Source organism: Lacticaseibacillus parakribbianus, assembly GCF_025490915.1.
GTDB classification, from domain to species: Bacteria; Bacillota; Bacilli; order Lactobacillales; family Lactobacillaceae; genus Lacticaseibacillus; species Lacticaseibacillus parakribbianus.
Genome location: NZ_JANQBA010000003.1, coordinates 154295 through 211635, shown reverse-complemented (window position 1 = coordinate 211635; position 57341 = coordinate 154295). Strand labels below are relative to the sequence as shown.

53 protein-coding genes (2 of these 53 running past the window's edge) are annotated in these 57341 nt (G+C 63.6%); 36 read left to right on the top strand and 17 right to left on the bottom strand.

Going from position 1 to position 57341, the window contains the following annotated elements:
• Both NUH19_RS04395 and NUH19_RS04390 read left to right on the top strand, forming a co-directional pair.
• Positions 1–203, top strand: the 3' end of a protein-coding gene (locus NUH19_RS04395) for a TetR/AcrR family transcriptional regulator C-terminal domain-containing protein (RefSeq protein WP_262315340.1). The gene continues 379 nt to the left of window position 1, outside the view; 203 of the gene's 582 nt are visible here — the last part of the coding sequence; its start codon lies beyond the left edge, outside the window; it ends in the stop codon at positions 201–203.
• A gap of 175 nt (positions 204–378) precedes the next feature.
• Positions 379–1020, top strand: coding sequence for an SDR family oxidoreductase (locus NUH19_RS04390; protein ID WP_262315339.1), 642 nt, complete (start codon positions 379–381; stop codon positions 1018–1020).
• Positions 1021–1428: 408 nt separating this feature from the next.
• Here the strand turns inward: NUH19_RS04390 and NUH19_RS04385 are convergent, their stop codons facing one another.
• Positions 1429–2583 carry a cobalamin-independent methionine synthase II family protein gene (locus NUH19_RS04385; protein ID WP_262315338.1) on the bottom strand — a complete coding sequence of 385 codons (1155 nt, stop codon included), beginning with the start codon at positions 2581–2583 and terminating at the stop codon, positions 1429–1431.
• Positions 2584–2746: 163 nt separating this feature from the next.
• On the opposite strand from NUH19_RS04385, the gene NUH19_RS04380 reads away from it, so the two are divergent.
• On the top strand, positions 2747–3670 hold the full coding sequence (locus NUH19_RS04380; protein WP_262315337.1) for a LysR family transcriptional regulator: 924 nt from the start codon (positions 2747–2749) through the stop codon (positions 3668–3670).
• 246 nt (positions 3671–3916) lie between these two features.
• Here the strand turns inward: NUH19_RS04380 and NUH19_RS04375 are convergent, their stop codons facing one another.
• Both NUH19_RS04375 and NUH19_RS04370 read right to left on the bottom strand, forming a co-directional pair.
• Positions 3917–4864, bottom strand: a complete 948-nt coding sequence (locus NUH19_RS04375; protein ID WP_262315336.1) for a 2-dehydropantoate 2-reductase — start codon at positions 4862–4864, stop codon at positions 3917–3919.
• 18 nt (positions 4865–4882) lie between these two features.
• Complete coding sequence (locus NUH19_RS04370; RefSeq protein ID WP_262315335.1) at positions 4883–5941, bottom strand: PTS sugar transporter subunit IIC; 1059 nt, start codon at positions 5939–5941, stop codon at positions 4883–4885.
• Positions 5942–6167: 226 nt separating this feature from the next.
• On the opposite strand from NUH19_RS04370, the gene NUH19_RS04365 reads away from it, so the two are divergent.
• Positions 6168–7061: a LysR family transcriptional regulator gene (locus NUH19_RS04365; protein WP_262315334.1), complete on the top strand. Its 894-nt coding sequence runs from the start codon at positions 6168–6170 to the stop codon at positions 7059–7061.
• Between the two features lie 61 nt (positions 7062–7122).
• Here the strand turns inward: NUH19_RS04365 and NUH19_RS04360 are convergent, their stop codons facing one another.
• Positions 7123–8373, bottom strand: a complete 1251-nt coding sequence (locus NUH19_RS04360) for an MFS transporter (RefSeq protein ID WP_262315333.1) — start codon at positions 8371–8373, stop codon at positions 7123–7125.
• A 122-nt stretch (positions 8374–8495) separates the two neighbouring features.
• Positions 8496–8672, bottom strand: coding sequence for a hypothetical protein (locus NUH19_RS04355; RefSeq protein WP_262315332.1), 177 nt, complete (start codon positions 8670–8672; stop codon positions 8496–8498).
• A 176-nt stretch (positions 8673–8848) separates the two neighbouring features.
• On the opposite strand from NUH19_RS04355, the gene NUH19_RS04350 reads away from it, so the two are divergent.
• The 3 genes from NUH19_RS04350 (at position 8849) to NUH19_RS04340 (ending at position 10526) form a co-directional block, all read left to right on the top strand.
• Positions 8849–9067 (top strand): P8 family protein, encoded by a 219-nt coding sequence (locus tag NUH19_RS04350; protein WP_276580142.1) that lies wholly within the window; start codon positions 8849–8851, stop codon positions 9065–9067.
• A 413-nt stretch (positions 9068–9480) separates the two neighbouring features.
• Positions 9481–9891, top strand: a complete 411-nt coding sequence (locus tag NUH19_RS04345) for a peptide deformylase (protein ID WP_262315331.1) — start codon at positions 9481–9483, stop codon at positions 9889–9891.
• A complete protein-coding gene (locus NUH19_RS04340) occupies positions 9870–10526 on the top strand; it encodes a pentapeptide repeat-containing protein (RefSeq protein ID WP_262315330.1) in 657 nt (218 codons plus the stop codon). Before NUH19_RS04345 ends, NUH19_RS04340 begins: the two co-directional genes overlap by 22 nt.
• Positions 10527–10807: 281 nt before the next feature.
• Here NUH19_RS04340 and NUH19_RS04335 read toward each other — a convergent pair whose 3' ends face one another.
• Both NUH19_RS04335 and NUH19_RS04330 read right to left on the bottom strand, forming a co-directional pair.
• Complete coding sequence (locus NUH19_RS04335) at positions 10808–11488, bottom strand: DUF554 domain-containing protein (protein WP_262315329.1); 681 nt, start codon at positions 11486–11488, stop codon at positions 10808–10810.
• A 381-nt stretch (positions 11489–11869) separates the two neighbouring features.
• Complete coding sequence (locus NUH19_RS04330; protein ID WP_262315328.1) at positions 11870–12244, bottom strand: DUF1093 domain-containing protein; 375 nt, start codon at positions 12242–12244, stop codon at positions 11870–11872.
• Positions 12245–12382: 138 nt separating this feature from the next.
• Here NUH19_RS04330 and NUH19_RS04325 point away from each other — a divergent pair, with 138 nt between their 5' ends.
• Together NUH19_RS04325 and NUH19_RS04320 are read left to right on the top strand one after the other, a co-directional pair.
• Positions 12383–13852, top strand: coding sequence for a peptide MFS transporter (locus NUH19_RS04325; protein ID WP_262315327.1), 1470 nt, complete (start codon positions 12383–12385; stop codon positions 13850–13852).
• A gap of 350 nt (positions 13853–14202) precedes the next feature.
• Complete coding sequence (locus tag NUH19_RS04320; RefSeq protein WP_262315326.1) at positions 14203–16023, top strand: ATP-binding cassette domain-containing protein; 1821 nt, start codon at positions 14203–14205, stop codon at positions 16021–16023.
• A gap of 361 nt (positions 16024–16384) precedes the next feature.
• Here the strand turns inward: NUH19_RS04320 and NUH19_RS04315 are convergent, their stop codons facing one another.
• Positions 16385–16924: a TetR/AcrR family transcriptional regulator gene (locus NUH19_RS04315; RefSeq protein ID WP_262315325.1), complete on the bottom strand. Its 540-nt coding sequence runs from the start codon at positions 16922–16924 to the stop codon at positions 16385–16387.
• Between the two features lie 117 nt (positions 16925–17041).
• On the opposite strand from NUH19_RS04315, the gene NUH19_RS04310 reads away from it, so the two are divergent.
• The 18 genes from NUH19_RS04310 (at position 17042) to NUH19_RS04225 (ending at position 32096) form a co-directional block, all read left to right on the top strand.
• On the top strand, positions 17042–17842 hold the full coding sequence (locus NUH19_RS04310) for an SDR family oxidoreductase (protein ID WP_262315324.1): 801 nt from the start codon (positions 17042–17044) through the stop codon (positions 17840–17842).
• A 209-nt stretch (positions 17843–18051) separates the two neighbouring features.
• Positions 18052–18468 carry an arsenate reductase (thioredoxin) gene (gene arsC / locus NUH19_RS04305; RefSeq protein WP_262315323.1) on the top strand — a complete coding sequence of 139 codons (417 nt, stop codon included), beginning with the start codon at positions 18052–18054 and terminating at the stop codon, positions 18466–18468.
• On the top strand, positions 18465–18998 hold the full coding sequence (locus NUH19_RS04300) for an AAA family ATPase (protein WP_262315322.1): 534 nt from the start codon (positions 18465–18467) through the stop codon (positions 18996–18998). Before arsC ends, NUH19_RS04300 begins: the two co-directional genes overlap by 4 nt.
• 543 nt (positions 18999–19541) lie before the next feature.
• A complete protein-coding gene (locus tag NUH19_RS04295; protein ID WP_262315321.1) occupies positions 19542–20009 on the top strand; it encodes a PTS sugar transporter subunit IIB in 468 nt (155 codons plus the stop codon).
• Entirely contained in the window at positions 20006–20764 is a 759-nt protein-coding gene (locus tag NUH19_RS04290) for a PTS mannose/fructose/sorbose/N-acetylgalactosamine transporter subunit IIC (RefSeq protein ID WP_262315320.1), read from the top strand. Before NUH19_RS04295 ends, NUH19_RS04290 begins: the two co-directional genes overlap by 4 nt.
• Positions 20757–21569, top strand: a complete 813-nt coding sequence (locus NUH19_RS04285; protein ID WP_262315319.1) for a PTS system mannose/fructose/sorbose family transporter subunit IID — start codon at positions 20757–20759, stop codon at positions 21567–21569. Before NUH19_RS04290 ends, NUH19_RS04285 begins: the two co-directional genes overlap by 8 nt.
• 293 nt (positions 21570–21862) lie before the next feature.
• Positions 21863–22774, top strand: a complete 912-nt coding sequence (locus NUH19_RS04280) for a metal ABC transporter solute-binding protein, Zn/Mn family (RefSeq protein ID WP_262315318.1) — start codon at positions 21863–21865, stop codon at positions 22772–22774.
• Entirely contained in the window at positions 22775–23044 is a 270-nt protein-coding gene (gene rpsN / locus NUH19_RS04275; RefSeq protein ID WP_262315317.1) for a 30S ribosomal protein S14, read from the top strand. It begins immediately after the preceding gene.
• A gap of 1 nt (position 23045) precedes the next feature.
• Positions 23046–23156 carry a putative metal homeostasis protein gene (locus NUH19_RS04270; protein ID WP_262315316.1) on the top strand — a complete coding sequence of 37 codons (111 nt, stop codon included), beginning with the start codon at positions 23046–23048 and terminating at the stop codon, positions 23154–23156.
• Between the two features lie 166 nt (positions 23157–23322).
• Positions 23323–23889, top strand: a complete 567-nt coding sequence (locus NUH19_RS04265; protein WP_262315315.1) for a hypothetical protein — start codon at positions 23323–23325, stop codon at positions 23887–23889.
• Between the two features lie 87 nt (positions 23890–23976).
• The gene (gene cls, locus NUH19_RS04260; protein WP_262315314.1) at positions 23977–25431 is read left to right on the top strand and encodes a cardiolipin synthase; all 1455 of its coding nucleotides are present in this window, start codon (positions 23977–23979) and stop codon (positions 25429–25431) included.
• Positions 25432–25784: 353 nt separating this feature from the next.
• Complete coding sequence (locus tag NUH19_RS04255) at positions 25785–26435, top strand: MIP/aquaporin family protein (RefSeq protein WP_262315313.1); 651 nt, start codon at positions 25785–25787, stop codon at positions 26433–26435.
• Between the two features lie 475 nt (positions 26436–26910).
• Positions 26911–27636, top strand: a complete 726-nt coding sequence (locus NUH19_RS04250; protein ID WP_262315312.1) for a WxL domain-containing protein — start codon at positions 26911–26913, stop codon at positions 27634–27636.
• 99 nt (positions 27637–27735) lie between these two features.
• Positions 27736–28797: a WxLIP family cell surface protein gene (locus tag NUH19_RS04245; protein ID WP_262315311.1), complete on the top strand. Its 1062-nt coding sequence runs from the start codon at positions 27736–27738 to the stop codon at positions 28795–28797.
• A 16-nt stretch (positions 28798–28813) separates the two neighbouring features.
• On the top strand, positions 28814–29272 hold the full coding sequence (locus tag NUH19_RS04240; protein ID WP_262315310.1) for an LPXTG cell wall anchor domain-containing protein: 459 nt from the start codon (positions 28814–28816) through the stop codon (positions 29270–29272).
• A gap of 112 nt (positions 29273–29384) precedes the next feature.
• On the top strand, positions 29385–31301 hold the full coding sequence (locus tag NUH19_RS04235) for a lectin-like domain-containing protein (protein WP_262315309.1): 1917 nt from the start codon (positions 29385–29387) through the stop codon (positions 31299–31301).
• Between the two features lie 133 nt (positions 31302–31434).
• Positions 31435–31749, top strand: a complete 315-nt coding sequence (locus tag NUH19_RS04230; RefSeq protein ID WP_262315308.1) for a cupin domain-containing protein — start codon at positions 31435–31437, stop codon at positions 31747–31749.
• An 8-nt stretch (positions 31750–31757) separates the two neighbouring features.
• Positions 31758–32096: a cupin domain-containing protein gene (locus tag NUH19_RS04225; protein WP_262315307.1), complete on the top strand. Its 339-nt coding sequence runs from the start codon at positions 31758–31760 to the stop codon at positions 32094–32096.
• Positions 32097–32680: 584 nt separating this feature from the next.
• Here NUH19_RS04225 and NUH19_RS04220 read toward each other — a convergent pair.
• Both NUH19_RS04220 and NUH19_RS04215 read right to left on the bottom strand, forming a co-directional pair.
• On the bottom strand, positions 32681–33802 hold the full coding sequence (locus tag NUH19_RS04220) for an NAD(P)-dependent alcohol dehydrogenase (protein WP_262315306.1): 1122 nt from the start codon (positions 33800–33802) through the stop codon (positions 32681–32683).
• Positions 33803–34136: 334 nt separating this feature from the next.
• Entirely contained in the window at positions 34137–35129 is a 993-nt protein-coding gene (locus NUH19_RS04215) for an AraC family transcriptional regulator (RefSeq protein ID WP_262315305.1), read from the bottom strand.
• A 762-nt stretch (positions 35130–35891) separates the two neighbouring features.
• Here NUH19_RS04215 and NUH19_RS04210 point away from each other — a divergent pair.
• The 3 genes from NUH19_RS04210 (at position 35892) to NUH19_RS04200 (ending at position 39532) form a co-directional block, all read left to right on the top strand.
• Complete coding sequence (locus NUH19_RS04210; protein ID WP_262315304.1) at positions 35892–37418, top strand: hypothetical protein; 1527 nt, start codon at positions 35892–35894, stop codon at positions 37416–37418.
• 239 nt (positions 37419–37657) lie between these two features.
• Entirely contained in the window at positions 37658–38356 is a 699-nt protein-coding gene (locus NUH19_RS04205; protein ID WP_262315303.1) for a WxL domain-containing protein, read from the top strand.
• Between the two features lie 78 nt (positions 38357–38434).
• Positions 38435–39532, top strand: coding sequence for a WxLIP family cell surface protein (locus tag NUH19_RS04200; protein WP_262315302.1), 1098 nt, complete (start codon positions 38435–38437; stop codon positions 39530–39532).
• 329 nt (positions 39533–39861) lie between these two features.
• On the opposite strand, the gene NUH19_RS04195 is transcribed toward NUH19_RS04200, so the two are convergent.
• The 4 genes from NUH19_RS04195 to NUH19_RS04180 form a co-directional block, all read right to left on the bottom strand.
• Positions 39862–41733 carry a PH domain-containing protein gene (locus NUH19_RS04195; protein WP_262315301.1) on the bottom strand — a complete coding sequence of 624 codons (1872 nt, stop codon included), beginning with the start codon at positions 41731–41733 and terminating at the stop codon, positions 39862–39864.
• Positions 41723–42187: a PH domain-containing protein gene (locus NUH19_RS04190; protein WP_262315300.1), complete on the bottom strand. Its 465-nt coding sequence runs from the start codon at positions 42185–42187 to the stop codon at positions 41723–41725. The genes NUH19_RS04195 and NUH19_RS04190 overlap by 11 nt, the downstream gene beginning before the upstream one ends.
• Before the next feature lie 168 nt (positions 42188–42355).
• The gene (locus NUH19_RS04185) at positions 42356–42784 is read right to left on the bottom strand and encodes a DUF2178 domain-containing protein (RefSeq protein ID WP_262315299.1); all 429 of its coding nucleotides are present in this window, start codon (positions 42782–42784) and stop codon (positions 42356–42358) included.
• Positions 42771–43001: a helix-turn-helix transcriptional regulator gene (locus NUH19_RS04180; protein WP_262315298.1), complete on the bottom strand. Its 231-nt coding sequence runs from the start codon at positions 42999–43001 to the stop codon at positions 42771–42773. The genes NUH19_RS04185 and NUH19_RS04180 overlap by 14 nt, the downstream gene beginning before the upstream one ends.
• 157 nt (positions 43002–43158) lie before the next feature.
• On the opposite strand from NUH19_RS04180, the gene NUH19_RS04175 reads away from it, so the two are divergent.
• Both NUH19_RS04175 and NUH19_RS04170 read left to right on the top strand, forming a co-directional pair.
• Positions 43159–43467 (top strand): DUF2628 domain-containing protein, encoded by a 309-nt coding sequence (locus tag NUH19_RS04175; RefSeq protein ID WP_262315297.1) that lies wholly within the window; start codon positions 43159–43161, stop codon positions 43465–43467.
• 9 nt (positions 43468–43476) lie between these two features.
• Positions 43477–43848, top strand: coding sequence for a hypothetical protein (locus NUH19_RS04170; RefSeq protein ID WP_262315296.1), 372 nt, complete (start codon positions 43477–43479; stop codon positions 43846–43848).
• A 183-nt stretch (positions 43849–44031) separates the two neighbouring features.
• Here NUH19_RS04170 and NUH19_RS04165 read toward each other — a convergent pair whose 3' ends face one another.
• On the bottom strand, positions 44032–44355 hold the full coding sequence (locus NUH19_RS04165; RefSeq protein WP_262315295.1) for a hypothetical protein: 324 nt from the start codon (positions 44353–44355) through the stop codon (positions 44032–44034).
• A gap of 74 nt (positions 44356–44429) precedes the next feature.
• On the opposite strand from NUH19_RS04165, the gene NUH19_RS04160 reads away from it, so the two are divergent.
• On the top strand, positions 44430–45902 hold the full coding sequence (locus NUH19_RS04160; RefSeq protein WP_262315294.1) for an MFS transporter: 1473 nt from the start codon (positions 44430–44432) through the stop codon (positions 45900–45902).
• Between the two features lie 100 nt (positions 45903–46002).
• The gene (locus tag NUH19_RS04155; RefSeq protein ID WP_262315293.1) at positions 46003–46440 is read left to right on the top strand and encodes a hypothetical protein; all 438 of its coding nucleotides are present in this window, start codon (positions 46003–46005) and stop codon (positions 46438–46440) included.
• 83 nt (positions 46441–46523) lie between these two features.
• Here NUH19_RS04155 and NUH19_RS04150 read toward each other — a convergent pair whose 3' ends face one another.
• Positions 46524–49508, bottom strand: coding sequence for a cation-translocating P-type ATPase (locus NUH19_RS04150; RefSeq protein ID WP_262315292.1), 2985 nt, complete (start codon positions 49506–49508; stop codon positions 46524–46526).
• A gap of 248 nt (positions 49509–49756) precedes the next feature.
• Positions 49757–50734, bottom strand: coding sequence for a hypothetical protein (locus NUH19_RS04145; RefSeq protein ID WP_262315291.1), 978 nt, complete (start codon positions 50732–50734; stop codon positions 49757–49759).
• 598 nt (positions 50735–51332) lie between these two features.
• Between NUH19_RS04145 and NUH19_RS04140 the strand changes: the two genes are divergently transcribed.
• On the top strand, positions 51333–57320 hold the full coding sequence (locus NUH19_RS04140) for a S8 family serine peptidase (protein ID WP_262315290.1): 5988 nt from the start codon (positions 51333–51335) through the stop codon (positions 57318–57320).
• On the top strand, positions 57307–57341 hold the 5' portion of the coding sequence (locus tag NUH19_RS04135) for a leucine-rich repeat domain-containing protein (RefSeq protein WP_262315289.1). The gene runs 4030 nt beyond the window's last position; only the first 35 of its 4065 coding nucleotides appear in the window; the start codon lies at positions 57307–57309; its stop codon lies off the right edge, out of view. The genes NUH19_RS04140 and NUH19_RS04135 overlap by 14 nt, the downstream gene beginning before the upstream one ends.

Below are 57341 nucleotides of genomic sequence, written 5' to 3'. Positions count from 1 at the left end.
ACCTCACGATTGACCCGGACTACCGGCGCTTCTTGCAGGACATGCTGAGCACGGCCTTCGTGGACGAGCTCAGGCGCTGGCTGACGGCGCCTGCACCGGTGCCAGTGGCGACGCTTGAGACGCACCTCGGCACCTTCCTGGACGGCAGCTTCGCCGGCCTCTTGAACCAGGCGGCCGGTCCGGTGGTCCGGCGTGAGGCGTGACCACTCACTCGAAAAGGCGGCCTCCGCGAGGGGCCGCCTTTTTTGCGCCAGAAAAGCCTGCCGGCACCGCGGCGGGGTCGCCTGCGTGGGACCGGACACCTGCCAGCATTTGTCCGTTTACTTACTAATTAATAGTGGTAATGTGTACTTGTAAGAACGGAAGGGAAGTTATCATATGACTAAAGTTTTGATTCTCGGCGCCAACGGTCAGATTGCGAAGTTGGCGGAGGCCCAGTTGCTCAAGGACACCGACGCGACGCTGACGCTTTTTCTGCGCAAGGCCAAGCGCCTGACCGTGCAAGACGCGGCGCGTGAAACCGTCGTGGAAGGCGATGCGACCGACGCGGCCGCCATCGCCAAGGCGGCGCAAGGCGTCGACATCGTCTACGCTAACCTCGGCAACCGCGGCATCGAGGCCCAGGCCCAGGCCGTGGTCGCCGGGCTCAATCAGGCCGGCGTCAAGCGGCTGATCTGGATTTCGACGCTGGGCATTTACGACGAGGTGCCGGGCGCTTACGGCAAGTGGAACCACCAGATGCTCGACGGCGGCTACCTGGAGACCTACGCCGCGGCGGCCAAGGTGATCGAGGCCAGCGACCTGGACTACACCATCATTCGCCCGGCCTGGCTGTCCAACAAGGACCTCGTGTCCTACGAGCTGACCGAAAAGGGTGAGGCGTTCAAGGGGACCGAGGTGTCCCGCAAGAGCATCGCGGATCTGATCGTCAAGCTGATCCAGGAGCCGACCCAGCACGTTCGCGCGTCGCTGGGCGTCAACCAGCCGAACACGGACGGGGCCAAGCCGTCGTTTTATTAGTACGATTTTTCACAATTGATTTGTAAAAAATGCTCCGCAAAAGAAACAGACACCGTGTCACATTTGTGGTAGCATTAATGAGAATATTGTGTACGGGGCATACTAGTTGTGCCGGCGGCCACCGTCAGACGGGGTGTAAGCTGTCAGCACGATCACGATTACCATTGCCTGTACTGAACGCCGTGGGGGCGGTGCAGCACGGGAGTATGACGCACACACTTCAAGGGCGGCTACTGCGGTGGCGGCCTTTTTGAGTCGCCCGACAAGACGCGAGGGTCGCGGCATCGGGCTGCGGTGATCGTCAAGCGGCTTTTCGGCCAATCCGCCGATCAGGTCGGGCAGGAGGCGCAAAACGCGGTCGCACCGTCCAATAGGGGCAGTGCGACCGCGTTTTTGAGTGGCCGTGCGTCAGGCCTCGCCCCAAAACGCCTTGGCCAGGCGCTGGCCCTGGTCGATCTTGGCCCATTGCTGGGACTCGGTCAGCTCGTTGCCGCCATCGCAGCTGGCAAAGCCGCACTGGTGGGAGAGGTAGAGGTGGTCCTTGGGCAGGATCGCGGCGGCCTGATTCAGCAGGCGCAAGGCGCGGTCTTCGTCGTCCAGGCCGCTGATCTTGGAGCTCAGGACCCCGAGCACGACCTCGACGTCCGGCCGGTTTTGCAAGGCGGCCAAGGCGCTGATGGCGCCGGCGCGTTCGTCGTCCCACTCCAGGAAGAAGCGGTCGTAGTGCTGGTCGCCCAGGAACTTCTTGGCGATGGTCGCATACGAGCCGCCGGCCGCGTGGCGGGAGGCGTAGTTGCCGCGGCAGTTGTGGGTCCAGACCTTGAGGCCAAGCGCGTGGCCGAAGTCGCAGACCGCGTTGTTGATCGCGACGAACTCGTCGGCCAGCGCCTCGATGTTTGCGCCGTTGGCGGCGTAGAAGCCGGACGGATTGTCGCTTGAGAACAGCTCCCACAGGCAGTCGTCGAACTGGACGATTTCCCCGCCGGCGGCCTTGTACTCGGTCAAAAACTCCTGGTAGGCGTGGATCAGTCCGGCCTTCAGCGCGGCCTTGGTCTCGTAGACCTGCCCTGCGCCGTACAGGTGGTCGAAGAAGGTCAGCTCGGTGTAGGCGTGGGCGGCCCCCCACACCGTGGTTTTGACTGCGGTGCCGCCGGCCTGGACCTTCAGCGCCTTGAAAATGTCGATGAAGTGGTGGTGTTTGCCGGACAGCGGCGCCGTGATGGCGAGCCCGATGTCCTTGCGCGTCTCGAAGTCACCGCCGTCGTGGTCCTCGAAGCGGTAGCCGTGATCCACGATTTTGCGTTGGATGCCGCCAAAGCCCCAGAGAAAATCCAGGTGCCACATCGACTTGGAGTACTCGCCGTCGGTCAAGACGTCGAGGCCATGCGCCTTTTCCTTGGCCACGACGTCTCGAATCGCCGCGGTCTCCGTTGCCTGGTAGCCGGGAAAATCAGTGTAAAACGGGTAGGTGATGTCGTCACGGTGTTCGATCTGGTCCTTATAGGCGAGCAGCGCGGCCGGCCGCAGCAGCGAGCCGACAATCTGAAAACGGGTTTGAGTCATGAGCGAGTCCTCCATTGCAATGTGTTTAGGCTCATCTTAGCAGGCACCGCAACAAATAGATAATACCCGCTTCGTTCATGCTATAATAGGCAACGCCTATAACAGGCCGGCACCGCACCGCGCGTCAGGCCGGCGAGCGGTGCGGCGCCGCAAGGAGGACAACATGCGCATTCAACAACTCGAGTACCTGGAGGCCATCGCGGCCACCGGCTCCATCAATGAGGCCGCCAAGCGGCTGTTCATCTCCCAGCCGTCGCTCTCGCAGGCGATGAAGGAGCTGGAAAAAGAGTACCAACTTCAGCTCTTCTACCGCTCGAAGGTCGGCATCACGCTGACCGATTCCGGGCGGGAGTTTCTCAACTACGCCCGGGGGGTCTTGGACCAAGTTGACTTGCTCGACGGCCATTTTCGCCGCGGCACCGGGCGCAAGCAGCACTTCTCCGTTTCGGCGCAGCACTACGCCTTCGTGGTCAACGCCTTCGTCGAGCTGGTCAAGGAAATCGGCGGGGCGGCCTACGACTTCACGCTGCGTGAGACCCAGACCCGCGCCGTTTTGGCCGACATTCAGACCAGCCAGTCCGAGCTTGGCATCGTCTACCTCAACGGCTTCAACGCGCCGGTGATGCGCCGGCTGATCGCCGAAAAGGGGCTGACCTTCACGCCGCTGTTCGTCGCCCAGCCGCACGTCTTCGTCGGCCGCGACAACCCGCTGACGGCCAAAAGTCAGCTGACTTTGGCCGACCTGGCGCCGTACCCCTACCTCTCCTACGAGCAAGGCGACGCGAGCTCCTTTTACTTCGCCGAGGAGATTCAAAGCACCCTGGCCCATGCGACGCACGTGCGGGTGTCCGACCGCGCGACCATTTTCAACCTGATGGTCGGCCTGAACGGCTACACCATCAGCTCGGGCATTATCTCAAGCGACCTGAACGACGAGAAAATCGTCGCGATTCCCCTGGCCATCGACGATCCGATCACCCTGGGCTACCTGCGCCGCAAGCAGCTGGCGTTGTCGCCGACCGCCACGCGCTACCTGGCGCTGCTCAAGCGCTACATTCGCCACTACGGCTTCACGATTCTGGACTGAGGCCGGCCGGCCAACCCGCGGCCGAACCAGATGAAACCGGCGGCCACCCGGTCCGGGACGGCACCGGCCGCTGCCGGGTCACGCGAAGCAGCCGCAGGCCGCGTGTCGCAAGCCGCAGCCGCAGCCGTAGCCGCAAGCCGCAGCCGTAGCCGCAAGCCGCAGCCGTAGCCGTAAGCCGCGGTCGCCCCCAGAACGCGCGAACAGGCGCCGCCACCCGTAAGGGCAGCGGCGCCTGTTTGGCTGCGGCTACTTGGCCTGCATTTGGTTGAGCTCCTCGCGGCAGTGAATCAGCGCCGTCAGGGTGTTGTTGATCGGGGTGGGAATGCCGAGCTCGGCGCCTTTTTTGGCCACGTAGCCGTTGAGGTAGTCGATTTCGGTCAGGCGGTTTTTGGCCAGGTCTTGGTACATGGAGGCGTAATGGGCCCCGTTTTGGCCCGGGGCGAACTGGCTCATGATCAGGGCCAGGGTCGCGGGTTCGTCGAACGGCACCTTGAGGCCGGTGGCGACCTGCGCGATTTCGTGCAGCGTGGAGGTGATCAGGGCGTCGCGGTGGGAGAAGCTGCCGAACTCGCCGACGTTGCAGCTGATCAGGCTGGTGTAGGTGTTCAAGACGCTGTTGAAGGCGGCCTTCTTCCAGATCGCCTCGATAACGCTCGGCGACACCGTGACGTTGAGGTGAGCCTGGTTCATCACCGCGACCAGCTGGGTCAAAAACGCTTCGTTGGCGGCGTCCGGGGCGACGGCCTGCAGGCTGACGGAACCGGTGCCGGTCAGCGTGACTTCGGCCGGGCCGTCGAGTTCGGCCGACCAGACGGTGACGCCGGCGATGATCTGCTTGCGCGGCACGAACCGCTCGATGGTTTCGACGTTGCCGATGCCGTTGGCCAGCACCAAAATCTTAGTGTCCTGGTCGATCACGCCTTGAATGTCTTCGAGCATGCCGGCCATCTGCATGGCCTTGGTGAACAGAATGATCAGGTCAAAATGCTGCGGCTTGAGTGCGTCCGGGGTGAAGGCCGGAAAGGCGACGGTGGCGTCGCCTTCCGGCAGGTGAAACAGTAGCCCGTGCTGCTGAATCCGGGTGACATGGGCGGCCCAGTTGTCGATCAGGGTGACGTCTTGGTCGGCATCCTGGAGCATTTTGCCAAAGCGACTGCCCATTGCGCCGGCGCCAGCGATTGCGATTTTCATCATGTGTTCCTTCCTTCCGTGTTACTTGCTCAGGTCGACCTTCCAGTCGGCCTCGTTGTAAATATTCGGCAAAAACTTCTTGAACAGGGCCCAGACGATCAGGCAGTAGACCAAGGGCAGGATGTAGTAGGCCAAGGCGACCACGAGGAGCTTCACCAAGGCGCTGCCGCCGACGGTTGCGTAGGCGTGAATTGCGGCGACGGGCTGGCCGAAGCCGGAGAACTGGGCGACGGCGGTGATTTTGAACAGCAAGGCGTTGGTCAAGCCGCCGATGGCGCCGACCACGGCGATGGGAATCATCATGCGGGGATGCTTGACGAAGTTGGCCAGCATCATCTTGACGGAGCCGAAGAACATGGCAATCGACAGGCCGATGCCGTTGGTCTTGTAGGTCGCGATGCCGACGAACATGAAGCAGGCGGTGATGGCGACGCTCGGGGTGCCGCCGGCCAGGCCGCTGAGCCCGATCGCGTAGCCCAGGGCGATGGTCGAAATCGGGGTGACGATCAACACCGCGAAGGCCGTGCCGAGCAGCAGGCACATTAAGACGGGCTGCAGGTCGGTGAAGGTGTTCAACAGCTTGCCGATCCAGGTCGAAATCATGTGAACGTAAGGGTAGCTCCAGGTGCCAAAGGCCCCCATCAGCGAACCGCCGACGATCGAGTCGACGATCAAGGCGAAGCTGCCGACGCGCTTGCGAATCAAAAACATCACGACGATGGTCAGGGCGATGATGATGATCGTGTTGATCAGATCGCCCATGCCGACCAGGGTGAAGGTCCCGTTCTTGACGGCGATGGCGCCGCTGCCGATCATCGCGGCCAGGCCGACCGAGGCCGACTCAACCATGGTGAGGTTGAAGCGCGTGGCCGCCAGGATCCCGGCCGCAAGCGGCACGGAGAACTGGCAGAGGCTGGTGGCGGTGCTGATGGCGGCCCAAAACGGACTGGTCGAGGCGAGCCCGGAGATGAACGGTGAGACGATGGCGGAAGGGGTGACCCCGACCACGATGGCCATGGCGACGGCCGACAGCAGGCGCTGCCAGAAGTCGCCGGGTTTGTACTGCTTCAACTCATTCATTGATTGTCCTCCTTGGGTGACAAGTGTGCCGACGCCGCAACCCGCGGCACCGGACAAATGATGGCGGCGTGGCGGCGTTGATCAGGCGCCGGCCACGCACGAACAAATTCTGTGAATGATTTCACTCAACAAGGCAAAGATACGGCGTTGCTCAATAATTAACAATGACCAAAGCGGAATCAGTATGATAGGATGAAGCTATCAGATGTGGAAGGGGTTGTCACCATTGAGCTTACGAACGCTGGAATCGTTCCTCGCCCTCAGCAAGATTTTGAATTACCGGCAAACCGCGGAGAGCTTGTTCATCTCTGAACCGTCGCTGTCGAATCAGATTCGCCAGCTTGAGGCGGAGTACAACTGCCAGCTGATCGATCGCTCCAAGCGCCAGATCCGGCTGACGCCGGCCGGCGAGCAGCTGGCGCTGTCGGCCACGCGAATTTTTGACGAGGTGCAGCGAACCAACCGGCTGATGTACCGGTTCAACAGCGCTAACAACCAGCGCTTCACCATTGGCGCCTCGGGGGTTCACTTGGTGTTCCCACTGAGCCAGGAGCTGCAGGCGGCCTACCCCAAGGCGCGGTTCACCTTCGCCGAGACCTTCAACCGCGACATCATCCAGCGCGTGACCGACCGCTCGCTGACGGTCGGCTTCAGCTTCCTGGACACGGTACCCAAGACGCTTCAGACCAGCGGGGTTTTCATCGATCACCTGGTCGCCGTCACCCGGGTGGAGGATCCGAACTTCAACGGCGTGGCGCAGCTGTCGGCCCTGGAGCTGCTCGCCCATCCGCTGGCGGTGTTGCGCGAGGTGTTTTACATCAACAATTCGGTGACCCAGTTCTTCCGTTTCGCCGGCATCGCACCGAGCTACACCTACACGCTTGAAAGCTACCACGCCTGCATCGACCAGGTGAAGCAGCAAAGCTGCGTGACCATCGTGCCGCGGTCGTTCTTCGACTCGCTGGCCGACCCGACGCTGCGCGGCCTTCCGCTGGCCGGCAAGCAGCCGGCGCTGCCGATGGGGCTGGTTTACCTCAAGGAGGAGTCGGCCAACCCGATCATCCGCTCGCTCAAGCGCATGGCCCGAGACCTCTACGTCACCGGCGGCCGGTCGCACTAAAAAAACGCCTCGTCACCGGCGACTGCGGCCGCAAGGTGGCGAGGCGTTTTTGAAAATCAAGTCAGGCGTGGCTGTGGCGTCGGGCCGCGGCCACGCGCCACTGGTGAATCAGCGGTCGGTGGTACCACAGCACCGGCACCAGCAGGATCAGCGCCAGGAAGCCGCAGGACGGAAAGCCCCACAGGCCGCCGGCGACGTCCATCACGCCGCCGACGTAGAGGCTGCCGATCGGCGTGGTGCCTTGGTTGAGCAGCACGTAGACGCTCATGATGCGGCCGCGCAGGTTGTGCGGAATGTCGTACTGGAAGCTCGCGTTGCTCTGGTTGAGAAAGGCCATATTGCAAAAGCCGACGGCGACCATCACGACGACGGCCAGGGCGTAGCTGTGAACCAGAATCATCGCTGCCTGCAGGGTGGCGGTCGCCAAGGCGACGGCCACGTACAAGTTGCGCTGCAGGCCGTAGCGCGACAGGTAGCTGAGCAGGATTGCGGCGGCCAGGCTGCCGACGCCGGTCGCCGACAGCAGGTTGGCGTAGGTCTGGGCCCCAGAATGCAGGACCTCCTTGGCAAAAATGGGGATGATCACGTTGTTGTTGTAGTTGAGGGTGCAGACCACGAGCATCATCTCGGCGGAAAGCCGCACCTCTGCGTGGGTCCACACGTAGCGCAGCCCGTCCAGCACGTCGCGCCAGATGCGCTGCTTGGACGGCGTCGCCACGGCGTGGGTCTGGTGAATCAAAAACAGCCCAAGCAAGACGGCGAGGTAGGAAATCGCGTCGACCAGGAAGCAAAAACCGACGGAGAACTGCACCATCAGCACCCCCGCGATCGACGGGCCGGCGATTTTGGCCAGGTTAAAAACGGTTGAGTTCAAAGAAATGCCGTTCATCAGGTCTTTTTGCCCGACCAGCTCGACCACGAAGGACTGGCGCGTCGGCGTGTCGAAGCTCTGAAGGACGCCATAGCCGATGGCAATCAACAGCACCTGCCAGTAGGCGACGACCTTGAGGTAGACGATGGCGGTCATGACGACGCCCAGCAGCAGGAAACCGGTCTGGGTGATCATCAGGATGCGGCGCTTGGGGAAGCGGTCGATCAAAGAGCCGGCGATCAGGGTCAGGCCCAGAATCGGCACGAACTGACAGGCCGACAGAATCCCGACCAAAAGCGCCGAGCCGGTCATCTGGTACACCAGCCAGGTCTGGGCGGTGCGTTGAATCCACGTTCCCATCACCGACAGCAGCTGGCCGAGCCAGAAGTAGCGGAAGTTGGGGTTGCGCAGGGAGGAGAAGGTGCTGCGAAGGACGTTCAAGCCGGGTCATCTCTTTTTCTGAAATATAACCAGTCTTGCCCTCCCGTAACCAAAAGTCAAGCGGCCGCGGCGTTCGGCGGTCGCACATGCAAAAAGCGCGGCCAACCGCCGCGCCGGTGTACTCACACACGGCGGCGCCGCATCCGGCGCCATGCCTCGTTGCGTTTTGGATTGGGCCGGACCGCCTGGTGCGTGGTGAAGCGTTCGAAGAAGCCGTCGCGGCCCAGGAAGATTGCGACAGTGGTGGCCAGCACCACGGCCAAAAAGCCAGTGGCCACCCACAAGATAGTGTCTGCCATGCTGATGCGCCCCCTTCGCCCCTTATTTTACCGCCGCGGCAGGGGGTCACGCACGTTTGAAGACCGTTGGTTAGCACTCTTAACCATAAAGTGCTAAAAACTTGCGTCACCGCCCGACTTCTGCGTTATAATAAGGGTGTTCGAAAATATAGTAGAAAACAACGGAGGTAGGAATCATGGCAGAAGATGTTGAGAAGACTTTGGTGCTTGATGAGCCGATGAACGCGGTGTTCGACTGGAGTGACAGCGAGCTCCCTGTTCGCGATGCGTTGTGGGATTACTACATGGAACACAACGGCAAGGACACGATCAAGACCGAAGAGACCATGAAGCCACTGCTTGACCAAAGCGATGACGAGATCAAGGCCTTGGCAGAGAAGCTGCTGAAGAAGTAACCAGAGCGCAGCGCGGCGCAGTTAGGCGGCCGGCTAGCGTAAGGTGAGCGCTTGGGCCGCAATTTGGCCCGGGCGCTTGCCTTAGCTGGACGGGTCGCCGTTGCCGTGCGGAGCTCGACGAAACCAGAGCGCAGAAGCGCGGGTTTAGCGGGTCGGGTAGCCTAGCTCGGGTACTTGGGCCGCACTTTGGCCCGAGTGACCGGGCGTAGCTAGCCGCACCCGCGTTGCGCCTCGGAGCTCGACGAAACCAGAGCGCAGCGCGGCGTATGAACAGACCACTCGTGCAGGTACCCGTTAATTTTACATCACAGATTTTACACAGGCTCGGCCCAGCGGTCGGGCCTTTTATTTGCGACGACACGTGGGGCCAGCCGCCGTGGTACAATGGGGCGAAACCGACAGGAGGCACACTTATGATTCGACCGATTAACCGCGACACCCTTTTTCTGCAGCGCAAGGCCCGGCTGGCGACGCCGGCCGACCGCGCCGTCATCCAGGACCTCAAGGACACGCTGGCCGCGCATCGCGCCGGCTGCGTGGGGATGGCCGCCAACATGATCGGCGCCGACTGCCGCGTGATTATCGCCGCGGTTGGTCCCGGCGCGATGGTGCTGGTCAATCCGCGCATCACCATGCGAGCCGGCGCCTACCAGACCCAAGAGGGGTGCCTGTCCTTGAGCGGCGAGCGGCCGGCCGAGCGTTACGAGTCGCTCACCGTCGCCTACCAAGACGAGCAGTTTCGGCCGCAGACGCAGGCCTTCAGCGGCTTTCTCGCCCAGGTGATTCAACACGAGGTGGCGCATTGCGACGGGGTGCTGATTTGATCGCCGAACCGCGCGTGGATGCGGCGGCGCTGGTTGACCACGGCTGGGCCGACCTGCTGGCCGCCGAAGACCACCTGCTGACCGAGGCAAAAATGGTCCCGGAAGTCATTCCCAATGGTACCCTTCACCACGCGACGCTGGAAAACAGCGTCGTCGACCACCTCGGCCTGGCCGGCGCCGACCTCCCGCGGTTGGAGGCGACGGACACCGTCTGGACCGGCTGCGACCTGGCCAACGCCGACGTCGGTTCGGCCAGCCTGCTGCGGGTGACCTTCCAAGGCTGCCGGCTGACCGGCACCGTTTTGGCCGGCGGCTACCTGGCCGACGTCACCTTCCGCGACTGCCAGCTGGAGATGGTGAACCTGGCGGAGACGACGCTCAAAAACGTGCGGTTCGAACGCTGCCGCCTGGTCGCCGCGACGCTGGACGCGGCCCGGCTCAAGGCCGTCACCTTCAGCGATTGCGACCTCGACCGCGCCAGCCTCGCCGGCCTGCGCCTGCGTGGTCTGGACCTGCGCGACTGCCGCTTCCAGACCCTGGAGGTCGAACCGGGTCAGCTGCGCGGCGTCATCGTCACGCCGCAGCAGGCGGCCAACCTCGCCGTGCGGGTGCTGGGGCTGGATGTGCGGGAGTAAGGCCGCGACCCGGCGGCACCCGGCGAGCCTTCGCGCCGCGGCGCGTTGCGTCAGTGAGCGGTGACACCGACCGCGACCGGTGATCCGCCGCGCCGGGTTCGGCTTGTTGAGCCGGTACCCGGCGGCGCCAGCCGTGACCGAAACCAGTTGCAACTAGAAGGCCGGCGCCGCCAGTCAGCCTCAAGGGCCTTGCCGGCGACCGTTCAGCCACGCCAAAGGCCGGCCGATTCATTCCACCACCATGGTGAACGAATCGGCCGGCCTTTTTGCCATGCCTGCGGTTAGATGAAGTGCAGCACGATGAAGAATAGCGGCGGCACTGCCAGCGCCGGCAAGAGGTTCAGCGTCTTGATGTCGGCGAGGTGCAGCAGGTTGACGCCGGACGCGAAGATCAGGATGCCGCCGACCACCGACAGTTCGGTGAGCAGCGCCGAAGAAATCGCGCCGGCCGCCAAAAGCGTCAGTAGGTAGATCGCGCCTTGCCACAAGAACAGCACCGGCGCCGCCAGTGCGATGCCCAAACCAAAGGTCGAGGCCAGCACCACCGCGGTGATCAAGTCGAGCGTCCCGTTGGTGAACAGGAAGGTGTAGTCCTGATTCAGTGCGGCCTGCATCGGCCCGACAATCGACAGGGTCCCGATGCAAAACAGCAGGATGGCGGTGGAAAGCCCCTGGGCCAGCGCCGACTGGCCACCGGCCTTGGCCATCAGGCGGTTGAAGCGGGTGTCCAAATCGAGCGCCTGGCCGACGACGGCACCGATCGCCATGCTGGCCAAGAACAGCACGGGGTACTTGCTTTTGGGCATCGCCTGCACGGTGGCGTTGGCGCCGAGCAGCATCACGGCCAGTCCCATCGCCTGCATCAGGCTGGCCTGGAATTTGTCGCCGATGCCTTTTTTGAACAGGGCCCCCAAGGTGCTGCCGACCAGAATCATCCCGGTGTTAAAAATCGTTCCCCACATGTCGTCGTCCTCCCGGTTGTGCGTTAACGGTTAGTATACGCCTGTGAGCCAAGAATTTCGGCGGCACCGGGGAAAAAGCGCAAGAAAAAAAGTCCAACACCGTCTGTTGGACTTTCGGGTCAACTCATTTCCAGGCCTTCCTGGACGCTGACGACCAAGACCAATCGGGGATTGGCTAGGGGGGGTGGTCGGCAGTGGGATGTTATGCAATGACGTGGTCATTTTAACGCAGAATGGTGGACAAGTAAAGGGTTCCTGAGCAAGTGACAAGTTGTACCCACCAATGACTGACGTGCCTACCAACCGTATTCACCAGGCCTAGACCACTGCGGCTGCCCGGCATTCAAAAAGCGGCGCCGTCACGCGGCACCGCTTCGGGGGTTACTTGAGGGCGTCCAGCGCCTTTTGCGGAATGGCGGATTCGTCGACGTAGGACGGGCCCTTGATCACGCGCTTGTCGGAGATCTCGGCCTTGAGGTACTTGCCCTCGACGTAAGGCTGCGGGTTCTTGCTGGACAGCTCGAAGTTGACGGTTTTGGTCGTGCCATCCTTCAGCGCCCAGGTGAAGCTGTAGTCGTAGGAGTAGTAGCCGGCGATGGTTTTGCCCGAGTCGTCGGTGGTTTTGTGCCGCGCCGGGGTGGTGGTCACCTTGGTGTAGCCGGTCGCGCCGGCGTAGGTGCTGGCGTAGTACTTGTAGCCGAACCAGCCGCCGGCGAAAACAATAACGAGGCCGATGACGGCGAGAATTTTTTTCATAAGCGAGACGCTCCCATCTGTGTTTGTCTGAGTCCATCTTACCAGACCTGGCGCCGGCGTCACTAGCAAACCGGTGACAGTCGCCTTCCACTTTTGTCACTTGGGTGTAAAATGGCCAAGATGCAAGGAGGCATGAGGGTGGCAAAAACAGCGCGAGGCGGTCAACCGCCGGCATTTTATTCCCTGGCGGCGACGTCTTTGGGCACCGGCTTCGCCACGTACGGCGTGTCGGCGATTCTGATTCTGTACCTCTACGCCGCGCCGACCGCGGGGCTGGGGTGCGACCGGGTGGCCGCGACGCAGATCCTGGCGGTGTTCGCCACCGTGGGGTTCATCGCCGGCACCGCCGGCAGCTTTGCGGCCGACCGGCTGGTGGGGATGCGCAAGCTGGTGCTGGCCGGCAACCTGATCAAGGCGGTCGGCATCGCCTGGTTGGCGGTGCCCGGCGGCGGATTCGCGGCGCTGTGGGGCAGCCTGGCGCTGCAGGTGGTCGGCTCCGGGGTCTGCGGCCAAAGCCTCAACGCGCTGGCCGGCGCCTTGTACGACCGCGATAGCCCCCGCCGCGCCGCGGCCTTTTCGCTGCTGTACATCACCGCCAACATCGGGGCGGCGGCGCCTTTGCTCACCGGTGCGGTCGCGCTGCGCTTCGGCTACCACGTGGGATTTGCCGTCGCGGCCGCCGTTTTGGTGCTCAGCCTGGTGCCGTACTGGTGGGGCCAGCAGCGGTGGTTCGGCAGCATCGGGTTGGCGCCGGTCGATCCGCTGCCACCGGTCGCCCGGCGGCGGCTACTTGCCGGGGCGGCGGCCACCTTGGCCGTTCTCGGGTCGCTCGCGGCAGTGGCCGGCTGGCGCCGCTGGCTGAGCGTGGCCGGGGTCACCGCCGTGATCGGCTGGTTCAGCTTGGCGCTACCGGTTGCTTACGCCGCCGTGATGGTGAGCTCGGCCAAAACCAGCGCGAACGAGGCCCGGCGGGTGCGGTACTTCGTCGTGTTCATGATCGGCAACGCCATCAGCATCGCCGTTTACGGGCAGGCGACCGGCATCCTGGCGCTTTACGCGGCGGATTCCGTGCGGCTGACCTACTTTGGGCTACACCTGACGCCGGCCGGGTTCCAAACCGTGCCGGCGGTGTTTGCCATCCTGTTCGGCGCCGCGGCGAGTTTCGCCTGGACGCGGCTGGGTCGCCGGCAGCCGAGCGACACCGTGAAGTTCGGGCTGGGGATGGTGCTGTGGGGCCTTGGACCGCTGTTCATGGCGGTGCCGCTGGCCATTTTTCCCGCCGGGGTGCGGGTCTCGCCGCTGTGGCTGGTCGGCTTCTACGCGCTGATTACGCTGGGTGAGGCACTGACCTCACCGATCGGCACGGCGCTTGCGACGCGCATCGCGCCTTTGGCCTTCACCACCCAGCTGGTGACCGTCTACGCACTGTCGCAGGCCGGCGGCAACGGGCTGGCCGCACTTTTGGTCACGCTGTACCGGCCGGGCCACGAGGCGGCCTACTTCGCGGTTCTCGGCTCGGTCACCGTGCTGTTTGGGCTGGGGATGCTGGCCTGGCGCAAGCCTTTGGCGGCCGGGGTGACCAGCGGGTTGAGCCGGCGGTCGTCTTAGCCGATCGGCAGCCAGCCGCTCGCGGTCCGGTGAATCGTCTCATCACGGTAGCGCTTGCCTTTTAATCAATCACATGGTAATCTAATGGAAACATGAGAAGGAGGGACCGGGATGAATTTGATCGATCGGCGACTGCAAAAGCAGGCGAATTAGGTACGCGAGACCTAATGGCACACGTTCGGCACGTCTGCGGCGCGATTGCGTCGCGCAGGCGGCTTGGTTTCGTGCGCTCCGATGAGATCAGTTCATTCTTGCCCCCGACGGTGGAGTCCGCGGTGCGGGCTCCTTTTTGATGGCCGCAGTTTCGCGCGACCGCGCAATCTGATCTCCGGGCGCATCCTGGAGGAAAAATGTTCAAACATATTCTGACGCAAAAGGGCGAGTTCACCCGCGTCATCGTTTTGCAGGCCGTCAACAACGCCTTTCTGGTCTGCTGGTCGTTCCTGTTTCAGCTCATCGTCGACACGGCGATGGGCAAGACCCAGTGGCGGTTCGTGCCACTGACCCTGTTCATCATGGGCTACGTCTTGGTGATGGACATCGTGTTCACCGCCGACCACTATCAGACCAACCTGCTGAAGTTTCGCACCACCGCCAGCCTGCGCGAGGCGGTGGTCGCCCAGACCGCGCGGCTGTCCCCGGCGGCGTTCGGCGAGCTCGGCGTCGGCGGCATCATCGCCAAGCTGACCAAGCAGCTGGACAAGGTCGAGGCCGACTACTACGGCAGCCTGCTGGGCCTGTCGCGCCTGGTGTTCCAGTTCCTGTTCGCCGTCGCCGGCACCCTGGTGATCAACCCGCTGGTGACGCTGGTCGCGCTGGGCCTGGCGTTGCCGTCACTGGCTTTGCCCTACCTGACAAAAAAGGCGATCGCCAACGCCTCGGCCAAGCAGGTCGAGGAGATCGAGCGCTACACCACGCGCATCACCGACCTGCTCAGTGGCTTCACCACGCTGAAGTTCGCGCTGGCGCCGGCCGCGTTGATCGGCCAGCACCGGCTGGCGAACCGCAAGATGCTCGCCGCGCAACGGGACAACGAGCGCATCAACCAGATTACGTCCGGCCTCGCGATTTTCCTGAACGACGTGACCACCCTGATGATCTGGGTCGTCGGCGCCGTCCTGGTGCAGCGCGGCGAGATGGGCATGGGCCAGCTGGTCGCCTTCGCCAACCTGACCGGCTTCATGGCGTGGCCCCTGACCGAGCTGACCCAGACGATTCCCACCATCATCGGCGGCGCCAAGGCGGCCGCGGTGATCGGCGAATTCCTCGACCGGCCGACGCAGGCCGACGACGCACCGGCGCCGGTTGGCGGGACGGCGGGCGACCCGAGTGCGGCTGCAACGGGTTCGGCGACGGGGGAGACCACGACCGCTGCTGGGGCCGCGACTGCGGCCTTGGTGTCAGCCGTCACCGAGCCTCCAGCCGCCGCTGAACCGGCGGCCGTGATCACCGCGGCCACCGCGCCGCGCGTCACGGTTCGGGCCCGCGGCCTCGGGCTGACCATCGGCGACCACCGCGTGCTGCAAGGCGTCGACCTGGCGCTGGATCAGGGCAAGAAGTACCTGCTGGTCGGTGCCAGCGGCAGCGGCAAGTCGACGTTGGTGCGGTTGCTGCTGGGTGAGCTGGCGCCGACGACAGGCGAGTTGACGCTGATGGGTGCGGCCCCGGCGAGCCTGCCGCGAACGGTGGTGTACTCGCGCATCGGACTGTTGGCGCAAAAGGGCTACGTGTTCGCCGCGACGGTGCGGGAGAACATGACACTGTTCGCCGAAGGCTACGCCGATGACGCGATTGTCGCCGCCTTGACTCGGGCAGGGTTGGGCCCGTGGCTGGCCGACCACGGCCTGGACACCCCGGTGTCGGAGGCCGGGGCCGAGCTGTCCGGCGGCGAAAAGCAGCGCCTGGCGCTGGCCCGGCTGTTTCTGCGCGGCTACCCGTTTTACGTCTTCGACGAGCTGACCACCGGGCTTGACCCGCACATCGCCGATCGCCTGCAGCGCGACATCTGCGCGATGCCGCAGGGCTTTTTGATGATCACGCACACCTACAACCGCGACGCCTTTGCGGCCGTTGACGAGATTCTGGTGATGCGGGCGGGCTGCTTGGCGGCCCGTGGCCGGGTCGAGACCCCGGCGATTCAGGCGGCGCTGCGCGAGCTGGCGATGATCTGAGGAGGCGATGACAATGAATGAGTTAACTTACCGGCCGGTCGAACCGGCCGACTATCCGCTGATGGCCGCCTAGTACCGTGACCCGCGCGTGATGGCGCCCGTCGGCTTTCCGGCGGGTTTGACCAAGACCGTGGATCAGATTGCCGGCACCGTGGCGCGACATCTGGCCAAACCAGGGGCCGATTGTGAGCCGAAGGGCATTGGCTAGTGCCTGATTGTCCGGTGCATGGCTGGCACTCCGGCAGGTCGGGGATGACATGCATTCTCCCGACAGGAAGCCAATGGCGTCACCCGCCTGATTGGGCTCATCGGCAACCGCGCAGCGGCCGGCCGGTGAGCCTTTTTGGTGCCAATGCGCCGGTTAGACAAAGGCCGGCCGCACCACGGCCCAGGTCAGCTCGAAGTTTTGTTGAAAATCGGCATCCCACCGCGCGGCGTATTCCGGCGCCGAGAAAAACATGAAACTGAACAACACGCCGGTGGTGAAGGCGGCGTCCTTGCCCGTCGCGGCCATGAAGCTTTGGCCCAGCGCCTGCGTGTGTTGGGTGTAGGCCGCGGTGTCGGCGGCGATGTAGGCGGTGTAGACCGCAAACATGGCGGGGTCGCGCAGCCGGGCCTGGCGCTTGGCGTCGGCCAGGGTCCAGAGCCAATCGTGGGCGATGGTCGCAGTGTCGGCCGCCGCCGTGGCCCGGTACGGGAACAGGGCCGCCAGCGCTTGGTCCAGCCAGCGCAGGGCCAGCGCGGTCCACAGGGCCTGCTTGCTCGCGAAGTGCTTGTAAAGCGCCGCGTGGCTGACGCCCAAGGCGGCGCCGACGTCCTGCAGCGTCACCTTCAGGTTGCCGGTTTTTCGCACCAGCTCGGCAGCGGTTTGGAGAATTGCATCATCAGTAAGTTTTGTCATGGCTACATTTTACCACGGGTTACAAAAATAAAATATTGTAACTTTAATCAAATTGCTGTACCCTACTGGGGAGCAGGCGCTTGGACCTGCAATTCCAGATAAAGGACTCACACAGTCATGAAACTCACCCAAAACACCATTCTCATCACCGGCGGCACCTCGGGACTCGGTCTGCGCCTCGCCCAGGCCCTGCTGCGCCGCGGCAACGTCGTCATTGTGACCTCGCGGCGCCAAACCGTCATTGACCAGGCGGTGGCCGCCAACCCCGGCCTGGTGGGCTACCCGGTCGATGTGGCCGACCGGCAAAGCGTCCAGGCGCTGGCGGCCACGATTCGCAGCCAGCACCCCGACCTGAATATGGTGATCAACTCGGCCGGCATCATGCGCGGCGTGAATTTTTTCACCCCGCAGACGCCGCTGACCGCCGAAATTGAGACCAATCTGATTGGCACCGCCAATGTCGACTGGGCCTTCCTCCCGCAGCTGGCCGCAGCCCCCGAGGCGGCGCTGGTCAACGTCGGCTCGGGTCTGGGCTACTTGCCCAGCACCGCCCATCCGCTATACGCCGCCAGTAAGGCCGGGGTACACGCCTTGACGACCGCGCTGCGCAACCAGGCCGCGTATTGGGGCTACCGCCAACTGCACGTCATTCAGGTCGCACCGCCCCTGGTCGCGGCCACGAACCTGGAGCCGACGATGCATGCCAACGGCGAGCGCAACCCGCTCAACATGGACATCGACGCGTTCGTCGCCGCGGTGCTCAAGGGCATCGGGCAAAACCGCGCCGTGATCAACCCCGGGGCCAGCCGCCTACTGGCCGCCGCGGGTCGCCTGGCGCCGCGCTGGCTGGTGGCTCGGCTGATGCGCCGCACGATGCAGACCGAGTTCCCGCAGCGTTCCGGTGGGGCCAAGGCGTGACGCCTCGCCGGCGGCTGGAAGCGGCCAAGGGGCGCTTGAAGGACAGGAGACTGCCGCGTTGGCGCCAAGCGTTCACTTTTTCTTGCAGTGAAGCCGCGGTCGGCCAGGGGGACGACCCGATGGTCACCGGGAACGGCGACGGCTGGCCCGGGCTGTGCTATAGTAGCGACAAGAAGTCACCCTAGATAACCCGCCGAAAGGAGCCGCTCATGCAACTGTATTTTCTCTGCACCGGCAATTCCTGCCGCAGCCAGATGGCAGAAGGCCTCGCCAAGGCGCTGCTGCCACCAACCTGGCGCATTCAAAGCGCCGGCGTCGAGGTCCACGGCCTCAACCCGCAGGCCGTCTTCGCGATGGCTGCGCGGGGCCTGGATATCTCCCGGGCCCAGTCCAAGCTGATCGACCCTGACTATTTGGCGACCAGCGACGTGGTGATCACCCTGTGCGGTGACGCCAGGGACCGCTGCCCGGCGCTTGCGCCCGGCACCCACGCGTTGCACTGGCCGCTGCCAGATCCCGCCCAGGCGACCGGCAGCGCGGCCGAACGCGCCGTGGTTTTCGCCACGGTGCGTGACCAGATCGAGGTCCTGATCCGCGCGACCTGGCCGCAGGAGGTGCAGGCATGAGCAAGCGGCTGCTTCTGATCGGGGGGCCGATGGGCATCGGCAAGACCACGCTCGGCCAATACCTGGTCGACCACAGCTCGGACCGCGCCGTTTTCCTCGACGGCGACTGGTGCTGGGCGATGCACCCGTGGAATTTCAGTGACGAAAATAAAAAAATGGTGATGACCAACATCCAGTTCCTGCTCAACGCGTTCATCGCCAACTCGCGTTTCGACACCATCGTCTTCGTCTGGGTGATGCACCAGCAGGCGATCATCGATTCGCTGCTGGCCGGCCTGCGCGGCGACTTTACCGCGTATTCGGTGTCGCTCATCGCCACCCCGGCCGAGCTGACGCGGCGCTTTGAGCAAGACGTCGCCGCCGGGGTTCGCGAGCAGGCGGCGCTGGCCGAGACGCTGGCGCGGCTGCCGCTGTACGACGCGGTCGCCTCGCTGAAGCTGGATGTGACCGGATTTGATTGCGCCACCAACGCGCAGCGGCTCTTGGCGCTGGTCGCCGCGGCGCCGCCGATTTTTCCGAAAAAATCATGAGAAATCATTGACAGCCGCATGAGAGAGGCGTAGTTTAGCGGTAATCAAAACATTTCGTCCTAAACCGTTGAAGTGGAGATCAAGACTGTTGTGCCCGTAAAGAGAGCGACCGGAGCTGAGAGTGTCGTCGAACGCAGGCAGTTAAATGGACCACTGAGGGTCAGCCCAAAAGCCGCGTGCGGCGAGTCAGGCTGGACGTCGGGCATACGTCAGTTGCCGGGAGGGTGTTAGCCCTTCGCTAAGGGGGAGCGTGCATACTGTTTGCACGTGCCAATTAAGGTGGTACCGCGGAGCAATTCCGTCCTTAATCAGTCAAAAAGACTGGTTTAGGGCGGAATTTTTTGTATCCCAACGAACCCAGAGCGCAGCGCGGCGTTTAGCCGGTCGGGTAGCGTAAGGGTGGGCGTTGGGCCGCACTTTGGCCCGGCGTCCGGCCTTAGCTAGACGAACCGGCGATGCCGCGAGAAGCTCGACGAACCCAGAGCGCAGCGCGGCGTTTAGCCGGTCGTCCGCCTGCACACCACACTTTTTTGGAGGCACAACATGTCAATCACCTTTGCACGAATCGATGAACGCCTGGTCCACGGCCAGATCATGACCACTTGGATCAAGCAGTACCCCGCCGACACCATCCTAATCGTCGACGACGCCTTGGCCGCAGACGACTTCACCAGCTCGATTCTGGCGATGTCGGCGCCGGCCGGGCTGACCATCGCCATTCAAGGCGTGACCGCCGCCGCGGCGACCTTGAACGAAGCCGGTGGCGAGCCCGTGTTCGTTTTGTTCAAAACGCCGCAGGCCGCCTTGGCGCTGACCCAGGCCGGGGTGACTCTGCCGGACCTGAACGTCGGCAACTTGGGTAGCCGGCCGGACCGCCAGCCGCTGACGCACCGGGTCTTCGCCAGCGCCGCCGAGGTGGCCGCGCTACAGGCGCTGGCGGCCGCCGGCACCGACGTCTACCTGCAGATGCTGCCGAGCGACGCCAGGCAGGAATTGGAGGATGTGAAATGACGACCTTAGTCTTTGCCTTGATCATTGCCGCACTTTGCTGGCTGACCAGCTCCGCGATTCCGATGTGGTCGCGCTGGGCCTTTTACTTCGGGGCGCCGCTGGTGGCCGGGTTGATCGACGGACTACTGCTGGGCGAGCTGACTTACGGGCTGCAGGTCGGCGCCACGATTCAGGCCGCTTACATCGGGCTCTTAGCGATCGGGGGGTCTTTGCCCAACGAGATGGCGATCGCCGGCTACCTCGGCGTCGCGATGACGATGCTGTCGCACAGCGACCCGGCGACGGGACTGGCGATTGCCACGCCGCTGGGGCTGCTCGGGGTGCTGTGCCTGAACGCCAAAATGGCGCTGAACCCGATCTGGGTGCATAAGGCCGACAGTTACGCCGCCGCCGGTGACATCCGCGGCCTGCGGCGCATGAACCTTTTGGCCTCACAAATCGTGCCGTTCATCACTTACTTCATTCCGGCCTTCCTGTGCGTGTACTTCGGCGGCCACTACTTCACCGCGTTCATGGCGGCGCTGCCGGCGCAGATCACCGCGGTTTTGACCCTGATCGGCAAGCTGATGCCGGCGCTGGGCCTGGCGATGCTGATGCAGGCGTTGGCCAAGCGCAGCACGCTGCCGTTCTTGCTGATCGGCTTCGTCTTGGCGGCCTACCTCAAGCTCAACATCACCGCCATGGCCATCGTCGGCACCGGTTGCGCGTTGCTTCACTACTACTACATGCCGATGGGAGGCAAGCAACATGACTAAGACAATCAGCAAAAAGGCGCTGCGTCAGACTTGGTTTGCTTGGCAGTCCTGGGGGCAGATTTGTTACAACTACGAGCGGATGATGGGGCTGGGCTTCGCGCATGCGCTGTCTTACACGCTCGCCGATCTGTACCCGGACGACGATGACGCCTTGGCCGCGGGGCTGACCCGCGAGCTGACCTACTTCAACACCGAAAACACCTGGGGGGCGATGATTCCCGGCATCGTCGCGTCGCTGGAGGAGCAAAAGGCCAACGGGCAGCCGGTGTCCGGCGACATGATCAACAACCTCAAGGCCGCCTTGATGGGTCCTTTGGCCGGCATCGGCGACACGATCACCCAGTCGTTGGTCAAGGTGATCTTGCTTGGCATCGGCATCGACATGGCCAAGAGCGGCAGCGCCTTGGGACCGATCCTTTTCGTCCTGCTGTTTTGCGCCTACGCCTTGATCGTCGGCCACACCACCTTCTACGCCGGCTACCGGCTGGGCAAAACGGCGGTGACCAACCTGCTGGCCGGCGGTCGCATCGCCCGGGTGACCGAGGCCATCGGCGCCTTGGGGATGATGGTGTTAGGCGCCTTGATTCCCACCACCATCACCGTCACCACGCCGCTGAAGGCTACTTTTGGCCAGCTGAAGCTCGTCCCGCAGAAGATTCTCGACTCGGTGGTGCCAAGCCTCCTGCCGCTGGTCGCCTTCGTGATCTTGTACCTGCTGCTCAAAAAAGGGGTGCGGCCGACCCGCCTGATGGTCGGCCTGATCGCCTTTGCCGTCGTCGCCGGGCTGCTGGGCATCCTGGCGTGACGACCAGCGGCCACGGCGTAGGTAGCCAACCCGGCGCAATTGAATGCGTCTTTGCAAGCCCTGTGCGGCGTCGTCGCGCAGGGCTTGTTCGTGCCGGCGGTTGACTTTCCGGGGTTGCCCGTGCTAACCTGCAAAGGTCACTAATGAGGAACCGTTACGATTAACGCGGCGTTAATCGTAATGCCTGCGCGGTTGACGGCTGAATCGACTTACTATTGACAAGCAGACGCAGGCTGGTATGATGGAACTTGTTAATCGTAACGGTTACGGTTATCACGACTCGAGGGGAACGCATGCAAGGGAGACACAAGACACACTGGCTGGTCGCGGCGCTGCTAACGCTGGTCGCCGCCATGGGGCTGAGCGGCTGCGGCCAGGCCGCCGCACCGCAGGCCAAGGGGCTGCAGATCGTGGCCAGCGTCGATTTTTACGCCGACGTCGCCCGGGCGGTGGTCGGCGATCACGGCACGGTCACCGCGGTGATCAACCGGCCGGACATCGACCCGCACGACTACGAGCCGACCGTCAACGTCGCCAAGACTGTGGCCAAGGCCCAGATCGTGATCCAAAACGGCGCCGGCTACGACGACTGGATGAATCGCCTGCTGGCCGCCGACGACACCGGCATCACCAAGGTCACCGCGGCCAAGGTGGTCGGCATCAAGGACGGCGACAACGAGCACGTCTGGTACAAGCCGGACGTGATGCCCAAGCTGGCCCGCGCCCTGGCCGTCGCCTGTTCCAAGCAGGACCCCCAGCACAAGGCGGCCTACGTGAAGAACGCCGCGGCCTACATCAGAAGCCTCAAGCCCCTGACCGCCAAAATTGCGGCGCTGAAAAAGGGTGCTGCGGGGCAGGCGGTGGCCGTGTCCGAGCCCGTTTTCGACAACGCGCTCAACGCCATGGGCTACCGCATCGTCAACAACCACTTCGCCCAGGCCATCGAGGAGGGCACCGACCCCAGCCCGGCCGACATTCGCGAGCTCGAGGCCGCCATCGCGGCCGGCAAGCTGGCCTTTTTCGTCCAAAACACGCAGGCCGAGAGCAAAGTGGTCACCAATATTGTCAAAAAAGTTCGCGCGGCCAAGATTCCGGTGCTGAAGGTCACCGAAACCATGCCGGCCAACGCGACTTACACCAGCTGGATGATGCAACAGTACAACGCGCTGGCCAAGATTCAGCGCGACCACAATGGAGGGAATTGAATGGCAAAACGTTCGAAGATCGAAAAGGCCAAGCGCCAAGAAGCGCTGGTCGTGAAGTTCGCCGCCAAACGCGCGGCCCTGAAAGCCGCCGGCGACTACGCGGGGCTGGCCAAGCTGCCGCGGGACTCCAGCCCGGTGCGGCTGCACCACCGCGACGCGCTGGACGGCCGGCCCCACGCCTACCTGCGCAAGTTCGGCCTGTCGCGGCTGAACTTCCGTGAGCTGGCACACAAGGGTCAGATTCCCGGCGTGAAGAAAGCGAGCTGGTAACATGAGTAAACAAGACACCGCAACCGCCTACCGCGAGCTGAGAAGCCCGAACCGCAAGACCCGCAGCCGCGCCTTGCGAACACTCAAAGACGCCAAGAAACGCGGCAAGTAGCAGATTTGCGTGAGCGACCCATGACCGGGTCGCTTTTTGCTTGCCTTTGCGACGTGAAAATCAGGATTTTCCCCAGAATTAAGGTTGAAGAAACCGCTTTCTTCCCCTATAATCAAGTCGATTCGTGAGTGAGAATTGTTGGAATTGTCGATGGGGAGGCGTCAAAATGAATCAAAAAAGGGCTGGGTTGGCTCGCGTGGTCGCGCTTCTGTTGGTGCTGGCAGCCCTGGCGGCCGTCGCCGTGGTGGTGGCGACGGCGGCGGGGCAGGTGACGGTGACCCGGGTGGATCTGGGGCCCGGTCACGTCTACCACGATGCGGTGGTGGCGCAGTTCAGCGGGTGGCACCGCGTGGGTAGCGGGGCCGCCGGCTGGTGGCAAGTGGCACTCGGCCTTGGCGTGATGGGGCCGGTGACCACCGGGTTGCGCGTCGGGCTGACCGCGGTCACCTTGGTCGAGACCCTGCCGACGTTGGTTTTGGTGGTCGCACTGTGGCCGCTGCTTCAGGCGGCGCTGCACCGGCAACCGCTGGCGCCGGCCGCCAAGCGGTTGGTGAGCGGCGGCTGGTGGGGGCTTGGCCTGAGCCTGTTCAACGCGCTTTTGCTGCCGCTGGTGGTCAAGGGGCTGTCCGGCGACCATATTCAGATGGATCTGCATTTCAATTCGCTGGCGGATCTCCTGTTGTGGCTGCTTTTGGCGCTACTGGGGACGCTCTTGGCCGAACGAAATCAGTGAAACATGACGGTCGCAAGCCAATGCGGCTGTTTTTTTGCGCCGAGTTGCGGTACCTTATAGCCAAGCATACGACTCTGGAGGGACCTTATGGACTGGACCATGATTAAGACGATCATCAGCGCGTTGTACCTGCTGAACGTGATTGCCGCTATTATCACCGTGTTTCGCGAAAAGCGCGACATCGCCGCAACCTGGGCGTGGCTGTTGGTGCTCAACTTCATTCCCATCGCCGGGTTCTTGTTCTACTACTTCTTCGGCCGCAAGCTGTCGCACCGGCAGTTGGCCAAGGTACGGGCCCAGCCGCACGGTGAGCTCGGGGCGGTGCTCAAGCGTCAGCAGGAGCTGATTCCCAAGGCCGCGCCGAGCGACACGCAGATGGAGGCGACGGCCAAAAACATGATCACGCTGTTCCAAAACACGGATCAAAGCTACGTGACCACCAACAATCAGGTCGCCATTTTCACCGCCGGTACCGCCTTGTTCACCGACCTGCGCCAGGAAATCGCGGCGGCTTCGCACAGCGTCTTCGTGGAATTCTACACGTTCTACGGCGATCAGCTCGGCGCCAGCATCCTGGCCGCCTTGACCGCTAAGGCCCAGGAAGGCGTGGCGGTACGGGTGCTGTACGACGCCTGGGGGTCGCTGGGCACCAAGGCCGAGTTCTTCGCCCCGCTTCGCGCGGCCGGCGGCATTGTCGAGCCGTTCCTGGGCATCCACCACCGGCTGGACTTTCGCCTGAACTTCCGCAACCACCGCAAAATCGTCGCGATCGACGGCTGGACCGGCTACATCGGCGGCTTCAATATCGGCGACCAGTACGTCGGCCGGCTGAAGAAGTTCGGCGCCTGGCGCGACACCCACCTGAAGGTCGAAGGCGACGCGGCGCTGGCCCTGCAGCAGCAGTTCATCCGCGACTGGAACGCGACCACCGGCGGGACGCATCCGCTGGACATCAACCAGACGCATTTTCCCAAGGTCAACAACGGGCTAGGCACCGCGATGATGCAGATCGTCGCCAGCGGCCCCCAGAACGACCTGGCTCAGATCAAGCTGGGTTACATGAAAATGATCAACGCCGCCCGGGTCAGCCTGGACATTCAGACCCCGTACCTGATTCCCGACGAAAGCGTCCTGACCAGCCTTCGCACCGCGATTCACAGCGGGGTGCGGGTGCGAATCATGATTCCGCACATGCCCGACCACGCCTTCGTCTACCGCGCCAGCCAGTACTACGCCCGGGGCCTGGCCCAGGATGGCGCCGAGATTTACTTCTATGAGGCCGGCTTCCTCCACGCCAAGGTGATGGTGGTCGACGCCGCAATCGCCTCGGTCGGTTCGGCCAACATGGACTTTCGCAGCTTCGGCCTGAACTTCGAGGCCAACGCCTTCGTCTACGACCATGACCTGGCCGCCCAGCTGCAGGATATCTTCACGGCCGACGTCGCCAAGAGCCGCCGCGTCACCGCGGCCGACTTCGCGGCGATGCCGCGCTGGCTGCGCTTCAAGCAGACCTTCTCGCGGCTGATCTCACCGATTCTGTAGCGGGTGGCTGGCCGGGGTCCTGCGGCTGCTACCGAGTGAACGCTGGCGGCCGCGCGAATCGGAGAACTGCCGCAAAAGGCGTCGCAGGTGGCCGAATGGGATAGACCGTGAAGCGAAGCCCCGTCGTGACCGCTCGCAAGAGATTGGTGAGGGCCTGTCAGCCCGTGCCTGAAGCGGCCCCGACGCGGCGCTTGCGGCGGCTGCGACCGGCGCGGCTGGCCTCACCGCCTTTATTAGTTTGATTATAAATTTTTTGCAATCAATATTGCTCGAAACGCCCATTTTGCGCGGCCGCCGTGCTATACTGGAGTCATTCAGCGGCCAGTTGGTCGCGGGTTATGGAGGTATCATTGATGCAAAAACTTGTTTCGGAGTTCTTGGGCACCTTCCTGCTGGTTTTCCTCGGTAGCGGCGCCGTGCTGTTCGCAAAAGGGGACGCGTTGACCATCGCCATCGGCTTCGGCCTGGCCATCACCGTGTCGGCCTACGCGTTCGGCGGTATTTCCGGGGGCCACTTCAACCCGGCGGTCACCACCGCGATGATGATCAACGGCCGCACCCCGGTCGGCGAGGGTTTCGCCTACATGGTCGCCCAGATTATCGGCGCGATTGCGGCCAGCGGCGCGGTTCGCGTGGTGGTCGGCGCCTTGAAGCTGCCGACCAACCAGCTGGCGCAGACCGATTTTCCTAAGCTCGACGTCGGCACGGCCTTCTTCGTTGAGGCCCTGGCCACCTTCTTGTTTTTGATGGTGATTCTCGCCGTCACGGCCAAAACCGGCAACGGGGACTTCGCCGGCCTGACCATCGGCGTGACGCTGATGCTTTTGATTATCTTCTCCGTCAACCTGACCGGCGCCTCCCTGAACCCGGCGCGGTCGATCGGCCCGGCAATCTTCGCCGGCGGCTCGGCCTTGAGTCACCTGTGGCTGTACATCGTCGCCCCGGAAGTCGGGGCGGTCGTCGCGGCCTTCGCCGGCCGGTTCCTGCTCGGCACGGAAGACTAGACACGAACTGGAACCCCTGTTGCTGCGACTGCGGCGGCAGGTTTTTTTGTTGTGGCCGCAAAAAATAAAATATTTCTGAGTCAAAATTTTGTATCAATTTTATAAAATAAATTTTATGCGCCGACCATCGGCGCTTTCGGTCGATGTTAGTTGCCGTCCTAAACTAATAGTTATAAAATCGCTCGGCACTTATTTTACGTCAGCTTTTGTAAAAAGGCTTTGTTACATTTCAACGGGGAGATAAAGAACGACCACAATATGAGAATTCCCTTGGAATCAGGGCTGACGGAACATTTACACGGTTCATATAACGATTCAAGTATATTTTAACGAGATTTCGTTCCGGCCGAGCGAGCGGCAAATTGTGCCCGATTGACGAAATATTTGTGAATTGCTATAGTCAATTTGTTATCTAAGAACTTCGCTGGGCGTTAGGACGCCGTGGGGCAGCGAGTCAAATAGGAGGAATTCACTGATGAAGAAATCTTTACTTGTTAGTGCCGCTGCACTTGTTTTGGCCGCTACCACCACGGTTGCACCGCTTGGCGTTTCCGCTGCCGGGGCGAACGGTGAGCCTCAAGGGACCACCAAGGCTGAATTCACCGTGACGGCCGGTAACGATGGCACCACCACGCCCGGTGGTGACGAAGGGACCGGCGACTACAAGAACCTGTGGCTGGTGCAGGCACCGGATCTGAACTTCGATAAGACCAGCGTGGCCAGCGTCATCGCCGGTGTCACGCTGCCTTACAAGGACGGCGTAACGCTTGCCAAGACCGGCGACGCGGCCGAAAACCAAGAGGGCAAGCTGCAGGTGACCGACCTGCGCGGTACCAGCGCTGGCTGGAAGCTCAGCGCCTCGGTTTCCGATTTTGACAACGCCACCGCAACTGCAGACCAGCTGAGCGATCGCGCTGCCGCAATCGCCGCCGGTGACAAGCTGATCGGGACGCTGACCCTCGGGCTCGGTGCCGCGACCGCCGACAACTTTACCCAAGGCGCGACGACCGCTGACCTGACCACCAACGGCGGGGACGTGACGATTTGGAACGCCGCCAAGACCTTTGGCCAAGGCGACACCAAGGCGACCGTCGACGCGACGACCACGAAGCTGGCCATCACCAAGAACGCCAACGTTAAGAAAGGCCAGTACGACGCGACCGTGACCTGGACGCTTTCCAGCACCGTTACCGCAGAATAAGCCACTCATGTGAGGACGTAACGCGATCGAGGGGCCACCCCTCGGTCGCTTTTTTTCAGAGGTCGCGTTTCGTTCCCGTCTGTCGAAAGGAGTTTCACTTTGCGTCTTAAAACCTTGCTGCTCATCGCCTTGGCGGCCCTCGGTCTGGGGGTTGCCCAGGCACAACCCACCCAGGCCGCAACCGGTGCGGCCTACACCGTTAGCCCGGTGATCCCCGCCAACCAGCGCAGCGCGGTGTCGAGCTATTTTGACCTTGTCGTCAAGCCCGGCGCCAGCCAGCCGCTGACCGTGGCGGTGACCAACGAGACGGCGGCCACGCGCCACATTCGGCTGTCCTTGACGCATGCCTACACGCAGGCCAACGGTGAAATTGGCTACAAGCCCAACGGCCCGACCGATCAGTCGGCCCAGTACCGCTTGGATCAGCTGGGCACCAAAAGCCAGGTAATCACGCTCGCCGGCCACCAGACCAAGCGCGTCTCCGTGACGCTCAAGATTCCGGCCAAGGGCTTCACCGGCGTGATCCTCGGCGGCTTGTACATCGTCGATCAAAAAGAGACGGCCGGCGCCAGCAGCGACGGGGTGCAGTTCAAGAATCGCTACGCCACGCTGGTCGGCGTTCAGCTGCAGACCAGCACCGGCGCGATGAACCACGTCAAGCCGAACCTTAAGCTGCTGAGCGTCGGCGCCGGCATCCAAAACAACCAGCCCGGCGTCTTGGCGACGGTGCAAAACCCGATGCCGACCTACTGGGGCAAGATGCTTTACACGGCCAAGGTCTACAAGCGCGACTCCGACACGGTGGTGATGAAGCGCGTCGCGAGCAACTACACGACGGCGCCGAACAGCCATTTTGACTTCGGCATCACCCAAAAAACGGGGCTGACGCCCGGCGACTACACGCTGGACCTGCTGGTGACCGGACCGCACGGCCGCTGGCACTGGCGCCGCAACTTCTCGATTCTGACCGAGCAGGCGCAAAAAATTAACAAGCAGCTGGCGCTGAAGACGCCGTTCGTCATGCCGTGGTGGGGCTGGGTCCTGATCGGGCTGGGCATCGTCTTGCTGATCGGGCTGCTGTGGTGGCTGATCTTGCTGCTGCTGCGCCGTCGCAAGAAGGACGAAGACGACGATGAGAACGCGAACGCTCCTCAACAATAACAAAGGAGAGTGGCCTATGCGATATTGGAAAATGGGCCTGGTCGTCGCGCTGACGCTGGCCGGCCTGACTTTCGGCGGTGCCGGCGTGGCCGCGGCGACTGACACCGGCGCGGGCGTCGGCACCACCGTGGCCGAGCTCGTGGTGGTCGCAGACGGCCCGAGCCAGCCGGGCAAGCCGACGCAGCCGGACAAGCCGGGGCAACCCGGTAAGCCGAGCCGCCCGACGACACCGAGTAAGCCCGGCAAGCGGCCGTCGCGGGTGACCCCGCTGGACCGGCTGCCGGGGACGGGGCCGACGGGCGGCACCGCGACGCACGTGGCCGGCAAGCCGCAGCGCTTTTTGCCGCAGACCGGCGAGGCCGTCGCCTTCGTGGTGGCCGGCGTCGGCAGCGGCCTGTTGGGATTGATCGGATTGTGTGGCCTGCTGCTGTTGCGGCGGCGAAGGGAGGAAGCGGCGGATGAAGCATTCAATTAAGCGTCACCTGAGCCGCTGGCTGACCCTCGCCGCGGCGGCCACGCTGGGCGTCGGGGTCGGGGGGTTCGCCGGCCGCGGCGGCGCGGTGCGGCCGGTCAAGGCGGCGTCGGATATGTGGACCACCACTAAAAGTGTGTCCGGGGCTGATTTTCCGGAACCAATCGACCCGGACACCCTGCTGCCGGCATACGTGCCGTTCGACCAGGCGATGACCGTCAAGCGGCTTGATGTCGACAGTGACATCACCGGAAGTAGCAGTCAAGTCCTTCAAAATCCGATTGGTAACCAGGTCGCGGTGCAAGTGACCAATTCGACGATGCAATCGGGGTCGATTTGGAGCACCTCGACGCTGTCTTTGAGGCAGAGCTGGTCGACCAAGATGCATATTTACTTCGGTAAGTACAGTAACCCCGCTGATGGGCTGGCGTTTGTTTTAGCCGGAGTTCGGCCGACAGCGGTTGGCAATCGCGGTTCAGGAATTGGCGTGTGGAAGACGGAGAACGCGACGCTAGCCACTGCACTGCAGAATAGTTTTGCGGTGACCTTCGATACGTATCACAACGATGCGACTAATCGTGGTGGTGAGCTCGACGTTAATGCCAAAACAGATAGCGGTCAGTACGTTGGCTGGGGTTTTCCGGGTGAAAAGTATCAGTACAAAACTGACTCAAGCTCGCCGGGCAAAACAGGCAGTTTAATTTTTGATAACTTCACCTCAACTAGCGCAAGTATGGCCGCCTCTGTGGCCGCGTCGAAAGCTAGTGGTGGGATTAGTAAGATTAATGATTCTAAAGTCACGGCGATTCCTTACCTGGCTGGTCTCGGTGGCTATCAGGCGGTTCCGAGTGGTGAAAGTTTCGCAGATGGTAACTGGCATACAGTGACCGCAAGTTGGACTCCTGGATCTACCGGTGGCGGCACGTTGACCTTCAGTGTTGAGATCAGTAGCAAGACTACCATCTCAAAATCGCTGACTTGGACGGATACCGACCTGAAGCAAATTTTTGGCTCTTCTGCGCTGACCAACGGTGTTTTCTGGGGCTTTACCGGCTCCACTGGGGATAAGATGGAAGAGGGGCTTGTCACCTTCGAAACCATCCCCGGCCTGGTCGACGGCGGCGTTTCCGCCACGGTCACCAACCCGGACGGCACCGCGGCCTCTGACGTTTACCAAGGCACAACGCTGGCGCAGACCTACAAGCTGACCTACAACGGCAGCATCAGCAAGCAGGACTGGCCGGTTCAAAGCGATGGTAACACCACGAGCCTGACCGCCACGCTGCGAACCACGGATGGTTATGCCTTTCAGGTCGACAAGAATAAGCAGGTGCCAGTAACCGTCACGCGCAATGGCACGTCGAAGACGATGCTTGCCAGTGTTACGCCGACGCATGAAGTGACTGACATCACCGATGTCTACGGCAATACCAAATCCTATACTGATCAGTTGATATTGTCGAACCTTCCCCCGTTTTTGAAGTCTGACGGTGACGGTCAATTCTACACCGTGACCGTGCCGATCGTGGCAACGGCCAAAACGGCCGTTGCGGCAACCGCCGGGGCCGGCGTGGTGGTCGGCAGCAATGCCCGTTACACCACGACCGTGAAGACCCCCGCAATCGTCGCCAATCCGCTGCAGCTCATCGCACCGAATTTTCAGTTCGGGCCCTTCAGCATCGCGCAGATGATCAAGGGGCTGAACGCGGTGAGCGGCACGGCCGGCGCCATCACGGTGGCGGCGCCGACCAACTCACACGTCACGCTGACGGCGCAGATGGGGAATACCCATCTGTTGGACAGCACGGCTGCAATTCCGATGTCAAACACGCTCAGTTTTACCTACAACGGGGCCAAAAGGGTCCTGCAAAGCAACGCGTCCGCGGTCACGCTGTTCAGCGGCAACGCGACGCCACCGAGCGGCGCCATCACGAATGCGACGCTAACGACGGCCCCGTACCCGCAGATTCAGCCCGGGACGTATCAGACCGATATCACCTGGACGATTGCGGTGACGCCGATTGTGCCGTAGCACTTGCCAACGCCAAGCGTCAATCCACTGGCCCCATTCCCGCAACGGGAGTGGGGCCTTTTGACTGGCGCCGCCGCAGAACTTGCATTTTGCCGGCCGGCGGGTCAGACTGAAAGAAGAACGGAGGAACGCTATGCAAACACTCGCACTCGCCGAGCTGATCGACTACCGCGACCACCAGATCGCCAGCAAGTCGTTCGGCCGCAAGCTCAACATCGCACTGCCTTTCGTCGCCTACGCGCTGGACGCCGGGGAAAGCATCAGCAACGAGCAATCCAGGCTGACGCGCCTGATCCAGGTGGTCGACGGGACGCTGACGGTAGTGCAAGACGGCGCCACCGCGGTGCCGACCGGCGCTATGATCGTGATTCCGGCCGGGACGCCGCATGCCTTGGAGGCGCGAACCCGCTGCAAGTTCATTCAGATGGAAACCGCCCCGCGCGGTTAGGAGGATACATGCCTTTTATTCAAAAAATTAACGCCAAAGAGGTCCTGAACCTGCGCGACCTGGTCAGCCTGGACGCCGATCAGGTCAACAGCCGCACCCTGGTTCAACGGCCGGACATGACCATGACGCTGTTCGCCGTCGCCACCGACCAGGAGATCGGCGGTCACTCGGCAGTCGGCGACGCCTTGGTCAACGTGCTGAGCGGTGTGGCCGAGGTCACCATCGAAGCCGATGTTTTCACCCTGAAGGCCGGCGAATCGATTGTGATTCCGGCCAACTCTCGGCACTCGCTGTACGCCGTCGAAGGCTTCCAGATGCTGCTGGTGGTGGTGAAGCCGGAGCTCTAGGCGGCCGCGACACGCCGCTGTGTTTACGGCGCCGAGCCGGCCATGTTATACTGAGACCAGCAAAAAACGGCACCCCTGCAAGAGTGCCGCCTTGCAGACTACCGCGTTAAGAGCGGTGGCCCAAGTTTAAGAAGCTAAGAAGCCGCTACTTCACTTCGGTCAAAAAGTTATGTGGGCGGCTTTTAGCTTGCTCATTTTCGGAATTCTCCGAGTGCCTTCCTCAGCGCGGTGGCCGCAACGACCACCTTGGTCAGGCGGTTGAGAACGCGTGTCACCACGACGCACAACAGCTCGACCTCCGCGAGAAAAGTCACACTCTGGGCAATCACCCAAATCACGAGTTTGCAAAGTCCTCCTTTCTACCAGAATCCGACCACCAATCCGCCTCAGCGTCATTGGCATCACCCTCTTTCAGAAATGGGGACCACCGCTCATATCACTTTGTCTGCGGATGCATTGTACCAAGATGCGGCGCGTTTTGCCTAGGTGAGGGGCATGAGAAGTTGGTGTGACGCGGCTTGCCACACAAATAGGCCGGTGAATCCGCGTTGGGATTCACCGGCCTTGTTCTCTATTGTAGTGACTTATTCGCCCGGGACGTAGCTTTCGTCGATGACCAGCACCGGCTTGATGGTTTTGCCGGAGCGGGAGTCGGCGTTGGCCTCGTTGATCTGGTCGAAGCGGTAGAACTTCTCGGTTTTGTCGAAGTCGAACACGCCGAGCTTGTAAAAATCAATCAGCCGCGGAATGTCGATTTGCGGAATCGAGTCGCCCATGTTGACGCCGACAATCTTCTTGTCGTCGACGCACAGGTCGTTCCAGGTGTCGACGTCGATGTGGTGCGGGGTGACGGCGATGGTCGCGGTCGTGCCGCCCTGGGCGAGGACCTTGATCGAGTTTTCCATCACGGCGGTGACGCCGGTGGTGTCAACGGCCCAGTCCACGCCGCGGCCGCCGGTCAGATCCCGCACGGCCTGCACGACGTCGAGGTCCTTGGAGTTGATGACGTCGGTGGCGCCGAGCTCCTTGGCCAGTTCCAGGCGGGAGTCGACGATGTCGATGCCGATCACCTTGACGCACCCGGCGATGCGGCCGGCCATCATCGCGGCCAGGCCGACGGCGCCGGTACCGAACACGGCGATGGTGTCGCCGGGGGTCGGCCGCAGCGTGTTCAAAACGGTGCCGGAGCCGGTCACGTAGCCGCAGCCCAGCGGTCCGAGCTTGCGCAGGTCGAGGGCCTTGTCGACCTTGACGGCGTTGCGCTCCCGCACGACGGTGGTGGTGGTGAAGGAGCTTTGGTCGAACATGTCGGCCACGTGCTGACCGTTTTCGGTGAAGTGGCTCGAGCCGTCCGGGCGAATGCCGGACAGGTTGTTGTGGGCGTAGTTCTCGCACTGCGTCGGGATGCCCTTCAGGCAGGACTTACAGTTCCCGCAGGCGTAAAAGGACAGCACCACGTGGTCACCGGGCTGAAACTGGGTGACCTCGGGGCCGACCTTCTCGACGATGCCCGAGCCCTCGTGGCCCAGGACGATCGGGTAATCGATGACCGCGTCGCCGATGCGCAGCGCCTCGTCGGAGTGGCAAATGCCGCTGGCCACCATGTGAACCTGGATGTCGTCGGGGCCCATCTCGGCCAGTTCAATGTCGTCTTTGATCTCAAAATCCGCGTTCTGCTTTGCTACCACTGCTGCTTTAATTTTCACGATATGCGCTCCCTTGTGACTGATTTGTCGGTTGACGCTTTCATTATCGGAGCTCGCTGGGCCAAAAGCAATCGCTTACAAAATCCTCTTGGGATATGTTCCGGTGGCTAGATTGGCGAGTGCAACAGCTGACGGCCGACGGGGATGGCCTAAGTGGTACAGATTGGCGGCCGCGTTGCAGCGTCGCCGGCGTGAAAACGCGACATATTTACAGGGAGACAAAACGTGTCGTAAGCACCGGGCGAGCGGAGACTGGAGCCGGATGTGTCTTGGGCGAGTCGGGCGGCGCCGGCCGGGTGGGTTGCGCCGCCCTGGGACCGGCCGTCACTGCGGCTCACAGCCGCAGGTCGCTTGGGCCCGTGGCGCGGTCGACCTTGGGGGCGTGACCGAACTGCGCGGCGTAGTGGGTGTAAAAGAAGCTGGTGTTGCGCAGCCCCACCTCCTGGGCAATCAGGCGCAGCGGTTTTTCCGTGGTCTGGATGGCGTCACGGGCTCGCAACAGGCGTTCCTGGGTCAAAGCGGCGCTGAAGGTCTGGCCGACCTCGCGGCGAAACAGGTTGCCCAGGTAGTTACGGTTGTAGTTGAGCGCCGTCGCTAGGCCGCCCAGGGACACCTGGGCGTAGTCTTCGTGAATCGCCTTGAGCATGCGCAGCGCCAGCGCTTGACCACTGGTGAGCTTGGCCGCGGGTTGCGGGTAGTTGCGACTCAGCTGGGCCAAAAGTACAGTGAGCTCGGCCTGCAAAATCGTGTCGGCCAGCTCGCGGCCTTGGTAGTATTCGGTGATCAGGCGCTGCAGGGTGGCCTGAACCTCGCCTTGCGCGGTGCCGGCGAACCGCACGAACCCGCGGGGCTGCTTGGGCTGGACCCTTTTGGCCAGGAAGTCGTACAACACGCTGCGCTGACTTTGCAGCCGGGTGAGCAGGTCCAGCGAGATGTTTTGGTCGCGAAAAAGCACGTTGATGAGCAAGTCGCCTTCGCCCAGCGCCTCGATGGCGTGGCGGCTGCCGCTGTCCAAAAGCAGCAGGTCGCCTTGCTGCAGCACCACCCGCTGGCCGTTGACGTGCTCGACGGCCGTGCCGGTCAGCATGTAATTGAGCTCGAGGAACTGGTGGGTATGGAGCGGGTAGGCGGCGAAGCGGTTGTGCTTGGAGACGTAGATGCTGCGGTTGCGGAAAAAATAGTCGTTGAGCACCGGCATATTCGTGGTTTCACTGAGGCCCAGGTCCAGGGCCGCCGGGGGGATGTCGTCGGCAACCTGGCGGCTTTGGCGCTGCTGCTGCTCGATTGGGCTGAGGGCTTGAAGCTGGTGCAAAACGTCACGATCCATGGCGGTCTCCTTTTCATCGGGTTGCCTACATACTACGCCGCCGGGCCGGAAGCCGCAAAGGATATTTACAAAACAAGATCGCACAGGGTAGATTGAAAACGTTGACGATTAATTGGTCCGGTGTTAAGCTACTATTAGATGATTATCTTAGTGCGGGGCGACGACTCAAAGCCACGGTCGCCGGAGTAGCCACCGCACGGGAACGGTCCGGAGCGCAAGCGCCTCCAGTACCATACCCATGCCAAGTCGCAGTGTATCGTCCACGCGACTTTAAACTCGAGAGCTTTAGTGCAACTCCTGATCCTAGGAGAAACCAGGGCGAAGGACTGCCACCCACCGGTCGCACCAAGTCGAAACCTACTCGCATCGCGAGGTAGCTGCGGTTCCGGCGAGAGCGATGGTGTACTACCACGGTAAGACGAAGACAGCAACCTAACCGAATCAGGCCAAGACCACCGGCGCGTGTGCGACTGGTGGCTTCGGCGCGGCCGCCGCAACGCGAATCGTTGCGGCGGCCTTTTCGGCGTTGGCTGACCGGCGCCTGGCTTGACCGCCGCAGGGGCGGCGGTGCGTTTTTTTGACCGCGGCCGCCAAGGAAGCGGCGAACCGTTTGGCCGGCACGGCTCACCCGCCACGCGCCGCCGTGCCAAAAATTTCGCCTGCCAGGCCCGGTGCGACGCGCTTGGGCTCGCCGAAGTTGCCAGCTGGCTTGCGGCCTGTTATATTGGGCGTCCAAGACTGTGAGTGAAGGGAAGCGAGGACATGCAACAGAGAAAAAGGGGGCGGCGTCTGGGGCATGCCCTCGGGCTGATCGTTACCATCGCGCTGGCGCTGTGGCTGGCGCCGCGGCACGTGGCGCGGGCGGCGGTGACGGTGCCGACCACGGTGCCGGCCGGGTTCATGACGCCATCGCCGGCGAGCGGCGCGACCGGATCGGGGTTTCGCACCCAGCCGAACTGGGTGGGGTACGGCTACACGATGGGCGGCCTTGCGTCGCCGCCGGCTGATGCGAATCGGTACTACGCCTTCGTCAAGCGCGGGTACGACTATCTGCACCTTTACGCGTCGTTTCGCAAGGCGGGGGGCGATTACCTGTCCGGCTACAAAATCGTGACCCGCCGCCGCGTCGGCGGCGGTCCGGTGACCGTCAGCACCGACGCCGGCGGCTTTGGGGTGCAGACCGGCATGGCCTGGGATACGCCGGCGCTGCAGTATTGGCCGGCCAACGACTTCATCGACTACAAGCTGACCGTCGACGACGCGATCACGACGCCGACCTGGTACACGTTCCAGGTCAGCATCTTGGTCAACAACGGCCACGCCTACCACTCCGCACTGTACTGGGTGCTGGTGGTGCCAAGCCCGGTGGCGCAGCTTGGCGCGACGTCGCGGGTGGTTTTTCGCGGCCAAACCGCGGACGTCGGGCTGCTCAACACCGCGGCGTCCATCGTGCCCGACTACCGGTTGGAAGGTGATGACTGGTTCGCGGTGCGAAACTACCTGCAGCTGAGCAATCCGGCCGGCGAAGTCGGGCTTCGCACCGTGAGTGGCAGCTTGACGATTCCGGCGCAGCCGTTCTACGATGGCTCGGTGACGCCGCTTGGCCCAATGCGCGTGGCGCTGGCCGACCTGCCGGACCAAACCGTGATTCGCGGTGGCCCGGCCCAGTTTGCCCTGAAGCTGCCGGCCGGGGTGACGGCACAAAACGTGCGGTGGACGGTCGGCGGCGCGGCCGCCGGCACCGGTGACACCCTGAATCTGGCCAACGTGCAGGCGACCACGTCGGTGCAGGCCACCGCCGATTACTACCTGGGCGGAAATCTGCTGCAGGCCGGCGCCGTCAGCAATCCGGCCCATCTGCACGTGAAAGACGAGCCGGGAACGCTGGTGCTGACGGCGGTGCCGCACCTCGCCTTCGCGCCGACCGACGGCAGTGCCTTCACCGTGGCTCAGGCCTTCACTGGTGCGACGCTTGCGGCCAGCGGCACGGTGACCGTAACCGATACCCGCGTGGTCCGGGGGCCGTGGCAGCTGAGCGTGGCGGCGACCGGCTTCACCCCGGCGTGGCCGGCGAGCTTGGCGCTGACGGCGGCCGGGTCGCGGGTGACGCTCGCGCTGCCCAGCAGCCAGCCGGTGACACTGCTGTACGGCCCGACCGCGACGGAGGATTTTGCGGTGAGCGGCCGCCTGACCCTGGCCGCCCAGAAGGCACCGGTGGCCGGCACCTATGCCGCCACGGTGACCTGGACGCTGGTCGCCGGACCAGTCGGCGCGGCGCCGAGCCGATAGTGCCAAAACTTTGACGCGGCGAGTTTGCGATGCAGGCTCGCCTTTTTGGTGCCGAAAAACCGGCAATGCCCCGTCGGACATGGCCTGGATGCATTGTAAAACTTGTCCAAATTAATAAATATTATCATATTGAAAAAAGATTTTTAAAAAAGTTGACGGAAAAACGTCTGTCGTGTTACGATACCGAAACTTGAGAAAACGGATTCTCGAGCAAGTGGAACGTGAAAGGAGAGACACACATGCGCAAGCAAGGATTAATCGGGGCCATCGCGCTGGCGGCGGCGCTTGCCGCGGCGCCACTGGCCACCGGCCAGGCAGCGTCGGGGCCCGGGACTGCAGCCGCCAACATCAGCAAGACTGATGTTGGCAGCGGGTTTGAAGTGGATGCCAGCGGCCACGCGGCGGCTAACACCACCGCGAGCTTCAAGCTGGAGGCCGGGGTTTTGGAGCTGGACGCGGTGCCAAACTTCAACTTCGGCACAGCCAACGTTGAGGATATTGCGACGGGTGATAAAGAGTTAACCATCGTCAATCAGGCTGGCGGGGTGGCCCCCACCACCACTTACGACGGCAATGATGCGGGCAAAATCACTGTGACGGACTTCCGCGGCAACAACGCCGGCTGGAACCTGACCGCTCAAACCGGGACAGAATTCCAGGGCCCGACCGCCGATGCAACCATCGGAATGACGAGTTTCGAGGTGGGCTTCAATAACGACGGTTCAGAGGACACGGATTTGGCGCCTTCTTTTGCAAGCAAAAGCATTGCCGGGGCCAGCGCGTCCATCGTGAACGCGGTGGCCGGCAACGGCGCCGGCCGGAGCAGCTTCTTGTTGGACGAGGCGACGGTGCAGCTGGTTCAGCAACTGAAGGTGCAGGCCGGTGATTACCGCGCCGTCGTCAACTGGACGCTGGCGAGCACACCGGATCCGGAATAAGCAGGTAACCGTGATTTCAAGCGGGTCGGGCGGCCGACCCGTTTGGCCATCGCGGTCACCGAGACAGGAGGGGTGAGCATGCAAAATCTGGCAGCACAACCACACGGTCGCCGCTTCCGGCGACCCAATCCCGCCCGTGGTCGCCTGGCGGTCGCGGCGCGGCGCCTCGGCCCGTGGCTTGCCGGGCTGCTGGGCCTGCTCGCCGCCGCGGCCTGGCTGGCGGTGGCGGCGCCGGTTCAGGCCGCCGGGGCCGGGTTTGCCGTGACGCCGGTGAGTCCCAAGGACGCCGTCGCTAAGGGTTACTTCGTCGTGCAGGCGCCGCCGGGCAGCACCCGTAAGCTGGTGGTGGCGGTCGCGAACACGACCGGGGCGGCCAAGCACATGCGGCTGCAGGTGACCGACGCCTTCACCCAGGCCAATGGTGAGGTCGGCTACGCGCCGAGCAGCGCAACCGATTCGGCCGCCAAGTACCGGCTGAGCGAGCTGAGTTCGGCGCCGGTCGACTTCACGCTGGCGGCGCATCAGGGCCGGGAGGTCACGATTACCGTGGCGCTGCCCAAGGCCGCGTTTGACGGGCAGGTTCTGGGCGGCATTTACGTCGAGGACCTGGCGGATTACGACGGCGGCGGCAGCGGCATGGCGGTGGCGAACCATTTTTCGATGATGGTCGCGATTCAGCTGCAAAATAGCCCCAAGCTGGTGGCGCCGCACCTCAACCTGACCAAGCTGACCGTCGGCAGCCAAAACAACGCGCCGGCCGTGCTGGCGACGCTGCAAAACGACCGGGCGCGGCTGTTCGGCAAGCTGGCGATCACGGCCAAGGTGACGCCGGTCGGCCAGAGCAAGGTCACCGTGACCCGCAGCGTGACGGATTACGCGATGGCGCCGACCTCGCATTTTGACTTCGGGCTGCCGCTCACCACCGCGCTTTCACCGGGCCGCTACGAGCTGGACCTGCTGGCGGTGGCCGGCGATTACCGCTGGCACTTCACCCGCCGCTTCACCGTCACGGCCAAGCAGGCGGCCGGCACCGCCAAGCTCGCCGTCCCCGACGCGACCGGGTGGGTGTGGCCCTGGCTGAGCATCGCCGGGGTTGTGCTGCTGGCCGCGCTACTGTGGCTGATTCTGTGGCGTCGGCGCCGACGCAGGAAGGACGAACATGAGACGACCACTTAACCTGTTGGCCGCCGCCTTGCTGAGCGGCTGGCTGCTCTTGGCCGGCGCCGGTGCTGCCCGGGTCCAGGCGCAACGCTCCGTGGCCACCTTCACGGTGATTGGCGACGCCGGCCAGCCGAACCCGGACCCCGATGGCGAAACCGATGGCACCGAAACCGGCGGGACGGATGGTACCGGCGGCACAGACAACAGTGGCGGCACGAACAACGGCGGGACGACTAACGGCAGCGGCACTGACGGTAGCGGTGGTACTGCCAGCGGCACGACCGGCACCGGTGGTTCGAGCGGCGGTTCGGGCAGTGGCGCGGCCGGCAGCGGTCAGGCCGGCGTCACCGGCAACGCAAGCGGTGGCGGCACCGAAGCGACCGCCGGCCCGGGCAGTGCAAGCGGCGGCGCCGGCAGCGTCGGTAGCAAGGCGGGTACCGCTGGCGAAACCACGGCCGCCGGCAACAGCAACCTGCCGCAAACCGGCGGCGCATCGCCACTCGCGGCGACCACGGTCGGCTGGCTGCTGATGGGCTTGGTTGCAATCGCGGCCGGGCTGCACCGCCGCCGTCCCGCGGCCTGATGGCACGGAGGCACCAAAAAGCCGCGTCACCCGGTGGCGACGCGGCGGCGAGGCTCAGGTAGCGCAGCTCGATGGCCTCGTTGTGGTTGGCGCGGCGCAAGTTGATGGTGAGGTGGCACCGCTCGCGCGACCGCAGCCAGCGCGGCTGTTCCACGCTCAGCGACTGAATGTTGGCGCGGCGCATGAAGTCGGTTTGGCGTGTTCCCCACGAGCCGGTTTGCGCGATCAACAGCGAGCCGTGGGTCGCCACGCCCTGGGTGCGGCCGGCGTAGCGGCCCTGCAGGAGGCCGACCAGCGCCAGCACCACCGTCACAACCAGCACAATCGGCACCCAGTGCGGCTGCCAAAAGTGAAGCCCGAAGGCGACGGCGAGGCCCAGGCCGAGGTAGCCCAAGACGGCGTTGCGAACGAAGGGCGCGGTGGCCGCGGGACCGGTCAGCGGCGGTAGCGCGGTCGGTAGCCACGGCACGAACGGTGCCATCACCGGCAGCAGTTGCCGGGACTGAACCACGGGCATCAGCACGAGATCGTTGTCCTTTTCGTCGTCTGCGGCGTTGGACGCGGTCAGCGCCTGCACCGAGGCGAGGTGGCACCACTGCCGCAACAGCGTCGCGCGAACCCGCACCGCCTGAATTCGCGCGATGCGAACGCTGGTGGTGGTCCGGTTGAACAGGCCACGCGTCGCGGTCAGCGTGTGGCCATCGCGCCGCAGCGTGAACTGGTAGTATTTTTGCAAAATGCCAAGGTAGGCCGCGGCGATGCCCAGCAGCAGAACCAGCAGACCCAACGCGACCAGCACGACGACGGCCAGGGCGGCCAGCTGCTGCTCGGCGCCTTGGACCCAGCCCTTGGGCAGAAAATCGTCGGTCTTGTCGTACAGCCAAAACAACACGGCGATGATCGGCACGAAGCCCATGCTGGTCAGGGCGTAAAGGTTCAGGTCCCGGGCGGCGATGCGGTAGGTGGCGTCGGGCACCGCGGTGTCTGGGGCGGCGTTTGGCGAAGTGGTGACACCGGCGGCTATCTGGTCGGCGGCCTCGGCGGCGATTACTTGGTTCGCGGCAGCAGGGTTGTCACCGGCTGGCGCGGTGCCGTCACCGGTCGCCTGACCGGTGGCCGGTGGCGTCACGGCCGTGGAGTCAGCGGTGACACTGGCGGCAACCAGCGCCTGGCCGGCCGCTGTCGGCTGGTCGCTGGTTTGCTTGCGGCGGCGTTCGATGGTGGCGGCCACGGCGGTCGGCACCGCGACCAGTTCGGCCTCGGCGTCGTTATCCTCGTGGCCCGAGGTTTCGATGCTCAGGCTGAGCAGGTCGAAGGGCTGCAGGATCAGCCACTGCGACCGCTTCAGGGTCTGGATGTTGGCGTAGGGGATGTGGCGCGTTTTGCGAACGAACAGGCCCGAGTTGATGGTGATCGCGTCTTCGCCCAGCACGTAGGTGAAGCGCAGGTAGCGCAGCACGTAGATGACCACGAAGGCAATCAGCGCCACGGCGGCCAGGGGCAGCGACCACCAGCGGGAGTCGGCGTCCTTCAGAATCGCCCAGGCGGAGGCCAGGGAGATGGCGGCCCAGCCGTACAGGCCCTTGCCCAGCATGATCAGAAGGGCCAGCGGGTGGAGGCGATTAGGCGTCATCACGCGCCTCCTTGGCCAGGGCCAGGATGCGATCGCGCAGCTGGTTGGCCACGGCCGTGGTCACACCGGCCAGCGAGTCGGTGGTCGAGGCGGTCTGAATCTGAACCTCCTGCAGGCCGTGAGCTCGCAGGATTGGCCCGGCCTCAAGCGTCACGTTCTGGATGCGGCGAATCGGAATCGCGGTTTCCTTTTGAAAAACGGCGCCTTCCTTGAGGTAGACGGCGGTGTCGGTGATGCGAAAGCGCCAAAAAGCGTAGCGGTAGGGAATCAGGGCCAGCTCGATTGCGGGGTGAAGCAGCGCCATGCCCAGGCTGATGGCGATCAGCCACAACGGCCAGTGCCACAGGTGGTTGGCGACCAGCAGCCCGATGGTGACGGCCAGCCACCACAAAAGGCTCAGGCCGGCGCCGATGCGCCAGACCTGCTTGATCTGTTGCGGTAAGTGTTCTTCCATTATTGTGCCTCCAAAGTGTCGCGGGTCCCGACCCGCCTAGCGCTAATTTAGCAGGCGCCAGCGCTTGCGGCAATCCGTCCCGGGACCGAGGTGGCCGCTGCCCGTGATTGGGCGCAGGGCTGGGCCCGATGCGGCCGCGGTCAGTCGGTGGCCGCGGCGCCGTCTGCGCTAGAACTTGCGGTTGAAATGCGCGGTCGCCCCGACCCACGCCCAAAAGGCAACGCCCAAAGTCAACAGGCTGCCGGTGATGATGCCCATGATCAGGTCGTCGTGGCCGCGGTCGATGACCGCCAGCCCCAGAGCCACGACCGCGGCCACGCCGACTACGATTTCAAGCGTCAGGGTGTTGGCGCGAAGCCGGATCAGCACCTGGCGTTCGTCGCGTTCGGCTAGCCGCTGGTTGTGGGTCGCACTTTTGGACAGCGACCGGGCGACGGCGGCGCCGCCCAGCACCAGCGACAGACCGATCAGCACGATGTTTTGAATCAGGTTGGCGGCGCCGGGCTGCGGCTTGATCACGGCCAGCACGGTCAACACCACGCCCATCGCAATCAGGCCGAGCCCGGTGGCCAGACCCTTGAAGTTATAGATTTTCAATTTCCTTGTCCTCCAATTCCTTGTTCGCGGCCAGGCAGCACAGCGTCTCGACGTCGGTGCCGAACACCTGGGCCAGGCGGTACGCCAGCATCAGGCTGGGGCTGTACTGCGCTTTTTCAATCGAAATAATGGTACGGGCGGAGACGTGGACTTGGTCGGCCAGCTGCTGCTGGGTCAGCCCCGCCGCCTTGCGAAACTCCTTGACGCGTGTTTGCATAATGCCTCCGAAGGTGAAGCTTACTTCACGTGAAGTTGGCTTCATAATAGCCGCCGGCGTTGGCCGCGTCAACCCCCAATTGCGGCCGTCAAAATTGTCCCGCCGCGGCCGGCGGCTTGTGCTATGATGGGCTTAAATCAATTTTGGAGGCAACACGATGCGCATCAGCATGACCCATCCGACCACCCACGCGGTGAAGCAGACTAAGATCGGCTTCTCCTGGACCACCTTTTTCTTCGGCTTCTTCCCGGCGCTGCTTCGCGGCGACTGGAAGTGGGCCCTCATCATCGCGGTGCTGCAGATCGGCACCGGCACCTTCACCTGGGGGATCTCAATCGGCCTGATCAGCATCATCTTCGCGTTCGTCTACAACCGGCTGTACATCAACGAGCTGATCAACCACGGGTTCGCGCCGTCCGACCAGGCCAGTGCCGATGCGCTGCGAGCTAAAAACTTCCTGCACTAGGAGGCCCTGATGAGCAAACGTCTGCTGGTAGTGCTTGAGACCCTCGTCTTGATTTTTGGCGGCGGCCTGCTGCGGCTGGTGTTCGAGCCGTTCATGAACTGGCGCTTGGCGCTGGCCCTCGCCTACGGGCTGTGGGCCGTGTTGCTGTGGCTGGTGTCGACCCGCGTGGCGGCCAACCGCCGCCGGGCGCTGACCGAGCTGTGGCAGCTGGCCGATCGGCTGGGCTACACGGCGGCGGATCTGAGCCGACGCACCCCGCGTTACGGCGCTATTGACTGGCAGCTGACCCGGCCGGAGAACCTGCAGTTCTACCCGGCCGATGCCACGGTGGCGCGGTTGACCCGCGAGTTGACCGAGGCGCTGGCTCGCCGCGTGGCCTGACGCCGCGGCGGTGCCGGCCGGAACGCGCCGTGTTAGGCCGCGCGGCGTTGCGGAGAAGCCGCGTCAGGGCCAGTCGCTCGGACTTGTGCGGCCGGCCGCGGCCGCGCGTTCAAATCCTGACCACACCAAAACGCGCCGGTTCTTGTCATTGAAGACGGGAACCGGCGCGCTTTTTGCTTGGGCTCAGACCAGCGGCTGGTAAACCAGCTCGACCAGGCCCTTGTGCAGGGCGAGGTTGACCGATTCAATCGGCTGCTCGAGGATTTTTTGGTACTCCTCCAAGACGTCGTAAGGCAGCGGCGTCAGCAGGTGCAGGTCGTCGATGATGTCGGCGACCGAGTCGACACTGGTCAGATCGGCGAAAATGTCGATTTTACTCAGGCAGTCAGCCAAGAGGTCGGTCAAGGCGGCGTCGGGCTTGCCGCTGGGGTCGGTGATGACGACCTGCTGGTGGTTGAGCGGCTGGTGTTCGATCTGGAGCAGTTTTAAGGCACGGAAAACATTCATGAGCTCACCTCGTCTGGCGGCGCCGTCGAAGCTCGGCGCGTTGTCACTAGAATTGTAGGCCACAACCCGGGGGATTGACAACCGCTAATCAACGCGGCGATTGGACAATTGCGGCCACTTACGATAAGATAGTAACTGTTGCATTAGATTTTTCTACTCAAGAAGGGAGTCTTGATCTAATTAATCACGACAAAACTACGAACCTCGAAACGCCACAGGAACCCAAGTTTTACAAGCGAGCCCCGCTGTCTTGGGTTCACCTGCGCATCTACCTGGCCATCATCTTGGGTCAGTTCACCAGCGGTTACGCGATTCAGATCAGCGGCACCGCCATCGCCGTGGCCCAACGGCAGCTGAACCTGAGCAGCGCCTGGGTCGGCCTGATTGGGGCCGGGACGCTGATCGGGCTGGCCGGCAGCCTGCTGGTCGGCAAGCTCGCGGATCGCGTCGGGCGGCGGCGCCTGCTTTTGGCCAACATGTGGGGGCTGGCGCTGGTGTCCTTGGGCCAGCTGGTGACGGTGAATTTGGGCTGGACGCTGGTCTTTCGCATCCTGGCCGGGCTGATGATCGCCGTCGACTACACGGCCGGCAACACGCTGCTGATCGAGTGGCTGCCGTTCAAGGACAGCGGCCGGCTGCAGAGCCACCTGGTGATTTACTGGACGCTCGGCTTCATCGCCGCCAGCTTCGCCGGCACCAACATCTCCGGCTTCGGCGCGTGGGACTGGCGGCTGATGATGGTGTCGCCGGTGGTGCCGGCGCTGATCACCGCCGTTGTCCGCAACCTCGCCAAGCTGCCGACGTCGCCGAGCTGGCTGGTCAACCAGGGGCGGCCCCAGGCGGCCACGCGGGTGATTCGCCGGCACCTCGGGCGGCAGTGGGGGCTGTCGCGCAAGCAGCGCAGCCTCAAGCGAACCGTCAGCGAGCCGCTGCCTTGGACCGCGGTGTTTCACAAACCCTACCGCCGGGCGACGGCGGTCGGCGGCGCGTTCTACGCGGCCCAGTCCTTCACCTTTTTCGGCATCAGCCTGTTTTTGCCGCTTTTGGTCGGTGAGCTCGGTTTCGGCGCCGGGTCCTTTGCCCAAAATTTGTACGTCGGCGCGATGCTGATCGGCGTTTTGCTGGGGACCGTGGTGTTCAACCGCGTCAGTCGACGGTGGTTTTTGATCGGCGACTTCGCACTGGCCGCGGCCGCCCTGGGGGTGTTGGTCGGTTGGCGGCAGGCGCCGCCGGTGGTGGCGCTGGCGCTTTTCGCCGGGTTTGCCGTTGTGTTGTCGGCCGGGCTGGTGCTCGATTACCCCTACACGTCGGAGCTCTTCGACTCGCGAGTTCGCGGCACCGGGGTCGGCATGGTGGTGACCCTCAGCCGCATCGGCGCGGCCGCCGGCACGTTCCTGCTGCCGGTTTTGACCAGCGCCCGGGGCGTCAACGCGGCGATGCTGGTCTGCGGCGGCTTACTGGCCGCAGCCGCGGTCTTCTGCCTGTTCGCGGCGCCTGAAACCGCCCCGCGGTTCGCTCAACCGCGCGAGGCTCGCGACCGCGCCTAAGGTTCTCGCCGCGTCGCTCGGGGGCGAACGGCCGCGGTGCGGCATTGCTAATTGGCAGCGCTTACGCGATAATGGGGAGGAACGGAAAGGTGGGATGGGTATGCTGAACAATCAGGGACAGCGACCCGGCGGTAAGCAGGCGCCGGTGGTCAAGGTCGTCGCCGGCGCCATCGGGCTGCTGGTCGTCGCCATTGGGCCGGTGATCGATTTCATCACCTACCTGGTGACGCGGGTCGACTGGCGCGGCCTGACTCACGTTACCAAAGGCGGTGGCGGCGGAACCGCCGCGGCGCATCCGGCGGCCATCGGGCTGCTTTTGGGGGCCGCAATCGCGCTGCTTGGGCTGCTGGTGCTGCGGTCGGTCCGGCCGCACCGGGCGGTTCGCACGACCTACCGCCCCAAGCCGGTCGGCTACACCGCCGACCACCCGCTGGTCCAGACCGACCGGACGCCGCGCCGGGCCCGGGCCGGCGCGGTGGCCCTCGGCCTGGCGCTGGTGATTGCCGTCGGGCTGCTGGCGCTGGTTTTGCTGAGCTGAGCGGCCGCGGCCTTTTTTAACCCAGACGCAAAAACGCGCCGTAACCCTTGAATTAAGGGCTGCGGCGCGTTTTTGGCGTGAGCTCAGTCCTCGGCCGCCGGGGCGGTCGGGGCCGTTGGCGTCGGGCGAAGCCGCCACCACAGCTCCTTGAGCCCCGACAGCGCGAAGGTCGGCAGGGCCGGCAGGATGATCACGGCGGCGTAGGCCCAGCCGGACAAAGGCGCCGTGCCCATCACGGCGTTGAAGAACGGCAGGAGCGTCACCAGCAGGCTGGCCGCCGCGGCGAAGCCGACCGCCAGCAGCAGCTTGCCGTTGGCGAAGGGGTTGCGGCGAAACAGCGTTTTTTGGCTGCGAGCGTCGAACACGTGCCACAGCTGGCCGAACACCAGGGTCAAGAAGGCCAGCGTCTGCGCCTCGGCGGCGGTCGCACCGTGGCTGGCCGCCCAGAGGAAGGCCAGGTAAACCAGGCCGCCCATCACGATGCCGCGAAGGAAAATGCGGCCGAGCATGCCCTCCAGAATCGAGGCGTGAACGTCGCGCGGCGGCCGCTGCATCAGGTCGGCCTCCGGCACATCGTAGCCCAAAGCGAAGCTCGGCAAGGCGTCGGACACCATGTTCACCCACAGCACCATCAAGGCGGTCAAAGTCGGCGTGGTGGCGGCGACGGCACCGACCGGGTGGATCATCAAAAGCACCCCGAACAGCAGCGCCAGCACCTCGGCGACGTTGGTGGTCAGCTCGTGGCGCATGAAGTTTTGAATATTGCCGAAAATGGTCCGGCCGGCTCGCACCGAGTTTTCGATTGTGGTGAACTTGTCGTCCAGCAGAATCAGGTCGGCGGCGTCCTTGGTCACCTCGGTACCGTTGATACCCATGGCGATGCCGATGTCGGCGGCGCGAAGGGCGGGGGCGTCGTTGATGCCGTCGCCGGTCATCGCGACGACCTCCTGGTGGCGCTGCAGGGCGGTGACGATGCGCTGTTTGTGTTCAGGCGACACCCGGGCGTAGACGCGGATGGCCGGCGCCAGGCGATAGAGTTCGTCATCGCTCATCGCGGCGAGCTGCTGGCCGGTCACGACCCGGGCCGTTTTGTCCTTCACGATGCCGAGTTTCACGGCGATCGCCCGGGCGGTCACCGCGTGGTCGCCGGTGATCATCACCACGGCGACGCCGGCGGCCTGCAGCTCTGCCACGCTTTGCCGCACCTCCGGCCGCGGCGGGTCGATGATGCCGGCCACGCCGAGCAGCGTCAGGTGTTCCTCAAGCTCGGCGGTCGTGCCGTGGAAGGCCAGCTCGCGGTCGATGTCGCGCAGCGTGACGGCGATGGTGCGAAGCGCGTCCTCGGCGAAGGCCAGCACCTGATTTTCGACGATTGGCCGGGCCGTGGCCACCGGTACGAGCTCCGAGTCCAGCGTCACCGCGTCGGTGTGAGCGAGAATCACGTCCGGGGCCCCCTTGGTCAGCACCTGGTAGCCGTCACCGTCCTTGATCACCACGCTCATCATTTTGCGCGTCGAGTCGAAGGGCAGCACCCGCACGATTTCGATGTCCAGGTCGTTGTCCTTGGCCAAAAGCCGGTCGCGGTCGATGCCGGCCTTATGCCCCATCACGACCAGCGCGACGTCGGTCGGGTTGCCGTACGGGGCCTTTTTGCCGTCGTCGTCCTCGGTGATTGCGGCCTCGTTGTTCAAAACGCTGGCGAGAACGAAGCGGCGGTAGGCGGCCACCGGGTCGGGGGCCAGCGTCGCTGCGGCCGCACCGGCCCCTGCTGCGGTCGCGGTCGGGCCTGCGGTGCAGGTCGCCGGCCCGTCCCCGGTCGCCGGCGCGGCATCTGCCGTGGTTGCTGCGGTGGCCCCTGCCGCGGTGGCCGCGGTTGCGGTTGCCAACTCGGTCGCGTTCCCGTCGACCGGCAGGATCTCGCCGACCGGGTCGAGGCCGCTGCCTTCGACGGTGTAGGTCGCGCCGTTGGCCCAAAAGCGGGTGACGGTCATCTGGTTTTGGGTCAGGGTGCCGGTTTTGTCCGAGGCGATGAACGAGGTGGCGCCGAGCGTCTCAACCGCGTTCAGCGACTTGATCAGGCCGCGGTTTTTGGCCAGCATGGTCGCGCCGATGGTCAACACGATCGACAAGACGGCCGGCAAGGCGTCGGGGATGGCGGCGACGGCCAGGGCGATGGCGGTCGACAGGGACTCGGCGATGGCGGCAAAAGACAGGCTGCCAGTGGCCAGGTAGGCCTTGGCGAGCTCCAGCCCCAAGGTGGCGACCACGACGGCCAGGGCGACGGCCATCAGCTTGCGGGTCAGGGCGGCGATGGTGCGTTCGATCGGCGTCTTTTTGGTGGCGACCTGGGTCAAGAGCTTGGCGATGCGGCCCAGCTCGGTGTCGCGGCCGGTCGCGACCACCACGCCGAGGCCGTTGCCGCCGGTGACCATCGAGCCGGAGTAGCCCATGTTGGTGCGGTCGCCCAAGGAGATGTCGCCGTCAAGCGCGTGGGTCTGCTTGAGAATTGGCTCGGCCTCGCCGGTCAGGTGCGATTCGTTGACGGCAAGCTCGGCGCAGTGCAAAAAGCGCAGGTCGGCCTCGATGAAGTCACCGGTTTTGACCGTCACGATGTCGCCTGGCACCAGCGTCTCGGCCGGCACCTGGGCCCATTCACCGTCGCGCAGCACCGTGGCGTGGTGGTCGTTCATGGTTTTCAAGGCGGCCAGGGACTTTTCGGCCTGTTGCGCCTGCCAAAAGCCCAGGCCGGCGTTGACCGCGATTAGCAGCAAAATGGCGACGGCCTCGTAAATGGCGGCCATGCCATGAGCCGAATCGCCGGTCACCGTGAAGTCGTAGGCCGCGCTGCCCAGCGCCAGCGCCACGGCGACGAACAAAATAATCACCAGGGGCTCCTTGAGGCTGGCGGCGAACTGACGCCAGGCGCTTGGTGCCGGCGGGGTCGGCAGGGCGTTGGGGCCGCCGGTTTGCAGGCGGCTTGCGGCCTCCTGGGCGGTCAGGCCGCGGGTGCGGTCGGTGCGTTGGGCGGCCAAGACGTCCTGTTTGTGCTGGTGGTAAAAGTCTGACATGGGGTTCCTCCTATGATGGCGGGGTGCAAATGACGGTGGTGCGGTGGTGCCAGGCTGGTGGCGCGTTGGGTGGTGCCAGGCCGCGGGTGTTTCACGGGAAACGCGCCGGCGGGTGGTGCGAGAAGACGGCAAAAAGGCGCAGGCTTCAAGGCCTCCCTCCCCAGGGAAGCGGTTCTTGAAGCTTGCGCCCAACCGTTTTTGCATATGCAATTCGTTATTCCTAGCTTAAGCGAAAACTGATGCGGGTGTCAAGTTATTTGCTGCGGTGAATCAGTCGGCCGCCGCCGGTTGGCCGGGTGGAAGAGCCGGCCGGCCAGCTTGGTCAAAGCCGCCTGGGTGGTGACCAGGTGGTCGTTGGAGGTCGGAACGCGGTACAGCCGGGCGATGCGGCCGAGCTTTTGGGCCCGGGCTAGGATCGCGGCCGGCCGGCGGTGAAGGAATGCGTGGCAGGTCACCGGGGCGGTCAGCGCGTCGTAGATGGTGAGCTCAAGCGCGTCGTACTCGAAAACCGTGTAGCGCGTCCCACCGATGAGGACGCCCTCGGTCACCCGGTCGGGCTTGTAGCGCCGCCACAGGGCCTGGCGCATGCTGGCGGTGAGGATGCCGGGCGTCGTGGCGGGTTCGGCGACGGCCACCGGGGTGCTGTTGGCCGCCAGGGCCGAAAGCCACGGCGCCAGGGTGCTGCTGGCCGTCGGGGTGCAGGTCAGCACGTTCAGGTCGCTGGCCTGGGCGACGCGGTCGGAGAACAGGCTGGCGGTGGCGGTGATGGTGAAGGTCGCCGCCGGGTAGCGAATGCTCAAAAGCTGGGTCTTGAGCGGCTGGGCGGTGTCGCACAGGGTGAGCCCGGCCGCGGTCAGCCCCGCCAGGTTCGCGGCCTGGGTTGGGTTGGCCGCCAGGTGCTGGCGGTAGCGACCGCCGGTGTTGTGGGCGGTGAGCGTGACCGCGGTCGCCCCGGCGGCCTGCACCTTGGCCGTCAACGCCAAAAAGTTGGTGAAGGCATGCTGGCTGACGGTCGGCATGACCACCGCCAGCGCCAGCGGCTCGGCCAGGTCCGTCAGGTCGTCGATCAGGTGCTCGAGGTGGGTGGCCGCGGGAATCAGGCGGCAGACGGCATGGCCGGCCCGGGCGTCGTCGGCCATGCGGGTCAAGGCCGTCCGGTCGATCGAATCGGCGCTAACGAGACGCCAAGGGGCCGCGTCGTCGCGCGGTGGTTGTGGGTCTGTCATGTCATCGCCTCCTTTGCTGGCATTATTATACCAGAAATATTCACACTGTCATCTCATAATTAATGGTAATTAAATGAGAAATGCCGGTCGCGGTCACCGTTCGGCGCGAGTTGTGATTGAATGCGTCGCCATTGACACGCCGCAATCGCATTGGACGGGGAAGTGTCCAGCAACGACCTGGGTTCGACACACAATTGAAATATATCGAAATACGTTATTTAATTGACCAAGGCAACCGGGCGTTATGTCGACTTGGTCCGACCGCCGCGCTGTCGCCAATCAGCCGGCGGTCGGGCCGTAACGCGTGCTAACGGCGCTTAGCCAATTGCATTAGAAGATTATGGCAATTATTTCGAACCGCGGGGCGTTATCCGTGATTTTTGCCCGGTTTAACTCATTGCTTTCTCATCGTATAATCCGGTCATACTTCCGGCTTATGCAGCCATACCAAAGGTGGGTGAGTGTGTCAGAACTGTGTGGTGAAGTGCCACGGGTAGGGCCGTGGCGCCTCGCGCAACCGCAATTATTGCGCGACTGATTCGCAGTCGCAAAACACGGGATCTGTGTCAACAGACCCGAGATTAGGGAGGATTAGGGGTTGAATAAGACGAATAGCACGACCCTCAACCGCCTGACCGGCATCTTTTTGTGCTCCACGCTGCTGTTGGGCGGTGCGGCGAACCTGGCGCTTGATGCGCCAGCGCTCGTTTCCGCAGCCAAGACGGCGCCGGCACAGGTGACGACTCAGGCGACAACGCAAAAGGCTACGACGGTGGATGCCCAGGCCGCGACCAAAAAGCTCCACGCCGCGGATGAGGCAACGGCCAGTGTGCTGAAGAAGGCCAGCCTGACGCGGATTGCCGCGCAGCTGAAGGCCAAGGGGGCCAATCCAAAGAAGCTGTCTTTGGAAGCGACCGAGAAGAAAACGGTCCGGGTGATCGTTGAGCTGACGGGCGACGGTGCCTTGGCGGCCAACGACAACGAGCGGCAGTCCTTCAAGCAGGCCGACAAGGCGGAAAACCGCGTGTTGGCCAAGCAAGACACCGTGCAGGGCAAGGTCGAAAAGCTGACCGGGCACAAGGTGGCCCAGGAGTTCGGCTACCTGCTGAACGGTTTTTCCATCGATGCCAAGGTTCAAGACATCGCTAAGATTCAGGCCATCAAGGGCGTCAAGGCGGTTCAGGTCGCCGACGTGGTCGCGCAACAAGACGCGACGGCCAACGACACCGTCGAGGCGTCGACGGCCTGGGCCAACTACGGCGTGGATGGCACGGGGATGGTGGTCGCGGTCATCGATTCCGGGATCGACGCCAACCACAAGGACCTGCGCCTGAGCGATGAATCCAAGGCCAAAATTAGCAAGGCCGATTCCGTCAAGTACAGCAAGACAATGGGCTACGGGACCTACGAAAGCGCCAAGGTGCCTTTTGCGCATAACTACGGCAACGGCAACGACACCGACCTGGTGGCCGACGACGGCGTCGACCATGGGATGCACGTGGCCGGCATCATCGGCGCCAACGGCGAGAACCCGGACGGCGTGACCAGCATTCAGGGGGTCGCACCGGAGGCACAGCTTTTGAACCTGAAGATTTTTGCCAATGACGGCCAGGACGGTCCGACCACCGACATGACGATTCAGGCGATTGAAGACGCCGTCAAGCTCGGCGCCGACGTGATCAACATGTCCTTGGGCTCGTCCGATGACACCGCGACCACGGCCAACGCCGAGGTCGCCGCGGTCAACCGCGCCGCGGAAGCCGGCGTGGTGCCGGTGATCGCCGCCGGCAACGACGGGGTCGCCGACTGGCTGGGCCAAGGCGCGTCGCAGAACATGTCGACCGACACCAGCCCGGACACCGGGCTGATGTCCTCGCCGGCCAGCGCGGCCAACGCGATCACCGTGGCCTCGAGCGAGAACTCGACGCACAACGGCGCCACCGCCGATATGCTGGTGGATGGCAAGACCGTGGAAGCCGACCTGAGCATTCAGGGCAGCGATAGCGTGACCAAGGCGCTTCAAGGCGTGTTCCCGGCCGGCCAGCTGGTGCTTTTGCCGGACAAGACCACGACGGATGCCGAAGGTGCCGCCATCGACCCGGTGGCCGCTGGTATGCCTGGCCGCGGCTTTGCCAGCGACTTTGAAGGCGTCGACGTGAGCGGCAAGATCGCCGTGGTATCCCGCGGGATCAACAACTTCACCGAGAAAATGCAAAACGCCGAGGATGCCGGCGCGGTGGGCATCATCATTTTGAACAACGCGGATGACGACATTCGCGCCACCATCACGGACGGCTCGGCGATTCCGACGCTGTTCTTCAACCAGCCGGCGGCCGCCAAGGTGCTGGCCGCGGCCAAGGCCAACCCGACTGGGACCTTCTCCTTCAGCGCCATCAAGGGGGCCAACGTGGCGAGTGCCTCGGCCAACACGATGTCGACCTTCTCCACCTGGGGCTACAACACCGACTTGAGTGCCAAGCCGGACGTGACGGCACCGGGCGGCCGCATCTGGTCGTTGATGAACGACAACCAGTACCAGGAAATGAGCGGGACCTCGATGGCGACACCGATGGTCGCCGGTAGCGCCGCCTTGGTGCTTCAGGCGATGAAGGGCAACACCGACCTGACCGGGCTTGACCTGGTCAAGGCCGTCAAGCTGTCGCTTCAAAACACCGCCATCCCGATGACCGACGCCAAGCACGACAGCGCCCCGTACTCGCCACGCCTGCAAGGCGCCGGCGAGGTTCGCATCGCCTCCGCCATCCAAAACACGGTGACCCTGGACTACAAGGGTGAAGGCGCCGCGTCGCTGAAGTCGATCGACTCGCGCAAGCAAAGCTTTGACGTCACCTTGACCAACCACGGCAAGTCGGCTGCGACCTACCAGTTCAACGACTACAACGGGGTTTACACCAAGGCGCTGGACGACCAAAGCATCAACTACGACACCAAGATCGACGGTGCCAGCATCACGGCCGACCAAAACGCGATCACCGTGGCCCCGGGCACTTCGACCACCGTCACGCTGACCTTGAGCCTGCCGGATGATTTTGCCACCAGCCAGTTCGCCGAAGGGTTCGTCGGCTTCACCAGCCAAAGCGCAGACGCGCCGAGCCTCGTGATGCCTTACCTCGCCTTTTACGGCGACTGGGGCCACATCGACGGCCACAGCGTCTTTGACGGGTTGGGCGGCGATGCCGACTCCAAGTTCGGCTACAACTTCCTGCAAGACACCAACAACAACGTCTTGGGGCTTGACCTGAGCTCGGATGACTACAGCTCTTTGGCCAACGCCACCGAAGACGAAAGCGACCTGCCGCGCTACGTCGACTTCATCGACCGCAACAAGTCGGCGATTTCGCCGAACGGGGACGGCTTCAAGGACAACGCCGAGGCCATCGTGATGACCAACCGCAACGTCAAGACCCTGGTGGCCTCGATTGAAGACGCCGATGGCAAGCAGATTCGCAAGCTGAACACCGAGTACGCCGGCATCCGGCACTTCGTTGCGGATGACGGCAGCGAGTGGTGGTACCAGGTGACCAAGGATCCGGCGCTTGCCGCCTTCGACGGCACGGTTTACAACGGCGCCACCGGGCAAGACGAGCTGGTGCCGGACGGCCAGTACTACTACCGGCTGGACGCGACGGTCGACGGCCAGGATTCAACCTCCGAGACCATCAAGCTGCCGGTGAAGGTCGACAGCGTCGCGCCTAAGTTCCAGGACCTCAAGGTGGAAAAGCAGTCCGACGGCTACCACCTGACGGGTCGCCTGACCGACGCAACCAGTGGGGTCAGCAACTTCACCGCCCTGCAGGTTGACCTGAACGGCGGCCAGCGCGTGGCCTCGACCTACCACCTGGACAGCACCGTGTCGCTCCAGGATTACGTCGAAGGCAACAGCAAGGCCACCGCGCTGTTGAAGGACAAGTCCTTTGACATCACGCTTTCCAGCGACTTCGCCCAGCACTGCCAGACGGGCAAGAACCAGCTGACGCTTTACCTCGACGATAACGCCGGCAACGAAGGCACGGCCAAGGTCAGCTTCGCCAAGGCCGCCTCGGCCAGCGAGCTCGGCGCCACCCCGGTGATGTACAACGCCTACGCCGACGAAATCGAAACCAGCACGTCGACGCCATACTACGACGCAAAGTCCGGCACCTACGCCTTTTACGGCAACTTCAACCGCGACTTCTACCTGAACGGGCAGCCGGTCAAGGTCGATGAGGACGGCAACTTCGTGGCGCACATCAAGCTGTTGTCCGGCACCACCCAGCTGGTCTTTGCGCTTGACGCCAACAACCAGCGCGTGATCAAGAAGATGAACTTCGGCTTCACGGTGCTGCCGTTGGCCACCTTCGACAAGACCGGCGGCAGCTGGACCACGTACTCCGGGATGCCGGTTTACATGATCCAAAACGCCGAGCAGTTCATTCACCTGACCGGTCACCTGGACGGCGACGGTGATACCGCCGGCGTGGCCGGGTCCTTCTTCCCGGCCATCCTCTCGTCTCAAGGCGGTAGCGCCACGATCGAGTGGAAGTATGACAACACCAAGCGAACCTTCAGCGGCACCTTCTCGATGCTGCCGGACTTCGATGAGATGGCGAAGATGGACTACGGCGATCTGTCCGACGAGGAACGCTTCGCCAAGCTGACCGGCGTGGCCATGGGCTACCCGGGCGATGACCTGTTCACCGCGGCGGCCTACGAGAAGAACGCCGACGGTGAAAAGATCACCGGCTCGACCGACGCCATTTTGGTTCACCAGCTCGGCGGCGCCACCATCACCTTCGATAACGTGACGGCCAACGGCGTGGCCCTGCTCACCGCCTCTCGCGCGGCCCAAAAGGGTTACGACGCCGCCACCGGCATCTACAAGGTGACCGGCGGCATCGCCACCAATTACATCGAGGACCTGCGGATCTTCGGCAACAGCACGGATCCAGACGACCCGGCCAACCAGCCGACGATCACCGACGACGGCAACGGCAACGGCCGCTTCAGCTACGACCTGCACGTGAATCCGTCCGATTCCCGCGTGGTCGGCTACTCCTACTTCAACAAGTCTACCGGCGAAACCGTCACCGGGAGCTTCGGCTTCGAGATGGACGCGGTGTTCCCGACGATCACCATGGCGGATGAGGACACCTGGCAGGTTTCCCAAAAAGACGACGTCGATCTGGAGGTCTGGACCAACAAGGACACCTGGACTCTGGCCGGCACCGCAGGCGATGACCTGACCGGCTACCAGCTGTACATCGACTCGGACGAGGCTTACCGGTCCGATTACGACGGCACCGTTTTGGCCCAGTTCAGCGACAACAAGGATTACCAGTTCAGTCAAGACATCGACCTGAGTGGCCAGGCGGAACGCACCGTGCGGCTGACCCTGTACGATAACATGGGCAACGCGACGCGCAAAACCATCCTGATTCACCACGCGACTGAGGCGCCGGCTGCACCGGTTGCCAAGGCCTCAAGCACTGAGCTTGGCAACAAGCCGGTGCTGGTCACCGCCACGCAGGCCAAGGGCGAGCAGATTCGCTTCAGCCTGGACGACGGCAAGACCTGGACCGACTACACCAACGGCGTCGTCAAGGGCGTGAACGGCGACGTTCAGTTCAAGGCCGTCGACAAGTACGGCAACGAATCCGCGGTCACGACCTACAGCGTCACCAACGTTGTTCGGACGACCACGGCCGAGGCGACCGCAACGCTGAGCGATTACGCAGACGGGGCCATCACCCTGACACTGGGGTACGATCGCAAGCTGTCGGCCGACCTGGCGGCCATCACGCACCTGCAGTACAGCACCGATGGCGGCAAAACCTGGCAGCAGTACGACAAGCCGTTGAAGGTCAGCGAAGACACCACCTTCGAGGTGCGGGTCGCAGACGACGCCGGCAACACCAGCGCGGCCAAAACCGTGACGGTGACCCTGCCGACCGCCGCCGACAGTGACACCACGACCCCGGCGACGGGCGACGGCGACGCGACGGCACCAAGCGACACCACGACCCCGGCGACGGGCGACGGCGACGCGACGGCACCAAGCGACACCACGACCCCGGCGACGGGCGACGGCGACGCGACGGCACCAAGCGACACCACGACGCCGGCGACGGGCGACGTCGATGCGACGGCACCAAGCGACACCACGACGCCGGCGACGGGCGACGGCGATGCGACGGCACCAAGCGACACCACGACCCCGGCGACGGGCGACAGTGACACGACGGCACCAAGCGACGACGATGCGACCAAGCCGCACAAGGGCACGAGCAAGACCGCGGCCGACTGGGGCAAGGCGGAACCGATGACCGGCAGCAAGATTAAGCAGGCCAGCGGCTGGAACATGCAGGCCGGCAACCAAGCCGGCAAGCAGGCCGCCAGCTGGGGCCGCAACAGCGCCACCGGCAAGGCCGCAAGCACCGCCACGACGGGCAAAACCGGGCTGCGGGGCCTGCTGCCGCAAACCGGCGAGCAGCTGCTGCTCAGCATGACCATTGTCGGCCTCACGGTGGCCTTGGCCAGCGCCTGGGCGATGCTACGCAAATGGGGGACTAAGAATGAAGAAAAGTAATTCCAAACGACTGCTTTACAG

Bases quoted from the DNA above. Each gene is read 5' to 3' on its own strand.
- NUH19_RS04390 (WP_262315339.1), top strand. From the start codon at position 379: ATGACTAAAGTTTTGATTCTCGGCGCCAACGGTCAGATTGCGAAGTTG.
- NUH19_RS04385 (WP_262315338.1), bottom strand. From the start codon at position 2,583: ATGACTCAAACCCGTTTTCAGATTGTCGGCTCGCTGCTGCGGCCGGCC.
- NUH19_RS04380 (WP_262315337.1), top strand. From the start codon at position 2,747: ATGCGCATTCAACAACTCGAGTACCTGGAGGCCATCGCGGCCACCGGC.
- NUH19_RS04375 (WP_262315336.1), bottom strand. From the start codon at position 4,864: ATGATGAAAATCGCAATCGCTGGCGCCGGCGCAATGGGCAGTCGCTTT.
- NUH19_RS04370 (WP_262315335.1), bottom strand. From the start codon at position 5,941: ATGAATGAGTTGAAGCAGTACAAACCCGGCGACTTCTGGCAGCGCCTG.
- NUH19_RS04355 (WP_262315332.1), bottom strand. From the start codon at position 8,672: ATGGCAGACACTATCTTGTGGGTGGCCACTGGCTTTTTGGCCGTGGTG.
- NUH19_RS04350 (WP_276580142.1), top strand. From the start codon at position 8,849: ATGGCAGAAGATGTTGAGAAGACTTTGGTGCTTGATGAGCCGATGAAC.
- NUH19_RS04345 (WP_262315331.1), top strand. From the start codon at position 9,481: ATGATTCGACCGATTAACCGCGACACCCTTTTTCTGCAGCGCAAGGCC.
- NUH19_RS04335 (WP_262315329.1), bottom strand. From the start codon at position 11,488: ATGTGGGGAACGATTTTTAACACCGGGATGATTCTGGTCGGCAGCACC.
- NUH19_RS04330 (WP_262315328.1), bottom strand. From the start codon at position 12,244: ATGAAAAAAATTCTCGCCGTCATCGGCCTCGTTATTGTTTTCGCCGGC.
- NUH19_RS04320 (WP_262315326.1), top strand. From the start codon at position 14,203: ATGTTCAAACATATTCTGACGCAAAAGGGCGAGTTCACCCGCGTCATC.
- NUH19_RS04315 (WP_262315325.1), bottom strand. From the start codon at position 16,924: ATGACAAAACTTACTGATGATGCAATTCTCCAAACCGCTGCCGAGCTG.
- NUH19_RS04310 (WP_262315324.1), top strand. From the start codon at position 17,042: ATGAAACTCACCCAAAACACCATTCTCATCACCGGCGGCACCTCGGGA.
- arsC (WP_262315323.1), top strand. From the start codon at position 18,052: ATGCAACTGTATTTTCTCTGCACCGGCAATTCCTGCCGCAGCCAGATG.
- NUH19_RS04300 (WP_262315322.1), top strand. From the start codon at position 18,465: ATGAGCAAGCGGCTGCTTCTGATCGGGGGGCCGATGGGCATCGGCAAG.
- NUH19_RS04295 (WP_262315321.1), top strand. From the start codon at position 19,542: ATGTCAATCACCTTTGCACGAATCGATGAACGCCTGGTCCACGGCCAG.
- NUH19_RS04290 (WP_262315320.1), top strand. From the start codon at position 20,006: ATGACGACCTTAGTCTTTGCCTTGATCATTGCCGCACTTTGCTGGCTG.
- NUH19_RS04285 (WP_262315319.1), top strand. From the start codon at position 20,757: ATGACTAAGACAATCAGCAAAAAGGCGCTGCGTCAGACTTGGTTTGCT.
- NUH19_RS04280 (WP_262315318.1), top strand. From the start codon at position 21,863: ATGCAAGGGAGACACAAGACACACTGGCTGGTCGCGGCGCTGCTAACG.
- rpsN (WP_262315317.1), top strand. From the start codon at position 22,775: ATGGCAAAACGTTCGAAGATCGAAAAGGCCAAGCGCCAAGAAGCGCTG.
- NUH19_RS04270 (WP_262315316.1), top strand. From the start codon at position 23,046: ATGAGTAAACAAGACACCGCAACCGCCTACCGCGAGCTGAGAAGCCCG.
- NUH19_RS04265 (WP_262315315.1), top strand. From the start codon at position 23,323: ATGAATCAAAAAAGGGCTGGGTTGGCTCGCGTGGTCGCGCTTCTGTTG.
- cls (WP_262315314.1), top strand. From the start codon at position 23,977: ATGGACTGGACCATGATTAAGACGATCATCAGCGCGTTGTACCTGCTG.
- NUH19_RS04255 (WP_262315313.1), top strand. From the start codon at position 25,785: ATGCAAAAACTTGTTTCGGAGTTCTTGGGCACCTTCCTGCTGGTTTTC.
- NUH19_RS04250 (WP_262315312.1), top strand. From the start codon at position 26,911: ATGAAGAAATCTTTACTTGTTAGTGCCGCTGCACTTGTTTTGGCCGCT.
- NUH19_RS04240 (WP_262315310.1), top strand. From the start codon at position 28,814: ATGCGATATTGGAAAATGGGCCTGGTCGTCGCGCTGACGCTGGCCGGC.
- NUH19_RS04235 (WP_262315309.1), top strand. From the start codon at position 29,385: ATGTGGACCACCACTAAAAGTGTGTCCGGGGCTGATTTTCCGGAACCA.
- NUH19_RS04230 (WP_262315308.1), top strand. From the start codon at position 31,435: ATGCAAACACTCGCACTCGCCGAGCTGATCGACTACCGCGACCACCAG.
- NUH19_RS04225 (WP_262315307.1), top strand. From the start codon at position 31,758: ATGCCTTTTATTCAAAAAATTAACGCCAAAGAGGTCCTGAACCTGCGC.
- NUH19_RS04215 (WP_262315305.1), bottom strand. From the start codon at position 35,129: ATGGATCGTGACGTTTTGCACCAGCTTCAAGCCCTCAGCCCAATCGAG.
- NUH19_RS04210 (WP_262315304.1), top strand. From the start codon at position 35,892: ATGCAACAGAGAAAAAGGGGGCGGCGTCTGGGGCATGCCCTCGGGCTG.
- NUH19_RS04205 (WP_262315303.1), top strand. From the start codon at position 37,658: ATGCGCAAGCAAGGATTAATCGGGGCCATCGCGCTGGCGGCGGCGCTT.
- NUH19_RS04200 (WP_262315302.1), top strand. From the start codon at position 38,435: ATGCAAAATCTGGCAGCACAACCACACGGTCGCCGCTTCCGGCGACCC.
- NUH19_RS04195 (WP_262315301.1), bottom strand. From the start codon at position 41,733: ATGACGCCTAATCGCCTCCACCCGCTGGCCCTTCTGATCATGCTGGGC.
- NUH19_RS04190 (WP_262315300.1), bottom strand. From the start codon at position 42,187: ATGGAAGAACACTTACCGCAACAGATCAAGCAGGTCTGGCGCATCGGC.
- NUH19_RS04180 (WP_262315298.1), bottom strand. From the start codon at position 43,001: ATGCAAACACGCGTCAAGGAGTTTCGCAAGGCGGCGGGGCTGACCCAG.
- NUH19_RS04175 (WP_262315297.1), top strand. From the start codon at position 43,159: ATGCGCATCAGCATGACCCATCCGACCACCCACGCGGTGAAGCAGACT.
- NUH19_RS04170 (WP_262315296.1), top strand. From the start codon at position 43,477: ATGAGCAAACGTCTGCTGGTAGTGCTTGAGACCCTCGTCTTGATTTTT.
- NUH19_RS04165 (WP_262315295.1), bottom strand. From the start codon at position 44,355: ATGAATGTTTTCCGTGCCTTAAAACTGCTCCAGATCGAACACCAGCCG.
- NUH19_RS04155 (WP_262315293.1), top strand. From the start codon at position 46,003: ATGCTGAACAATCAGGGACAGCGACCCGGCGGTAAGCAGGCGCCGGTG.
- NUH19_RS04150 (WP_262315292.1), bottom strand. From the start codon at position 49,508: ATGTCAGACTTTTACCACCAGCACAAACAGGACGTCTTGGCCGCCCAA.
- NUH19_RS04145 (WP_262315291.1), bottom strand. From the start codon at position 50,734: ATGACAGACCCACAACCACCGCGCGACGACGCGGCCCCTTGGCGTCTC.